At 49.5% G+C, this 46,682-nt stretch carries 41 protein-coding genes; 26 read left to right on the forward strand and 15 right to left on the reverse strand.

Going from position 1 to position 46,682, the window contains the following annotated elements:
• Nucleotides 1–199 precede the first annotated feature (199 nt).
• From GX441_03155 to GX441_03175, 5 genes are all read right to left on the reverse strand, one after another.
• Nucleotides 200–4,354 carry a T9SS type A sorting domain-containing protein gene (locus tag GX441_03155; GenBank protein ID NLI97641.1) on the reverse strand — a complete coding sequence of 1,385 codons (4,155 nt, stop codon included), beginning with the start codon at nucleotides 4,352–4,354 and terminating at the stop codon, nucleotides 200–202.
• On the reverse strand, nucleotides 4,264–5,622 hold the full coding sequence (locus tag GX441_03160) for a S8 family serine peptidase (protein ID NLI97642.1): 1,359 nt from the start codon (nucleotides 5,620–5,622) through the stop codon (nucleotides 4,264–4,266). The genes GX441_03155 and GX441_03160 overlap by 91 nt, the downstream gene beginning before the upstream one ends.
• Nucleotides 5,623–5,702: 80 nt before the next feature.
• A complete protein-coding gene (locus tag GX441_03165; GenBank protein ID NLI97643.1) occupies nucleotides 5,703–6,764 on the reverse strand; it encodes a hypothetical protein in 1,062 nt (353 codons plus the stop codon).
• A gap of 593 nt (nucleotides 6,765–7,357) precedes the next feature.
• The gene (locus GX441_03170) at nucleotides 7,358–8,599 is read right to left on the reverse strand and encodes a T9SS type A sorting domain-containing protein (protein NLI97644.1); all 1,242 of its coding nucleotides are present in this window, start codon (nucleotides 8,597–8,599) and stop codon (nucleotides 7,358–7,360) included.
• 209 nt (nucleotides 8,600–8,808) lie between these two features.
• Nucleotides 8,809–9,192 (reverse strand): hypothetical protein, encoded by a 384-nt coding sequence (locus tag GX441_03175; protein ID NLI97645.1) that lies wholly within the window; start codon nucleotides 9,190–9,192, stop codon nucleotides 8,809–8,811.
• A gap of 286 nt (nucleotides 9,193–9,478) precedes the next feature.
• Between GX441_03175 and GX441_03180 the strand changes: the two genes are divergently transcribed.
• From GX441_03180 to GX441_03200, 5 genes are all read left to right on the forward strand, one after another.
• The gene (locus GX441_03180) at nucleotides 9,479–15,091 is read left to right on the forward strand and encodes a PAS domain S-box protein (GenBank protein NLI97646.1); all 5,613 of its coding nucleotides are present in this window, start codon (nucleotides 9,479–9,481) and stop codon (nucleotides 15,089–15,091) included.
• Complete coding sequence (locus tag GX441_03185; protein NLI97647.1) at nucleotides 15,081–16,487, forward strand: sigma-54-dependent Fis family transcriptional regulator; 1,407 nt, start codon at nucleotides 15,081–15,083, stop codon at nucleotides 16,485–16,487. The genes GX441_03180 and GX441_03185 overlap by 11 nt, the downstream gene beginning before the upstream one ends.
• A gap of 299 nt (nucleotides 16,488–16,786) precedes the next feature.
• A complete protein-coding gene (locus tag GX441_03190; GenBank protein NLI97648.1) occupies nucleotides 16,787–17,506 on the forward strand; it encodes a response regulator in 720 nt (239 codons plus the stop codon).
• A gap of 13 nt (nucleotides 17,507–17,519) precedes the next feature.
• Nucleotides 17,520–17,837, forward strand: a complete 318-nt coding sequence (locus GX441_03195) for a hypothetical protein (protein ID NLI97649.1) — start codon at nucleotides 17,520–17,522, stop codon at nucleotides 17,835–17,837.
• A gap of 46 nt (nucleotides 17,838–17,883) precedes the next feature.
• On the forward strand, nucleotides 17,884–18,765 hold the full coding sequence (locus GX441_03200; GenBank protein ID NLI97650.1) for a response regulator: 882 nt from the start codon (nucleotides 17,884–17,886) through the stop codon (nucleotides 18,763–18,765).
• Nucleotides 18,766–18,792: 27 nt separating this feature from the next.
• Here the strand turns inward: GX441_03200 and GX441_03205 are convergent, their stop codons facing one another.
• Together GX441_03205 and GX441_03210 are read right to left on the reverse strand one after the other, a co-directional pair.
• Complete coding sequence (locus tag GX441_03205; GenBank protein NLI97651.1) at nucleotides 18,793–18,990, reverse strand: T9SS type A sorting domain-containing protein; 198 nt, start codon at nucleotides 18,988–18,990, stop codon at nucleotides 18,793–18,795.
• 156 nt (nucleotides 18,991–19,146) lie between these two features.
• Nucleotides 19,147–20,682, reverse strand: coding sequence for a tetratricopeptide repeat protein (locus tag GX441_03210; GenBank protein NLI97652.1), 1,536 nt, complete (start codon nucleotides 20,680–20,682; stop codon nucleotides 19,147–19,149).
• A 284-nt stretch (nucleotides 20,683–20,966) separates the two neighbouring features.
• On the opposite strand from GX441_03210, the gene GX441_03215 reads away from it, so the two are divergent.
• The 4 genes from GX441_03215 to GX441_03230 all read left to right on the forward strand — a co-directional run bounded on the left by GX441_03215 (nucleotide 20,967) and on the right by GX441_03230 (nucleotide 23,252).
• Entirely contained in the window at nucleotides 20,967–21,230 is a 264-nt protein-coding gene (locus GX441_03215; GenBank protein ID NLI97653.1) for a hypothetical protein, read from the forward strand.
• A gap of 70 nt (nucleotides 21,231–21,300) precedes the next feature.
• Entirely contained in the window at nucleotides 21,301–21,492 is a 192-nt protein-coding gene (locus tag GX441_03220) for a hypothetical protein (GenBank protein ID NLI97654.1), read from the forward strand.
• Complete coding sequence (locus GX441_03225; protein NLI97655.1) at nucleotides 21,470–21,808, forward strand: hypothetical protein; 339 nt, start codon at nucleotides 21,470–21,472, stop codon at nucleotides 21,806–21,808. Before GX441_03220 ends, GX441_03225 begins: the two co-directional genes overlap by 23 nt.
• Nucleotides 21,798–23,252 carry a hypothetical protein gene (locus GX441_03230; protein ID NLI97656.1) on the forward strand — a complete coding sequence of 485 codons (1,455 nt, stop codon included), beginning with the start codon at nucleotides 21,798–21,800 and terminating at the stop codon, nucleotides 23,250–23,252. Before GX441_03225 ends, GX441_03230 begins: the two co-directional genes overlap by 11 nt.
• Nucleotides 23,253–23,326: 74 nt before the next feature.
• On the opposite strand, the gene GX441_03235 is transcribed toward GX441_03230, so the two are convergent.
• The 3 genes from GX441_03235 to GX441_03245 all read right to left on the reverse strand — a co-directional run bounded on the left by GX441_03235 (nucleotide 23,327) and on the right by GX441_03245 (nucleotide 29,096).
• Nucleotides 23,327–23,626 carry a hypothetical protein gene (locus GX441_03235; protein ID NLI97657.1) on the reverse strand — a complete coding sequence of 100 codons (300 nt, stop codon included), beginning with the start codon at nucleotides 23,624–23,626 and terminating at the stop codon, nucleotides 23,327–23,329.
• A 12-nt stretch (nucleotides 23,627–23,638) separates the two neighbouring features.
• Nucleotides 23,639–23,848 (reverse strand): hypothetical protein, encoded by a 210-nt coding sequence (locus tag GX441_03240; GenBank protein NLI97658.1) that lies wholly within the window; start codon nucleotides 23,846–23,848, stop codon nucleotides 23,639–23,641.
• A gap of 253 nt (nucleotides 23,849–24,101) precedes the next feature.
• Nucleotides 24,102–29,096, reverse strand: a complete 4,995-nt coding sequence (locus GX441_03245; protein NLI97659.1) for a sigma 54-interacting transcriptional regulator — start codon at nucleotides 29,094–29,096, stop codon at nucleotides 24,102–24,104.
• 290 nt (nucleotides 29,097–29,386) lie between these two features.
• Here GX441_03245 and GX441_03250 point away from each other — a divergent pair, with 290 nt between their 5' ends.
• The 8 genes from GX441_03250 to GX441_03285 all read left to right on the forward strand — a co-directional run bounded on the left by GX441_03250 (nucleotide 29,387) and on the right by GX441_03285 (nucleotide 36,050).
• A complete protein-coding gene (locus GX441_03250; GenBank protein ID NLI97660.1) occupies nucleotides 29,387–30,112 on the forward strand; it encodes a hypothetical protein in 726 nt (241 codons plus the stop codon).
• On the forward strand, nucleotides 30,109–31,491 hold the full coding sequence (locus GX441_03255) for a hypothetical protein (GenBank protein NLI97661.1): 1,383 nt from the start codon (nucleotides 30,109–30,111) through the stop codon (nucleotides 31,489–31,491). The genes GX441_03250 and GX441_03255 overlap by 4 nt, the downstream gene beginning before the upstream one ends.
• Before the next feature lie 153 nt (nucleotides 31,492–31,644).
• Nucleotides 31,645–32,151, forward strand: a complete 507-nt coding sequence (locus GX441_03260) for a DUF402 domain-containing protein (protein ID NLI97662.1) — start codon at nucleotides 31,645–31,647, stop codon at nucleotides 32,149–32,151.
• Nucleotides 32,148–33,170 (forward strand): SpoIID/LytB domain-containing protein, encoded by a 1,023-nt coding sequence (locus GX441_03265; protein ID NLI97663.1) that lies wholly within the window; start codon nucleotides 32,148–32,150, stop codon nucleotides 33,168–33,170. Before GX441_03260 ends, GX441_03265 begins: the two co-directional genes overlap by 4 nt.
• A 137-nt stretch (nucleotides 33,171–33,307) precedes the next feature.
• On the forward strand, nucleotides 33,308–34,183 hold the full coding sequence (locus GX441_03270; protein NLI97664.1) for an EamA family transporter: 876 nt from the start codon (nucleotides 33,308–33,310) through the stop codon (nucleotides 34,181–34,183).
• A 54-nt stretch (nucleotides 34,184–34,237) separates the two neighbouring features.
• On the forward strand, nucleotides 34,238–35,005 hold the full coding sequence (locus GX441_03275) for a tetratricopeptide repeat protein (protein NLI97665.1): 768 nt from the start codon (nucleotides 34,238–34,240) through the stop codon (nucleotides 35,003–35,005).
• 91 nt (nucleotides 35,006–35,096) lie between these two features.
• Nucleotides 35,097–35,564, forward strand: coding sequence for a hypothetical protein (locus GX441_03280; protein ID NLI97666.1), 468 nt, complete (start codon nucleotides 35,097–35,099; stop codon nucleotides 35,562–35,564).
• Between the two features lie 3 nt (nucleotides 35,565–35,567).
• Entirely contained in the window at nucleotides 35,568–36,050 is a 483-nt protein-coding gene (locus GX441_03285; GenBank protein ID NLI97667.1) for a periplasmic heavy metal sensor, read from the forward strand.
• On the opposite strand, the gene GX441_03290 is transcribed toward GX441_03285, so the two are convergent.
• Complete coding sequence (locus tag GX441_03290) at nucleotides 36,032–36,379, reverse strand: hypothetical protein (GenBank protein ID NLI97668.1); 348 nt, start codon at nucleotides 36,377–36,379, stop codon at nucleotides 36,032–36,034. The two genes, GX441_03285 and GX441_03290, sit on opposite strands and share 19 nt — an antisense overlap.
• Before the next feature lie 161 nt (nucleotides 36,380–36,540).
• On the opposite strand from GX441_03290, the gene GX441_03295 reads away from it, so the two are divergent.
• The 8 genes from GX441_03295 to GX441_03330 all read left to right on the forward strand — a co-directional run bounded on the left by GX441_03295 (nucleotide 36,541) and on the right by GX441_03330 (nucleotide 42,102).
• A complete protein-coding gene (locus GX441_03295; protein NLI97669.1) occupies nucleotides 36,541–37,092 on the forward strand; it encodes a sigma-70 family RNA polymerase sigma factor in 552 nt (183 codons plus the stop codon).
• Nucleotides 37,093–37,160: 68 nt separating this feature from the next.
• Nucleotides 37,161–38,354 carry a hypothetical protein gene (locus GX441_03300; protein ID NLI97670.1) on the forward strand — a complete coding sequence of 398 codons (1,194 nt, stop codon included), beginning with the start codon at nucleotides 37,161–37,163 and terminating at the stop codon, nucleotides 38,352–38,354.
• Nucleotides 38,355–38,443: 89 nt separating this feature from the next.
• On the forward strand, nucleotides 38,444–39,310 hold the full coding sequence (locus GX441_03305) for a carbon-nitrogen hydrolase family protein (protein NLI97671.1): 867 nt from the start codon (nucleotides 38,444–38,446) through the stop codon (nucleotides 39,308–39,310).
• The gene (locus GX441_03310; protein NLI97672.1) at nucleotides 39,310–39,909 is read left to right on the forward strand and encodes a hypothetical protein; all 600 of its coding nucleotides are present in this window, start codon (nucleotides 39,310–39,312) and stop codon (nucleotides 39,907–39,909) included. The genes GX441_03305 and GX441_03310 overlap by 1 nt, the downstream gene beginning before the upstream one ends.
• A gap of 188 nt (nucleotides 39,910–40,097) precedes the next feature.
• Nucleotides 40,098–40,553 carry a DUF4332 domain-containing protein gene (locus tag GX441_03315; GenBank protein ID NLI97673.1) on the forward strand — a complete coding sequence of 152 codons (456 nt, stop codon included), beginning with the start codon at nucleotides 40,098–40,100 and terminating at the stop codon, nucleotides 40,551–40,553.
• Between the two features lie 62 nt (nucleotides 40,554–40,615).
• Nucleotides 40,616–41,038 carry a zf-HC2 domain-containing protein gene (locus GX441_03320; protein ID NLI97674.1) on the forward strand — a complete coding sequence of 141 codons (423 nt, stop codon included), beginning with the start codon at nucleotides 40,616–40,618 and terminating at the stop codon, nucleotides 41,036–41,038.
• The gene (locus tag GX441_03325; protein NLI97675.1) at nucleotides 41,035–41,553 is read left to right on the forward strand and encodes a periplasmic heavy metal sensor; all 519 of its coding nucleotides are present in this window, start codon (nucleotides 41,035–41,037) and stop codon (nucleotides 41,551–41,553) included. Before GX441_03320 ends, GX441_03325 begins: the two co-directional genes overlap by 4 nt.
• A 12-nt stretch (nucleotides 41,554–41,565) precedes the next feature.
• Nucleotides 41,566–42,102: an RNA polymerase sigma factor gene (locus GX441_03330; protein ID NLI97676.1), complete on the forward strand. Its 537-nt coding sequence runs from the start codon at nucleotides 41,566–41,568 to the stop codon at nucleotides 42,100–42,102.
• Between the two features lie 135 nt (nucleotides 42,103–42,237).
• Here GX441_03330 and GX441_03335 read toward each other — a convergent pair whose 3' ends face one another.
• Both GX441_03335 and GX441_03340 read right to left on the reverse strand, forming a co-directional pair.
• Complete coding sequence (locus GX441_03335; protein NLI97677.1) at nucleotides 42,238–42,429, reverse strand: DUF5320 domain-containing protein; 192 nt, start codon at nucleotides 42,427–42,429, stop codon at nucleotides 42,238–42,240.
• A 129-nt stretch (nucleotides 42,430–42,558) separates the two neighbouring features.
• Nucleotides 42,559–42,999, reverse strand: a complete 441-nt coding sequence (locus GX441_03340; protein ID NLI97678.1) for a winged helix-turn-helix transcriptional regulator — start codon at nucleotides 42,997–42,999, stop codon at nucleotides 42,559–42,561.
• Between the two features lie 210 nt (nucleotides 43,000–43,209).
• Here GX441_03340 and GX441_03345 point away from each other — a divergent pair, with 210 nt between their 5' ends.
• A complete protein-coding gene (locus GX441_03345) occupies nucleotides 43,210–44,424 on the forward strand; it encodes a hypothetical protein (protein NLI97679.1) in 1,215 nt (404 codons plus the stop codon).
• 223 nt (nucleotides 44,425–44,647) lie between these two features.
• Here the strand turns inward: GX441_03345 and GX441_03350 are convergent, their stop codons facing one another.
• The gene (locus GX441_03350; protein NLI97680.1) at nucleotides 44,648–45,787 is read right to left on the reverse strand and encodes an acyl-CoA dehydrogenase; all 1,140 of its coding nucleotides are present in this window, start codon (nucleotides 45,785–45,787) and stop codon (nucleotides 44,648–44,650) included.
• 146 nt (nucleotides 45,788–45,933) lie between these two features.
• Nucleotides 45,934–46,461, reverse strand: a complete 528-nt coding sequence (locus tag GX441_03355; protein NLI97681.1) for a cob(I)yrinic acid a,c-diamide adenosyltransferase — start codon at nucleotides 46,459–46,461, stop codon at nucleotides 45,934–45,936.
• Nucleotides 46,462–46,682 lie beyond the last annotated feature (221 nt).

Genomic DNA, 46,682 nt, shown 5'->3' on the forward strand with positions numbered 1-46,682 from the left:
AACACGAGCCACCTTCACTGGTCAACACGCGGTATGCCTTCGGGTTTATACTTCGCGAAGTTCAAATCTCCGACGTACTCGTCGAGTGATAAGTTCCTGGTAATTCACTAAGGTGTTCATCAAAAACCTCTCCAAGGTTTTGAGGAACAAAATAGTTGAGGGGCGCTAAGCGTCCCTCTTAATTTTATCTGTTTGAATGTTACTTCAAAAGCACTGCCTTGCGGCTTGCGTTGAAGTCCTTTGTAGCCATTCGAACGAAGTAGACTCCGAATGCCAGCGGTCTAGCCTGGTTGTCCTTTCCGTCCCAGTTGACGCTGTGCACGCCAGCCGCAACCGGTCCGTTGACAAGCGTGCGAACCTCGCGGCCCGTTACATCGTACACCTTCAATGTCACAGGCTCGGCTAAAGGTATGGCAAAGCTTATGGTAGCGGTTTTCGTGAACGGGTTAGGCATCACGTTATCGAGTCTGAACTCGAGAGGCTTAGGACCGGAAGTTTCTTCCTCTCCTCTCGAGTAGTAGCCTTGAGTGGAGCCGTCGGACTCGTATAGTATGAGCCTTGCAAGCGTGGCGTCCGTGCCCGTTATCTTTACCCTCATCGTAGTGTCGCCAGACTCTATCACGAAGTTGTAGCGGGTCAGCGAGCTGTCAGAAACGATTACCGTGTCCGTGTCGCTGCCCACGCTCACGACAAAGCTCTTTGTCGCGTTCGTGTCGTCGTAGAAGAACTCCAGTGCAAGGTTGTAGTCCATGGATGCGTCGAGGCCGTCAAGGGTGTAGATCAGGGAGTCCACTCCCCAGTCAACCTTGTAGGCTCCGAAGTCGCGTGTAGAGCTCCTGTATGTCGTGTATGGGGTAGCCTCTGCGCCGCATTCGAAGTATATCACGGGTAGGATGTCGTCGCATTCGGAGCGATGGCTCGTCACGTAGTAGTTCGAACCCGAAAGGGCTGTCCATTCAAAAGCAAGATGTTTACTTGATAACCTTGAAAGATAGACGTGCGGGTTGTATACGGAATCTGCCATCTCTTCTGTCGCAGTCGTTTTGAACAAGGGGTTGTAGGTGACGAGTTTTGCCTTGTTGTCCTGTGTGCTGATTAGGGTGTATACGCCTGAGGAGGTCGTTATGCCCTTTACCGAACCCTTGAATAGGGTGTCTGTGCCGCGCCAGAACGTGTCGCCCACGCACCGCCACTTGCGAAGAACTATGCTGTCAGACGGAGTACGCTTAGCATAGGTCAGATACACGTTGCCTTCCGTTATGTCTATAGCAGGCCAGGCGAGCGCAGAATCGCTTACGGTATCCACTTCTGCAATGCTTCCTATCCTGGAGACAAAGATGTTCTTGTTGCCGTATACGAAAGAAAGGTATAGGTTATCGTCATCATCTACAGCCATTGCAGGTGCGCAGTATATCGGTGAAAGCGATGCGCCTGTCATGCCGTAAAGGGTGTCTATCTTGATTCCGGAACCGCCAGCTGTCTTGTGGAAGTTGAGAAGAGCAATGGAGTTTAAAGTAGAAGGGCTATTACCCTTAGCAATAAAAGCACTGGTATAAGAAGTATCATCCATTGATATAACTCTGGGTTCAGATATGATCTGAGCCCATGATCCACGCGCTGCTACTAGTGGATTGAAAGAAGGAGCATATACATTACGCTGGTAAAGAGACTGATCACTAGTTGATGCATTTACCCACGAGATGACGGCTGTGTCGTTAACCATACCCACTGACGGGTAACTGCCCGTGGCAGCTATCGTAATAGAAGTGTCCCACTCGTTGCCGTCGTCTGACTCCGAATATATCACGTTGCCCGATGAGTTCGTGAATACCATGCACTCCTTTGAGGAGCCCGCAACCTGCTTGCCAGACGTGTACGCGGTCGAGTTGATGCTTCCCGAGCCATTTGCGATTGAGTACTGGTGCTCGGAGAAGCCGTAGAATGAATCGTTCTCGACGTGTACCCAGTAACGGAACACGAGCGAAGGCGTGGGTTTGTTGGGGACTCGACTCCAGGTATAGGAACCTTTGTATCCCGTATAGACTATTGTATCGGTATCTACCATCTCGGTCCTTATCGTGCCATAAGTGCCGTCTCTGTCCGGGTCAATATCCGAAACAAGACGGGTGAAGGTCGCGCCGCCGTTCACCGAGTAGTCTATATCCAGTCCGTCAGGCGATGAGCCTTCTTCGCATATAACTCCCCAGGGTATTGTTCCGCTCCCGCCTGGTACATAGGGAGGGGGACAGCTTAACTTCGGATCATCAGGCATAGGGTCCCATGGCGCAGTAGGCAATATCGAAAAGCCAGCACTCTGGCCATAACCGAGGACGACATCGTCCGTGTAATTATAAGGTGTTCCTTTGTTATCGTATGCATATACGCGTACGAAAGCCGTATGGTTGTAGTTCTGCTCGTTCGAGGGAACCGCCCAAACCTGTTCACGTTTAGAGTATGGAGCCACAGGGCTAGGCGATACGTACTTCCATGTGCCGCTCAAACCATTGCTCGTGTACTTTAGAACGAAATAGATGTTTTCAGGAGGGTTATTTTTGTTGCTGTATGTCCATTTGATGGGATGATTGTAGCCGGCACTGACATTCTCCCTGTGCGGCTCTGTTACGGTAAGCGATGGTATCTGACCGCCACCCGGGTCTCCTATTCCGAAAACAGGACCTGACAGGATAGCACCACTATCACCATCCCAAGAGGGAATCGAGTAGTGACTCCATTGAACAGCTATCAACTTCTGTGCAGTTCTTCCTGAAAACACGTCTTCGTAGTCATAATGCATATTGCGCGTAAAGCTTTCCCATTCATTAAGACAAGTTCCAGAAGTCCCCATATCTACATAACCCGGTTGGGTCCAAAGGTCGCTGTTATTGCGGCAATAATGCATCCAGTTTGTATCGTCTTGATCGTCGACAATCAATAGTGACAACCTCGCAGCAACAGCCTTGTCGCACTGTGACCAGCTTACTATAAGGTTTTCGGTAACAGGTCCTGTTAGGCTTACGTTTACTTCCTTGCGCATGCTGGGCCACGGATCCAGAGCTGTACTTCCAGACCCTCCGTTGTTATCAACCTTAAAGTCAACATTGCCTAGGCCGTCGCCTGACCAGCGGATGTCAGCGTTTGCGTCGCCGCCCCAGCAGTCTATGTACCACTCGTTCAAGTTCGGGTAATTCTTACTGATTACCATATTGTCAACATAGCATTTGAAATCGCCTTCTTCATCGGCAATGCTGTCGGCATAACACATGACTAGATCAGTAAGCTCATATCCGCTTGCCGGGGTAATGTTGTAGATCATATCAACCCATTGTCCTTTTGGGAAGCTCATGTAGTCTGGAGCCATGCGTGTTCCAAAACGGTCAATACAGTATCCATAATCGTCGTCGAAAAGCCGTGAAAGCCAGCCGTCAGGTTCTGATGCTTTTGCGCTCTTGCCATCGAAGGCGACTCTCGCCACGGTTCTGTTGTTGTAGGTGGGGCAATCCTTAACGTAGAGCTTGGCGTAAAGGAACAGCGGTTTTGAGTCGAATGTTTTCTGGACGTCGACGATCTTTCGGTAAAGGCATTCACCATAAGGGGATTCGCTGTCTTCATTACGGTCGGTTCCTGAAAACTTGAAACAGTAAAGATAACCGCCGGATGGTGGTGTAATTCCCTCCTCCGTGTATTCTACAGTTCTTGCAATAGGCAATCTTACACCCTCTCGGGAACTGGCTCGGTATGCCCAAGGCATATTGACGTAGGGGTAGTCGAATGGAGGTTCAAAACTCGCAACGTCGGAGGAAAGATTATTATAACTCCAAGTTTCATGGTAAACAACAGTTGCATGGTAAGGAGCAAACTTATTTGGATCGCATGGTGCCCAGGTTGTTGTGGGGAGATTGTAGAAGAATAGCCCGTCTTTTTTCTTTTTGAGAAAATAGAAATAAGTAGTCATCGTAACAGAGTTAGTCCCTTGCGAACGTCCAATATACTCCCTTGCGTTGTTTGGAGAAGTATAGTTGTAACCAGTTACATTCATCCATGCTATTGGTGGATTACTCTGGAATGAAGCTCTTCCTGTAGTTACTTCAAGTTTGTATACATCAGCCTTGTAAGTTCCGGAAGGGTATTTTGTTTCGTCCGGGCTAGGAGGAGATGTAAATTCAACCTCTACATCGGTGTCGACTTGAGATAGGTAAGGACCGGGATAACTGGTCTTAGATAGGTAGTAAGGTGGAATGACCCATTGGCATGCTTTTTCGGCATCTACGCATCCATAACCAGTGTAAGTATCCCATCCTGAGCTTGCAGGTGATGCTGTGATATCTCTTGCGGAAAGTTTGAGCAGCCATGCCATATCCCACAGGGTTCAACAAGTGGATTAAGGTCCTTAAGAAGAGCGCAGACGCCGGATACTATCGGTGCGCCAAAAGAGGTTCCACCCTCATAAACATAATCGTTATCGTTTGGAGGATCGTCTAAAGTCCATTCAGTTGTGTACACGAGATCAAGTGGGTTGCTCGACTCTCCAGCCGGGGCGCAGACGCTTGTGTTCGAGTGAGGTATTCCATAACTACAAGGAACACCGTTGCTTTTTAGACCGGCCACAGATAAAACGGAGTTGCGAAAATGATCTAACGATGGACCGGGCTGGTAATCTGTTTCACCTGCCGTAACAACCAAGGAACCATTATTATAGGCATAAATACAAGCGTCCTCAAGAACTTGATAGTAATAGGGAAAACCCCAACTCGCATTAATAACAGGATCACCTCTGTCAGAGCAATGCCTAATAACTTTGGCGGCGTCAGCAGCCATAGCTTGAAATTCATCTTCAGGGCCCCAAGTGTCCCACTTTCCACTGTACAAGGTTGCTAAAGGGGCCACACCGGAGATTCCAAGCCCATCACCGTATGTGCCGTTGTTCTGCTCAGCGGCGATAATTCCTGCAACCCTGGTTCCGTGCTGAGCCGCAGGTGTTACTTCAGCCCAATTCTGATTCTTGTATTTGACTTTTCCTAATGCATTTAGCTCCCAATGGGTGTTGTCGATGCCGCAATCGGTCACGCCAATCTCTATGTTCCTGTTCGCGAGAGAGTACTCCCAGGCTTTTGTCAAACGGATATCCTCATTGGTCACCCAATTTGCGTAATCGCCGGTGTTCTTAAAAGGCCACTGTCTCCAGAATTCAGGATCATCGGGTATATACTCCCTAAGACCTACGGTTGAATTTTTTTGAACCGATATAACCTGGCTCAAAATCGTATCGAGTTCTCCTAGCGCGGAATCCCTCTCACTAGTGCTGGAAAAACCAATCACGAATAAAGCCGTAAGGTCTGGGAATCTCAGAGTGTCATCGCCTGATATGGTTATTGTATCTGCAGGGTTGAATGAAGGCTCGGACACTCCACGTAAAACGTAGTCTGCTCCTAATTGAGAAAGGATTGTTTTTACGGTATCGGGTGCAGTGAGCTGGCCTATTGTACAGCTATCGAGCCCGGAAGGCATGAAGACTGTTGAGCTTCTAAAATGAAGCAATAGTTCCTTTTCAGGTGTAAGAGCCTGACCAATGACAAAGAAAAGCGCAAAAGCCAGACATAGCTTTTGTAGGGTTATACTTTTCACAATTACTCCATGTTTTTTATTTTGTTTTACGGGTTCTTGTTGTTTGAGGATTACCTCCTTTCCCTTTTTTTAGGTTGTTGCTAGTTGTATAGAACCTCTTTCATTATACCTATTTCAAATCCTTGCCACCCAGCTTGATCTCTGAAGACTTTATAAACAATTGAGTTGCCATCCGGTGAGAACTCTGGGGAATTCACTGATTGATATTCAGTATATTTGGTATCCCTGGGTGTTGCATCCAACATCGTCATCGTATCCGCCAAAACGTCCAGAAGCATTATCTGCTCTGATGTTCTTTTAATCAAAGAATCTGCAGGTTGGCATCCCGTAAAGGCAATGTAGCGGGGATCTGTTTGGTTGACAGTACAATCTGAATAATGATTGCAGTCTTTTATCGGAAGCCCCGTTCTCGAATTGCTAGTAAAGGAAAATATGGTATCCATTACTACTACTGCTGTATCGCCAGGAAACAGATCGAAATTCAAAGGGAAGCTTCTTACCTCAAAGTTGTGAGCTAGTATAAGCTCATATTGGCCAGAATTCAAGTTATACCTGCGCAAGCCCTCATAAGGGAAAATCACATAAATAATGCTGTCACTGACCTTCGAGAAATGTGCATAAACATCAGATTCATAGGTGTGAATGGTATCTATTATCTCGCCTTCAAGATCCGTAATCACAAGCATATCCGCTCCCCAGGAAATGTTACCATCCTCCATGGTCTCTTTTTCCCAGTAAGCCAGTCTGTTTCCAACCGGTGCGACCTCGCAAAGCAGGGAACTGCCCTTTACCCTTTTAACTACTTCGACTCCCTTACCTTCAGGGTCTGTCCGGCATATCGCCTGTACAATGTTCGTGTCCTCGAAATTCCAACAGATAAAGTAAATGTAATCACCGCCAGGATCCCATTGTGGATTGGAAATTATTGGGTCTTCTAAAGGCATCTCTTCAAGTTCTACTATTATTTCGGGCTTCGAGGGGCCTGGGAAAATAGAACATGAAAAAATCGTCATTGCGGGAAGAAAAAAAAATAAGCTAAGCAGTCGTATCCGCTTTTTAAAACATTCTGGACATAATGACAAATTTACTTCCAGACCTGTTTGCTTAGGAAATAGCTGTCTCTCACCTACACTCTTATTCACTCTTCCTCTATGAATCCATTATCTAATTATTCACTCCCCTTCAGAAACACTTTTCACTCTGCAACGATAAATTATATCAAAAATCCAATTCTTGTCAAGTAGTTATTGCAACTTAATAATCTCAAACCTAAAGAGGTTTTCTAATGAATCTCTCTCTCTTGCCCTAATCCTGCCCTAAAAATGCCCTAACTGATAGCGATTTGTGGATTTAAGTAAACGCACGTCTTCACAAATGGGTATATAGGCTTACGAGCCTCAAATGAGGCTTTTTATAAGCTCAAAAACTACGCTGCTTAAGTGTATGGTTAAGTTCTATTGACTTCGTGGAAACGGGCTAAAATGCGTCAGTTAGCTTTAGAAATCCGATGCTCTATCCTACTGAGCTACGGGCGCTTATGTGAGTGCAAAGCTTAAGCTTCTTCTCAAGTAGGATATTTTACTCCGCGCAGTGTAGTTGTCAAGATAAGGTCAGGATTAAAGAAACGTAGCCACATTTTATGGTCAAATACTCCCCAAAAGTAGCGGCTGGAAGCCGCATTGGCCGAACGAGCGCTCGAAGCGAGCTTTTGAAGTTTGCCTCTGGCAAACTTCTTCTAACGCAAAACCACCGCCTTCTTCGTTACCGACGTCTTCCCGCTCTCCAACTTTACAAAGTATACCCCGGACGAAAGCCCTGCCTTCATCGCCACTTGCCCCTCGCCCTGGACGCAGAGCGATTCAATCCTTCTGCCCGAAGGATCGTAAAGGCTAATGGTTCCCTGTTCACCTGAGGGGATTGAATAGCGGATTGAGGAGAGTGCAGTAATCTCAAGCTGGATGGCGGAGGGGGTCTCGGCAATCCCCGAGCCGTAGAGGGTTTTGGACATCTCGTCATCTTCGTCGGACTCGTCCGGGTCCATGATGGTGCGAACGATTAGGGTGTAGTTCGAGGCATCAGGAGGGGTAAACTCCTTGAAGGATAACGTATCCTCGGTATCGGCGGGAAGGGAGTAAGGTAATGTATCGGCATATACTATGGTTTCGGCTTTCCTAATCTCCGCAATCACGAGAAAGGTGTCAGCCGCTTTACGGCCAAAGTTCTTAATCCGGGCTGTAGGTGTGTAGCCGGTCGCCTTCCAGACCGAATCGCCGGAAAGTATACCCTTAATACCAACGTCGTAGTCCGCGTAGCCGTTGAGGCTAATATCGTCCCAATAAACCTTCTCGCCTTGCCAGGGTATATCAACCCTGTGCCCCTCGACCCATAAAACAACACTATCAAGGCTTGCGTCAAGTGGAATGTAAGGAGCTTTATCAATTATTTCTTCCTTGATGTTTCTTTTAAACGAATGCCAGAGGGTATCAGTCGGGAAATTGATTATTTCAAGGAATGCGAGATGAGGAACATTGCCGATAGGGATCCTCGGCAATCGGAACAAATATCCAACTTCCCAGTAATTGGGATTCCCCGCATTCACATAAAGAAGAGCCATGGCTATACATGTTTTAGAAGTATCATGTTCGAATGGCTCTACAGAGAATTGAAAGCACAATGTGTCAAGGTCTTCTAACGTTTTTCCGGGATAGAATCCCTGCGTAAGGAATGCGTCCTCGACATACGGCACACCGGGTTGTTCAGGTACGGTACGAGTGTCGCCAGAACCAGAAAAATCGCCTGTAAAAGCCTTATCTGGATCATGGCGATTAGCTACTGCCACACTTGTAATTCCGTAGGTTTTGGTGTATGTATGCCACACGTCGCTGTCCTTCTCGAATCCTGCGTCCTTTACAAGATTCACTTTCTCCAATGCAAGGAGCATCAAGGGCACTACGAAAACAACAGAAAACTTCCTCACTGTGTCCTCCTTATAGAGTGATTAGATAATATCCTATTCCCCTTTAGAAATTTGTCAAGAAGCGCGTTGAAGGCTGATACAGGTTAAGAAACGGTCTGCGGGTGCAACAAGACCCAGGTGCAATACCTTACCCCCACGTCTAATCCGCAAAGAATGGAGGCGGGCTTGCGCCCGCCTCCCCTGGTACGTGCATTATCCCGTGAATCTAGCTACTTTCGTTCCATAGTCCAGGAGCCGTCCCAGCCGTTGAACTTCCACCACTTGCCGTACGCGAGCGCGTCGTTGTTGATGGGGAAGAATCCTGACCAGTGGCCTACGAGCTTGCCAACATCGTCGTAGATATCGCCTTCCTTGACGAAGTAGCAGTCGTCCACTACGTCCCAGGCGACTCCGTACCATGTGCCGCTGTTGTGCAGATAATCTGCGTAGCTGCACCACGAGCCGTTGTAGACGGGCGGGTCAACGGCTTCGCTCAATGATCCTTTTATATCGCCCGCATCGTTGCCGGTGTACGTGCCGAACCAATCCGAGGCGACAAGCGCGCCCGTGAGCATCATGCTGAAGAGCAGCGCTGCCATGCATTTCTTAAGCATGTCTTCTCCTAAGTTAGTTTGTTTATTATACGGATTTTTATGTCCGCATTTTGCCGATATTATAATAAGAAAAATAAATTGTCAATATTTTGAATACAATTACGCTTGGAGCCCGCGGGTTCGGTTCCGGCTGAAAAATCAAACTTAATACAGGCAAGGCTTGACACCCGCAAACAGCGGGCATATACTATCTCTAATAGCATCAGGAAGAGTGTATTGAATCCGGACATCGGTTGCATAAGATACAGAAGTTGGACTTATACCTGAAAGGAGGGTACGAAGTCGAATGGCGAGAAACCCCGCAAGGACTCTTGTAAAAGAGCCTGATTTTGAAACCCAGAAAAAGGAGGGTTTCTTCCCGAGACTGGTTCAGAATTTTTTTTTCTGGGGTTTTATAGGCGGAATAGTCACATGGTTTATAGGGGCCTGGGCCGAGTCGCTGTTCTTCATGCACAACAGTTATTTTTACCAGTTCTTCAATCCATCGAGCTACACTTTGATAGTAAGAATAGTGGTTTCGCTCGTATTTGTCTTCCTGGGTTCGATGGTGGAGCTTGCGCTCAAGCGCTACCGCCGGGTACAGGCGCGCAGGGCTAAGGAACTCAGCGCGCTTTTCGAGACGAGTGCCGCGGTTTCGTCCATCCTCAACGAGTCCGAGCTCTACGAGCTGATAGTCGAAAAAGTGAGCAAGCTCATCGAATCGGACGGCTGCATCGTTTTCGGCTACGACAGCGAAAAGAAGGAACTTGCGCCAAGGGCGACGAGCCTTAAGCTCTATCAAAGCCAGATAATGAAAGCAAACATTCCATTAGGTCAGGGTATAACCGGCCGCGCCGCACTCGAACGCCGGCCCATACTCGCCAACAACACGCATCTTGACCCTAATGCCAGAAGGATGCCAGGCACGCCCGAGGAGCCTACCTGCATCCTTGCCGCCCCCCTGATATCGGGAGACGAACTCCTGGGCTGCATGAGCGTCCTGCGGCTGAGTGAACGCGAATTCAAGACGCAGGATCTCGAGCTTTTAAGTCTCTTTGCGAGTCAGGCATCCGAGGCTGCATACCGTTCAAGGCTTTTTTCAAGATTCCTCGAATCCGAAGAGCGCTTCCTGAGATTTGAATCTGCAGTAACGGACGTTATATACCGCTACGATAACGTCCGAAAAGAGTACGACTTCATATCGCCTTCTCTAGAGATGCTCACAGGCTACACTATGGAGGACGTAAAAGAACATCAGACGGATTTCTGGGAAAACCTTATCTACAAAGACGATTCGGCAAGGGTAAGGAAGGCTTATGCGGACTTTCAGGCTAGAGACGGTGATAGTTCATACAATCTTGAATACAGGATAGTGCGCAGGTCGGGCGAGGTGATTTGCGTCAACGAGCGCGGTAACTTCGAGACGGACCATGAGGGCAGGATAACAAGCTTCAATGGCGTGGTGCGCGATGTTACCGAGCAAAGAAGAGCGGAGAAACAGCGCAGCATCAAGGCGCGGCTGCAGGAGCGGCTCAGGCAAACCAAGACGATAGCCGATTGCCTTAGGCTGGGCTGCGAGGCCGTTCGGGATGCAGGGCTCTTCAAACGCGCGGTGTTCACAACAAAAAACGAAAAAGGCGAGACGACCAATGTAGGCTACGTCGGCGTAGACCCAACGCTCGTAGAGGAGATGAGCAGGAAGCCTCCGGCATCGAAAGAAGTGTTCGAAAAAATTCTTCGGGAGGAGTTCAGGATAAGCAATTCCTACTTTGTACCCCAGGAGTCCGGCGTAAGCAAGCTCATCGACGATTCAGGCAGGTACATTCCGCAAAATGAATCCGCGGGCGAGGGCGAGGATGCCTGGCGTCCGGGCGACGAGCTTCTTGTGCCAATGTTGTCGATGGATGGAAACGTCGAGAGTTTTCTTTCCGTCGATACTCCATACGCAGGCAAGAGGCCTGAAAGGAATGTCATTCTCTATCTCGAAGACATAACCGACATGGTGGCAAGGCAGATACACGAGTTAGAGAATCTTGCCGCACTCCGCGAATCTGAGGAGCGCTACAGGCAATTTACGGAACGTGCAATGGTAGGGGTCTACATCTATTCTGCAGACCGCTTTCTGTACGTTAACCCGGAGATGGAGAAAATCCTCGGCTATTCGCGCGAGGAGTTGCTCGGTATGAACCCGTGGGAACTCGTTCTGAGGGAGGATATTGAGGGTCCGCTAAGGCAGAGGGACGAAGCAAAGGCGAGGGGTGAAAAGGTTCCGCCGAGCTACGAGATGCGAGTGAGGCGCAAGAGCGGCGAGACTGCGGTGCTCGAGGTCAAATCGGACAGCATAGTCTATCTTGGGATTGAAGCAATGTTAGGCAACTGCGTCGACATCACGGAGCGCAAAAGGGTTGAGGAGGCTCTCAGGGCGTCGGAAGAACTCAACAGGGCAATCGTGGAGCGCTCTCCTTTAGGGGTTTCAATGCGCGACACTAAGGGCAGCCTTATCAGCGTCAATGAATCATGGAAGAAGATATGGGCGATTCCTGCTGACGAGCTTGAATTGGATATTAAAAGGCCGAGGGAGCGCCTTGAATTCGACGAAAGGGACGACTATCTGAAGGAATGGCAGGATGATGTAAGGAAGATATATAGCGAAGGGGGCTACCTGCATATCCCTGAAGTAAAAGTCCTTAAGCCGCGGCCCGGAGGCGCGGAGTGGGTGTCGCATCACTTTTACGCATTAAAGAACCCGCAAGGCGGCGTTCGACTCGTGGTGGTGCTTACAGAAGATATCACCGAACACAAGAAGGCGGAGGATGCGTTGGTAGATTCCGAGGAGCGATACCGCAGTCTTACTGAAAAAGCGCTTGTGGGCGTCTACATCTTCAGTCAGGACAACAAGTTCTTGTACGCCAACCCCGCGGTCGAAAAGATATTCGGCTACACCGAGAAGGAGCTCGCCGCGATGCGCGACCCCTGGGGGATAGTCCTTGCAGAGGACATGGAAAAAGTAGTCGAAAAGAGGGCAAGGGATATCCGTGACGGCAAAGAGGTCTCGCCAAGCTACGAACTCAGGATAAGGCGCAAAAACGGCGAGATAGCAGTCATAGAGATTAAATCGCACCCCATTAACTTCAAGAACAAGCCGGCATATCTAGTCAACTGCATCGATGTGACCGAACGAAAGAGGGCTGAGGAGGCGCTCAGCCGCGAGCACACAGCTTTCAGGATAATCGCAGAGGCATCCATTCACTCCGAGGATATCGCAGGACTCTGCCAGAGCGTGATATCCGGTCTCGTAGAAGCCCTTGGTTTCGACGCGGCGACGTTCAGAACCTACGACGCGGAGGAGCGGATACTCAATCTTGTTTCGCACGTAGGCCTGCGCGAAGAGGAGAAGAAGGAGATAGCGTATCTTCAGTCGATAGACGATAAGCGATTTGTGGCTGCTCTGACCGCGCGATCGCGCAAGCCTTTAATAGCGCCCGACGTTCACGAAGAAAAAATTCTCAAGCCGTACATGGATAGACTCCGGATATTCAGTGAACGTTCGCTTATCTCCTGGCCCGTATCCGGAGGCAAGGGAAACCTCCTCGGCGTGCTGCACCTGTGGGCAAGGAGGCGCGTGGATATTTCATCTGCCGACAAGAGCTTTTTCGAAAGAGTCAGCGGCATGTTTGCAGCAGTCCTGGAACGCAAGCAGGCCGAGGACGCGCAGAGGGAATCGGAGGAGCGTTACAGGGCATTCACCGAAGAGGCGATGGTGGGCGTCTATATCTACCGCGACGGCCGGTTTCTGTTCGTAAACAAAGAGATGGAGAAGATTACGGGCTACTCTAAAGAAGAACTCATCAAGAATCCCCCTGACATCCTGGTGCTGCCCGAGGAGGAGCCATTTCTCAAGTCCAGGGAGGACGCCCAGAAAAAGGGCAAGCCTGTTCCCTCCCAGTACACGATGCATATAAGAAGAGCCGACGGACGCATAGCGATTCTTGAACTCAGAACAAGACCCGTTATCTACGAGGGAACAATGGCTTTTTTAGGCAACTGCATAGATGTGACTGAGATCCGCAAGGTTCAGGAGGCGCTCAGCGAATCCGAGGAGCGCTACAGGGTACTTACCGAAGAGGCGATGATGGGCATATACGTGGCGAGCGGCGACCGGTTCCTTTTCGTCAATCCTGCGATGGAGAAGATTACGGGCTATTCGAGAGAGGAGCTCATGGACATGGAAACAAGCGAAATAATAATGGCCGAGGACATTGAGATGATAAAGGAGAGAAAAAAGCGTCGCAAACCGGGAGACCCTGACCAGTACAACATGAACATAAAAAGAAAGGATGGAAGCAAGGCAGTGCTCGAAGTAAGAACCAGGCCTTTGTCGCGAGAAGACAACGAAAGGGTTTTTCTGGGAAACTGTATTGATGTCACGGAGCTTGTCATGCAAAGGGTGCAGATTGAGCGCGCCAAACAGGAATGGGAGAGGACCTTCGATTCGATATCGGATCTTGTAATGATACTGGATAGCAGGCAGAGGATAATAAGAGCCAACAGGGCTGTTTCAGAGTACGCAGGAACCTGGTTCAACAAAATAATAGGAAAGAACTATCTGGAGATTTTTCACCTCTCCGGCGCCGATGCGCGCAAGAGTATTCCGCTTTTGCGGATAAAATCCAAGTTTCCGGAGTATTTCGAGATAAGGGATCCTCTTAAAAACAAGACTTTTTCCGTCTCGGTTGCTCCTGTAACCGACAATTCCGGCGACATAGTCGCAAGGGTCTGTGTAGCTCGCGATATTACGGAAATGCGAAGGATAGAGGAGGCGCTCGTCGAATCCGAGGCGCAGTTCAGGGGTTTTGCTGAAAGCGCACAGGAAATAATATTCAGCCTCAGTCACGACGGCAAGGTGCTCTACATCAACCCGGCAATCAAAGAAATATTCGATTATGACCCTGAAAGGATAGTGGGCGCCGATCTCAAAGCTATCCTGGATAATTTCGGCGTTTCCGCCACGACCCGCTCGACTCTCACAGGCAATCTTTTCGATGAGGTTCTCTCCGAGAAGACGGCTCTTTTCGAAATCGAACTGGAGGATTCTCAAAAACGCATTCACGTGCTCGAGATATCTGCGAAAAGACTCCCGATGCAGATACTCGGCATCGCCCGAGACATCACCAAACGCAAACGAATGGAGGAGCAGCTCGTAAGAGCCTCAAAGCTGGCTTCGATAGGTGTGCTTGCCGCAGGCATCGCCCATCAGGTGAACAATCCTCTTGCAATAATGCTTGCGACGTCTACGGTTCTCCGCGACCTCATAACCGGAGCAAAGGATGTTCCGGAAGCTCTGTCGGACGAAGCGTCGAAGTATCTTGATACGATGGAGATGCAGGTTGAAAGGACTAGAAGGGTTGTTTCAGGTCTTCTCGAGTTTACCCAGCCGAAGCGGGGCGAGGTCATTCCTTCGGACGTTAACGGCATACTCGCGGAGGCGCTCGAGCTGCTCGCCGAGCCGCTTGCTTTGCCAGGGCTGGATTTCGAGCTTTCGTTGGACGAGAATCTGCCGCCGGTCATGGTCGACAGGGTTGCTCTTCAGCAGGCTCTGGTCAATATCATCCAGAACGCCTGTGAAGCCATGGATGGCAAGGGGACCATCCTCCTAAAAACCGAAGCGGGAGCTCCGGATACAGTCCGGGTGGTGATAAGCGACAACGGGCCCGGCATCCCTTCGTACATAAAGGAGGAGATATTCGAGCCTTTATTCACGACCAAAACCGACAAAAAAGGCACCGGACTTGGCCTGCCCGTGAGCGTGATGCTCCTGGAACGTTTCGGAGGAAGCATACGTCTAGAGGATACTCAAGGCGGAGGAGCGACTTTTATTGTGGAAATCCCTGTTAAAGGAAAGGAGAGCGATGACGACTGAAGCCCCGAGGGAACGCATAAGGGTCCTTCTCGTCGACGACGAAAAGCCTTTTCTCGAAGCCACTTCAAGAGCGCTTAATACGAGAGGGTGCGTCGCAAGCGTTGCCTCCAGCGCCGCCGACGCCATTACCGCACTCGAGACGCGCTTCTTTGATGTGGTGGTCCTTGACCTGAGGATGCCGGGAATGGACGGACTAGAACTCATGAGAAAGCTTAGCGCCGAGCGGCCGACGCAGAAGGTCGTCATGGTTACCGGACATGCCACGGTCTCCACCGCCGTCGAGGCGATGAAGCTCGGAGCCTTCGAGTTCCTCTTGAAGCCGGTAAAGATAGAGGATTTACTCAGGGTCATTCAGCGCGGCGCGGAACTCGGCAGCCTTGAGCGCGAGAACATCGCTCTCAAGGAGGAGCTTGAACGCCGGAGGGGAACCGACACGATTGCAGGGGAGAGCGATGCCGTAAGGAGCGTGAAGGAGTTCATCGCCAACGCGGCCGAATCGAATCTGCCCGTTCTCATAATCGGCGAAAGCGGCACGGGCAAGGAGCTAGTTGCGAGAGCGATACATGCCCAGAGCGGCCGTTCTGCAAATCAGCTCGTTATAGTTGACGGTGCAACGCTGCGCGAGGAGCTTATCGCGTCCGAGCTCTTCGGACACGAGAAGGGCGCTTTTACGGGTGCGGTATCCAAAAAGGCCGGGTTGTTCGAGGTCGCCGACAGGGGAAGCATCTTTCTTGATGAGATAGCCGAACTCTCTACAGCAAACCAGGCGTCGCTTTTGCGCGTCATCGAATACGGCACCTTCAGACCCCTCGGAGGACTCAGGGAGGTTCAGACCGACGTGCGGATAATCGCCGCTACGAATCAGGATACTAAACGTCTTGTAAGCGAAGGCAGGTTCCGCGAGGACCTTTTCTACAGACTCAACGGCTTAAGCCTGCGCATCCCTCCTTTGCGCGAGAGAGTCCAGGATATTCCGGTTCTAACGGATTTCTTCCTTTCCAGGCTTAACGCTGCTAACTCATCACGGATTAAGATATCGAAGGACGCCCGGGACGTTCTCATGGGCTACTCATGGCCGGGAAATGTGCGGGAACTTCTTTACGTCATCGAGCGAGCGGCGCTCCTTGCGAGGAAAGAGGGCTTGATAACGCCTCAGTTTCTGCCGGTGTTTGATTCCGGCGATAGGAACACCGAGCAAAAGGATGTAAAATCGGAATCGCTGCAGGCTCTTTTAGAAGAAAAACCAACGCTTGCCGAACTCTCAGCCAGATACGAAAACTTTTATATTAGCCGGCTGATGAAGGAGTTCGCAGGGAATAAATCCGAAGTAGCAAGGGTTCTGGGGATTTCGAGGTCGGTGCTGTACGAAAAACTCAGGCGTCTTGGTCTTGATTGAGGGCAATCCTCTATCTATAACACATGTACTGAAACAGTACAAAAAGATCCCGGGAAACTGCATATTTGTACTGATTTCGTACAGCGTGTGAACTCTATCCTGAGAACGCATTTCTATTAAGTTCAATAAAAAAGCAACTTAATGTTAATGTTCCTCCTGGCATGGAACTTGCTATCAAAAAAAACGCGAGTTTGTGTTGAGCGGTACAGGCAGTGTCTAAGGGTAGACACACCAACCTGAGAGAGTGGCAGGGGGGTGAGGGCGAAAGGCTTGCAAGCAAATACTCTTTGGAGTGCACTTTGGATAAAACTAGTAAAAAGATTTTATTTGTTGATGATGAGAGTGAATTCGCCGTAATGATGAGCAAGGTCCTTGATTTGCGGGGTTTTTTTGTTCAAACCGCGAATTCAGGCGCTCACGCCCTCAAAGCATACTCGTCCCAAGAATACGATCTTGTTGTTACCGATCTTAGCATGCCTGGCATGGACGGCATTGAGTTGGTGCGCGAGATCCGGAAGATGAACCCCTCACAACGAATAATAATCATAACGGGCTTTCCTTCGCAGATGTCTCAAAGGCAGGCTTTCAAGCTCGGTACAATCAATTACATCGTAAAACCCTTTTCAATCAACAGATTTCTTGAGGTTGTGGCCGAGGCGCTTGAGGAGGAGGACGAGGACGGTCTTGTAGGCCCAATAAGGCTGAAATGCGAGGATTTGATCCAGATGTACGCACTGGGAGCCAAGAACATAGTCATCGAGATCATGAACGCCCAGAACGGCGACATGGGCAGGGTGTACATAGAAAAAGGCAAGGTCGTTCATGCCGAAGTTAACAAGTTGAAGGGAGAGCACGCCTTTTACGAGATACAATCATGGAATTCAGGAATCTTCAGGACAGAGGCGCTCAGGGGTCGGATTCCGCACACGATAGACCGCAGCCCGGACGCCTTGATTCTCGAGGCTGCGCGCAGATGCGACGAAAAACCCGATTCGCGGGTGAGGCTTGCAAAAAAGTAGGAAGGTGCTTTTAGTGAAGAAAATAAAAGTAAACTCCTTGCATACCTTTGAGAAGTTCGTCGAGCTGATGGAGACGCTTCCTGGAAGCTACGAGGTCGCAATAAGTTCGTGTGACGGCGAGGAGGGTATTCTCTTCTGCGGTAATAAAATCATCCGCAAGGCGGCATGCAAAGACCTCTCAGGCATGAATGCGCTTGGCCAGATACTTTCCTGGGACGGCATTAACTTCAACATCCGCAAGGTTGCGGCATGCCCGGAGCAGGATATCTACGTGCCCATAAATTACCTTTTGAAGGTTCTTCGGGAAAAGACCGGAGCAGGCATCTTCTAACATCCGAACAACCTTGCCGATTCCCTTATTTATACTATAATAATTCTTGAGCATACAAACAAGGAGGGCGTTCATGCCCGAGGAGATTATTAATCAAATAAAACCGAATATCCTTTTAGTCGACGATGAAAAGGATTTTGCCCAGGCGATGTCGACTCTTCTGAGCGCCGAAGGGTTCCAGGTTTCGCTTGCCCATTCAGGCACGGAAGCGCTATCGGTCTTTGACAGGAACCAATTCGACCTCATCGTTACCGATCTCAAGATGCCGATTATGGATGGAATTGAGTTAGTGAGACAGGTCCGTAAACTGAATCCTAATCAGCCCATAGTCATAGTCACGGGGTTTCCCGGACAGCTTACGCCTTGGAACAGAAGGCTGAATGAGACCGAGGAGGACGTTTTAGAGCTGGGTTCGCTCAGCTATCTGGTTAAGCCTTTTCAGCCGAAAAGGCTCATAGAGGTCGTAAAGAGCGCTATAGAAAAGAATAAGACGCGACCCAGAAAAACCATACAGGAAGTGCAAATCCGCAACCTCAAGGCGGAGAAAGGAGGGGTTAACTGGGTGTCAAAGATAGCCCAGAAGACGCTTGAGGAGAACGCCGAGTCCATAGACGGTCTAATGGCTGTGGGTCTTGCAGACACATCAGGAAGAACGCTTGCCCAGGTTAATCCGGCAGGCATCGCGCCGGAGCATTACTGCGGACGGTTTGCAATAATCATGAGCATAATGAGGGAGATTGCCCGTGAGACAGGCTCGGCAAGAATCATTCAGACGCTCGTGGAATCTGAATCCTCCTGGAATCTCGCCCACTTCATAGGAACAAGCAACTACTATCTCTGCATTGTTGCCGCGCGTAAGGCACCCCTCGGCAATCTGAGAACGGTAATTCGCAAGCTGGCGGAACGATTCGAGAAGATAGTGACTTAAACGGTCTCAAAGCCGTTAAGAGCCAATCTAGCGCAGTATTACTGACTTTCTGGTAATGCTTTCACTCCCGCTTTCAAGTCTTATAAAATAGACCGCGCTCGGTAGGTCCGACGGCATCTTCGTCTGTCCGGAACGACTGACGTTAAATGTCGCCACTCTCCTGCCCGAGGGATCAAAGGCTGTAATCGCACCCCCTTTATCCTCGGGAATCGAATAGGTAATCACCCCACCCTCAGAAACTTCTAAAGCGAGATTGGGGCGTTGTGACGATGCCTCCTCAATCCCTTCGAGGGGATAGGTGCAAACGTATTGTCTTATCATTGAGATTGAGAGAAATCTGCAAGTCACAAAAAGACGAGCGCTCTCATCTTTTTGTTTTTGTTATTGCATCTCCTCGAGCTTCTTGCGTGCAAGCTGGCCGGTTTCGCCCCGCGGGTCGAGCGCGAGCGCGTCCCTGAAACACGTACGGGCCATAGTGAAATCGGCTTTGCCGTTCCCGTTCGGTGTGCAGCGGGAGCGTTCGAGATACGCTAGTCCAATGTTGAAGCGTACGTCGGCCAGACCAGAAAACTTAATTCCCAGCCTGTCCATCAGTTCTAGCGAGCGTTCGTAGTGAGTGATTGCTTTGTCCCAGTGCCCCCAGGCTAATGATATCCAGGCAAGGTCTAGCTGCGCCTGGGTTTCAACACCCATGTCCGGATAAAATCCGAGCGCTCGGTCAAGGAAGCTGTCCGCCTCTGGAAGCCTTCGTTCCGCTATGTAGCGCTCGCCTATCTCCACGCATATACGCGGCAGGGCAACAGGGTTGTAGCCCGAAAGCCCGAGACGTTCAAGCCTTGGTGCAATGCTGTCTGCTTCATAAACGCTTCTTGAATACTGGACAAGCGCTTCAACCATCCCGGCATAAGCCAGAACCCTTAACGTATCGCCCGGCGGAATGACCCTCAGGAGTCCGGCAAACTCTTCGGCTGCAAGGTCGTATCGCTCCTTGAGTCCGTGTGCGGACGCCTTGAGCATGCGGGCCTCGTAGATTCGGTGCGTGTCTGATGTGGCCGCTAAAAGCTTTTCTATGATAAGGGTCGCCGAATCGGGCATCCAGCGCCTGACCATAAGCGAGGCGTAGCGTACGCTAGCCTCCTCCCAGAAGCGGGATTGCGGATGCTCCTTGAATATGCGTTCCCATGCCGAAAGGGCGGTCCAGCCGTCGCCGCAGAGGCCTGCAGATATGCCTGACCAGTACAGCGAAAACGGGGCAAGCCTTTCGATATACGGCATGTACAAATCCTGCTTCCGGTACTCATCCGCTATCAGGCTGAAGTATCCGGCTGCGGTATCAATCGATTCAGGCGTCGCTTTAGCCAGATAAGAAAGGCCAAGCCCTTCAACCGCGAGAAGGATGGCCGCAGGGTCGGAGTATCTCTCGAGCGCGCGTTCAAAATCCGAACGAACCTCTACAATTGAATCCTTGTCGGTAACGGCGGACAGCTGTTCGAAAATCTCGAGCGTATGAGCCACCTCCGAGAGGTCGCTTTCCTTTGGTATCCGGCCTAGATGGGTGAGAGCCCAATCGCTTCGGCCTAGCCTTGAATACGCTTCAGCCGCTATCAGATTCTGTTCCGGGTCCCATGCGACGCCTGTTTCCCTTTCTGCATAAAAAAGCACCAGAAGCGCTTTAGCCGGGTTCTCCCTGCGGTTGTAAAGCGCCGAGAGTATGGTAGCCGCCTTCAGCCGCTCCTCCGAAGGCCTCAATGAATCCTCAACGAGTTTTGTGAGACCCCGTTCGGGGTTGCCCATCTTGAGAAGCGAGTCCAGGAGAAGCTCGACGCGTACGGGCTCTACCGGAGGCCGCATAACGGCTGCATTCCAGAATCCGAAAAGCATTGTAAAAGGAAGAGCAAGAAAAGATATAATCCGCATGATAACCTCGGTTGAAACTCTAAGCGAAAACGGGAGCTTGTCAATCGGACAAACTACCATCCCGCATACAGAAAAGTTCTTAAGGTGAGTGTTCAGTCGAGTCGCCTTCCTCTTAAAGAATAAACAACAATCACCCTTCCCCTGCACCTTCCCGACGAGGGAGGGGTTCCGACTCTTAATCGGGGTAGTCAGATTTCTATGGCTCTGGTCAGTATAAGCAATAGAATACGCTCATAATAAAAAGAGAGCAGACCTGGTGTCTGCATCAAAACGGAGGTTTGTTAATGATAATCGAATACGTCGCAAAGGCGTTCGAGGCGATTACCCTTGCGCTCAAGGGATGCGACCGCGACCGGCTGGAAAACGGTCTCCGCGACGCCCTGGAATCGGCGCGCGAGGATCTGCGCAAGGCGCTCGAGGAACTTAAAGCGGTGCAGGGCGATGACAGAAAGTTCTACGATGCTATACTCAAGTACGCGCTTTCAAAAAAAGCCGAACTCGGGGACAACATAACCGATATCCTGCGCTTTCTGGGCCAGGGCAAGTGAAATGGACCTCGTTGCTCTCATCCGGGAGGTCGGCATACCGTTCGCACTTCTTATCGCCGCCGTGGGGGTCTTGTGGCGTTCCTGGCGGCTCGAATGCAGGCTGCGCAGCAGGGATGAAGAGGAACGACGCAGGGGACTCCTTGAGCGCGAGAACGAGCTCTACTCCCTGTACCGCGAACTCGCGTTGAGAGACCTTGGCAATCTCGTGGACAGGCGCAGAGCGAGGCTGGAGGAGAAGGATGGCAGAGACCGAGAAGATTGATGTTGCAAGCTTCAGACGAAAGGCTATAGGAGACCTTGAGCGCCTTCACGCGCGCTATCTCAGGGCAATCCAGTCGGAAAAGGAAGATCCGGAAACAGCAAAACTGGAAAGGGCCGCAAGGCTTTTTCCTTTACTCGTCAAGACCGAAGAAAATCTGCTTTCGTCCGCCGAGGAGAGCGAGGGAAGAAAAAGACTTGAAGACTCGCTTGAGCTTCTCTTTTCCGTTCTGCGCAAGGTTATTGGCAGCGAGTTCGACTCTAAACGCAATGAGATACTGAAGGCGCTCGAGGCCGAGCTGAAGTTTGATGGCCGCTGAAGATAGAGCCCTGCTCGAGGCATTCCTCGAGCGCCTTAAAGCCCAAGCGCCCCTCCTTGCGCGTTACCGCGAAAACCCCGCGCTCTTTTTCACAGAGCGCGGGGTCCGTCTTTTCGGGGAACTCGAAAGGCTTTTTCAAGACGTTTATTCTCTCAAAACCCGCAGGGCTGTGGCGCTCGCTCCCAGAGGGGGAGGCAAAACCTTCTGTGCTGCAATGCTCGCTTCGGCGTTCTTCCTTTTCCGGGATTTCGACGTCGGTATAGTAGCCGGCTCCGAGACGCAGGCTTTAGCTCTGTTCTCCTACATAACAGAGTGGTTAAAAATGCCCGCAAGCCAGGAAACGATAGAAACCATCAAGCGCAGCGACATTCTTGGCGCGGCCGGCAACCGGATAGTCGCGCGCACCGCATCCTCGCGCTCCATACGCGGTCTTCATATCGGACGTGGCAGGCGCGGCGCCCTTCTCATAATCGATGAAGAAGCCGAGGCGGAGGAGGATGTGGTGCGTGCGGCCCGATATATAATCCGAACGGCCGAGCCGTCCGTTATCCTGCGCGCCTCGACATACCATAAGCTTTCAGGCTCATTCGCCAACCTTGTCGAGAATCACCTCGCGCAGGGATACGAGCTATACCGCTGGTCTAGTTTCGATATCGCACAGCCGTGTTCCTACAGTTGCGAATTATGCCCTGTGACGGAGTTCCGGACATTGTACTGCAAGGGTAAGTCTAGGGATTCCGCGGGCTGGCTTCGTGTTTCCGAAATTGCAAGCGAGTGGAAGGAAAGTTCCAGAGAGACCTTTGAGATAGAGGTCATGGGCATGAAGCCCGCCTCCGCAGGTCTCGTGATAGCGCCTGAAGCTTTGAACGCAGCCGTCACAATGCAATCGCAGGGTTTTTCAAAAGAGGCGTGCTGGGCAGGAGTGGACTGGGGGTTTTCGGGCATGACGGCTGTGGTCGTAATCGCGCTCTCCGGCAACTGTGTTCACGTAACCCATACCGAAGCGTTCGAGAGGCAGGGCATTGAAGCAATCGTAACAAGGTTAAAGCAACTCCGTGAACGCTTCAACTTGAGGGAGGTTTTCCCCGATTCATCCCATCCCTTCGAGAACTCGAGACTGCGCGACGAGGGGTTTGCAATCTGGGGCGCGTCGCAGGACAGCTCCTCAACCCTTGGAGTGCCTTTCTCGGTCTTCAAGGAGGAGGGCGTATCCATACTTTCATGGCTTTTCGAGAAGGGCCGCATCCGGATTCCGGAGTCCTCGACCACCCTCCTCGGTCAGCTTCGTTCGTGGCGCCGGGACGCCTGCGGCCATATCATAAAAAAGAACGATCACTTTCCCGATGCGCTCGTAGCCGCGATGATGAAGCTCAAGATTATGGGCGTGGGTCAGAAACATAAAACTTACCCTGTTACATCGGGAAGCAGATTCTTCAAACCTTGAGGCAATCTATGTCCTTCAACGAAAAGCGGCGCCTTTGGCGCCGCTTGCGAGTTTTGAACGGAGAGTTTAAGTGTTTACACTATCGGCTCTGGAACGTCAGGCCCAAGAGAGGCATCCATAAATCGCACGAAGTGATCGCCGAACTCCTCCCTTATCAGGAGTCTCAAAGAGGGTGTGACACGGTAGGCAAAAACCTCAATCTCAAGTCCGCCTGAAGGATCTCTTCTCACGGTGATCCCTTTCACATCGGGATGAGTGAGAACAGCCATGTTCGAACCGAAATCAATCAACAGGTTTCCACGATTTGACTGGGCAGCCGTTTGGTCAAACCAGTCTTCGGCGTCAATGGGTCCGAAATCTTCACCAAGAAACATATGGTCTTCTTTCTAAAGTCTTGGCGGAGGCGGGGGTTCCGGGTTAGGTTGAGGCGGTGTTGGCGGACCGCTGAAGGTAGTATCGTCCTCGGCAATAAAAGAAGGTCCGGCATCCTGGACGGTAACCGAAGGCGCAGGTGACGCATAAAGCGGGATCGCCAACACAGCGATAGCGCCAAAAACAATTCCGATTAGGATTAGCTTTCCGAAATTTTTACTCATAATTGTTCCTCCTTATAGCCTGTGGCTATTATGTAAACGAAGCCAATCGCGTCAGCAGGAACTATTATTAAGCAATATGCAAGCCAAACTCACAAAAGCTGGAATTATAAAGACTTAATCAACATTCAGCGCTCAAGGAAACAGCTTCAGTCGCTCGCAACTGTCAATTTTAGGTTGCAGTTTTTTGTGCCGTTCATTAAGTTTCCTTTTTATTTAATCTTAAAAAAGCGCAACTGTCTCTGAAAAGTGACAGTTATGAAGTGATGGGTCGGATTATATTATAACGCGAGATGAGTCTTGAAAGATGCTGTCTTGAAATATTCAATTTTTTTGCTGCGCGGCTTACGTTGCCTCGGGTTTCGAGAAGGGTGCGTTTTATCAGCTCCTCCTCTTCAATCCTCTTTGCGTCCTTTAGAGTTTTGGTCTCAAATGGGACTGAAGGAAAGAACCTCTGGTCAAGAAGGTCTTTGGTTATTTTCTTCCCGCGTACGAGGATAGCGGCCCTTTCGAGTACGTTAGCAAGCTCTCTTATATTGCCTGGCCACGGATAATCAAGAAAAGCCTGCATTACTTCATCGCTCACTTCGGTCACGGATTTGTTTAGTTCAAAAGAAGATTTCTTCAAGAAATGATTCACGAGTTCCCGGATATCCTCCTTGCGCTCCCTTAAGGGCGGGATATAAAGCTTGAAAGTATTGATTCGATAATACAAATCCTCTCTGAAACGTCCTTCACGCGTCTCAACCTCCAGGTTTTTATTCGTAGCGAAAATGAATCTGATGTTTATCCTGCGCTTAGACGATTCGCCAAGCCTGCGAAGGACTCTTTCCTCAATAACCTCAAGAAGCTTTGTCTGCATGAAGGATGAAATGTTGGTTATTTCGTCCAGAAAGACGGTTGATCCGTCCGCCGCCTCTAAGAGGCCTATCCTGTCTTCAGTTGCGCCGGTAAAAGCGCCCTTCCTGTGGCCGAAGAGCTCGGCCGCGAAAAGATTCTCAGGGAATATTCCGCAGTTGATGGAGCAGAACTCACGGCCGTGACGCAGGCTTCTATCGTGTATGAGTTTCGCCATTACGCCCTTGCCGGTGCCCGTTTCGCCCTCGAGCAGAACGTTCGCCTCGGAACGCGCTGCACGTTCTATCTGACTATACAACTCTCTTGTCGCTGGGGAGTTACCGAATACTACTCCGGACTTTTCCCATTTTTTCCTTTCGCGCGAGAGTCTTATCTCCTCACGCATTTTGTTGAATTCAGAGGATTTGTCGATTGTAGCTGCAAGTATGTTGCCCAGCGACTCAAAATAGGTAGTGTTATCGGGATTAAAAAGGCCAGGTTTTGTGCTGTCAAGATATATTGTTCCCAGGAGCTTTGAGCTAGTTTTCAGGGGGATACAAAGAATGGAACGGATTTCATTCAACAGGATGCTTTTTGAACGGTTGAAGCGCCAGTCTGTTGTTGCATCAGCCGTGTATATGGGTTCAAGACCCTGGGTAATCTGGCGCATAACGGTTTCCGAAAGACGTCTTGCCTCGTTGCGGGAAGGCGTCTCTGTATGCTTGGATGCAACGGCGTATAGCTTGGAATCTTCATGCAGAAAGATGACGCCTCTCGCCGCAGATGTAAGTTCGAGGAGTACGGAAAGAACCTGAATCATGAAATCTTCTTCCCCTAATCGGTAGTTCAAGAGTTCGCTTATGCGCCGCAAGCCTTCCAGATACAGGGGAGCAAGACCGGTCTGCTCGCGCCAGGCCGAGAAGTTCTGGGACTTGAAAGCTTCTATTTTTCTGAGTTCAGGCAATGCGCCCAGTCTTTCAAAAACAGCCTTGGAGTCCTCAAGCGCTGCTTGCGCCTCATCCGAATACCCGTTCCTTTCAAAAAGCACTTTCGAGAGCATTAAAAGGGAGAGTCCTTCCTGGTACGTGTTCTCCTGGAGCTTGAGCAGTTCGATACTCTTACGCAACAAACTTATTGCGTTTGCGTAGTCTTTTGAATGACGGTATGCAATAGCTTCCAACCGCAATATCTCGCCCCTGGAACCTTCAAAACCCGATGTATCCATCTTCGAAGATATGTGTTTGATAATCGAGAGCGCTTTTTCGATGTCACCCTCCGCAAGCAGGAGTTCGCATTCAAGAATAGAAATTTCAAAAAGATAAAATAAGCTTTGTTTTTCTGGAAGATCGGAGAATTTCCCGCATATAATTTCTCTCGCGGTATCCAAATCTCCTTTGTCGAGAGCCATGCGGCATTTAAGAGTGAGTATCCCAAGTTCGGCGCCGGGATAGCGTCTCTCGCTAGTAAGCAGGGAAGCTCTTTGAAGGAGCCTTGTCGCCCATTGTATTTTTCCCTGCATCCGGCACAGATCGGCCCAGTTGATTAATACGTAAGGTTTGTGTTGAGAGTCTTTTCTTGCAGCAATTGTTTTCCATAACTCGAGATACCCATCCCATCCTGAGCGCCATTCTCCCACAAGTGAAGAAATATCTGCATTAAGAAGCTTCAGCTCGATAACATTTTCGTCGATTCCATTCTCAGCCATAAGTTCAAGAGCTTGCTGAACGTAACTTTTCGCTTTCCTGCGCATTCCCCTGTAAAAAGAAATCTTTGCCTGAAGACGCAGGATCGTTGAGTTGAATCTTGCATCACCTGCAAGCCGGGCGAATTCGCTAGCGTGTTCAATGTACTCTCCAGCTTCTTTAAGCCTGCCTGACGCCATAAGAGTCTCTGATGCAAGGGATGACGCCTGAAAAGCTATCACCCATTCGTTTCTATTTCCCGCTTCCCCTGTTACAACCTTCACGTATTCCAGGGCTTCTTCGTTTTTTGACTGCTGAAAAAGAACCCAGGCGAGCATATACGCATTTCTTAAATAAACCTCCGATTTCGCGTCCGACAAATTGAGCGCTCTTTTGAAGACTTCTTCGGCGTATTCATATTTACCCAGCTTGAGTTTGTTCCATCCTCTTGCTGAAAGAATCTCTTCCAGAAATCTCGAGCGCGTTCCTTCGAGTTTCGTTTCCGCGGCATCAACAAGCTCTTCCGAACGGTCAATTTCTCCTACCCGCTGATAGGCGAGACCAAGAAGGAGTAGTATTTTCGCCTCCTCCTCTCTTTCTCCTCCAGCGAGTTCAAGGGCTCGATTGTAGTAAGCCTTTGAGGAAGCTATGTCTTTTTTGAGATCGGATATTCTCCCGAGCTCAAGGAATACATCCTTCCTCTCCAAACCGGAGAGATCGTATTCAAGAAGCCTTTCAAGACACTTTTGGGCTTTTTGCAGGTTCTCTAGAGCAATAAACCTCTTTGAAGCTTCTTTTAAATAGAACTTCGCTTTCTTTTTATCGCCGGCAAGAGAAAAGAGAATTGACAGCATTTCAAGATATGAATCGTCCCATTTTTCAATATCGTGATTCCAGAATCTGCAGGCTGTTTCCTCAATTGATTGACCGAGTGTTTGAGAAAGCGATTTCTTCCTCTCTATACTCATATTCTCGGAAAAGTAGCTTCTTACGAGCGAGTTTTCTATTCCGTAGTATAAATCCTCCTTCCTTCGAACGGAGATTGCCAGGCCCTTATCCGCCAGCATCTTTAATCGAAACATGAATTCATCGGCGGAGTCAATCCTCTTCAGAGAATCCAGAGGAACAAATGAATCGACGAGCGACAAAGATTCAATCAGAGTAATTGATCCTTTTGCTGCTTCCCTTATCTTCTCTTCAAGCAAGGTTCCCATCCTTTTCGAGATGGAATAGTCGGAGCCCGGTTCCCTGAAGCGCCAGATTTCCTCGTACTTAAGCCATCCATCTTTCCACAAGAGTTCTATGAGTTCTACGATTGCTGCGGGATTTCCCTGACTTGCTGAGTACAAAGTGTTTGCCAGCTCTTTTGATGAATCGAGCGTCGGGAATGTCCTGGATACCATCTCAAGAATGCTCATCTCGTCGAGTGGTTCCAGAAGCAGAGTTTTCTTCTCAGGTGAATCCCTGCCCCAGCCGGATATAAGCAGCCCAACTTTTCCGTCAAGCAATCTCATCAAATTATGGAAGACTTCCCTTTCAAAGTCTGTCAGTTCGTCCGAAACGTCGATGACAAGGGAATCTATGTTGTTTTTTAAGATCTGCGCCGCAAATCTGCGGCTCAGCTCTTCCGCGCTATGCTTAGCTACTCTTGACTCGGCGTCCAGCCCAAGGGATGATGCAAGATTCTCGATTATCGATATAAAGGCGCCTTTTCCGCTGATAAGAAGAGTCTTCATATTGTTAACGAAGGCTCTGAATCTTAACTCCTTTATGAATCTTGTCTTGCCGGAACCCCTGTCTCCTTCAAGAAAAATAACATCCTTATCGTCCGAAAGCGCCTTAAGAGCCATGTCGAGTTCCCGCGTTCTGCCGACAAAACAAGGAGCAGGCGCAAAAAGCGGCTCTTCTGCAACTACGGATTCATTGCTCCTCAGAAACCGCGAAAGAATCGATATGGATTCTCTCGCCGAAGGCCTTATTGCAGGTTCAGGCTCAAGAAATCTCAATACCAGTTCTTCAAGTTCGGCGGGGATTTTTAAGTCGCCGGTCTGTATGGTTTGCGGGCGTTTCGCTTTAGCGCGGGCAATCGACCAGGGCGACTCTTTTTCCCACAAACGGCTAGCGGAAAGAGTTTCATAAGCCAGGACCCCTAAGGAGTAGATATCGGAAGAAGGCGTTATTCCCTGTCCGACAAACAGTTCGGGAGCAACGTAGTCGAGAGTGCCTCTCGGTCTGTTCGAAGGATCAAGGTAGTAGTCCTCCGCAAACCCGAAATCAAGCAGTACGGGTTCTCCGTTGTTCCGGACAAGAATATTTGAGGGCTTAAGATCGGCGTGAACGATGCCCTGAGCATGGATGTAGGAAAGAATCGATATTATCTTGCAGAGCAACCTTGAAAATATTTGAATGAATCGTTCATCCCTTGGGATTTGTGAAAGGTATTCGTCGAAAGCGTTTCCCCTGATAAGCTCCATTGTGAAGAAGGCGGCAGAATCGATAGTCCCGCACTCGTAGACTTTTATAATGCCTTGATGTTTAAGGCGTTCAAGGATAGAGAACTCTCTTTCAATTCGTCTCGTATAATCGGAGCCTTGAGCTATCTTTACTGCTATCTCTTCTCCCGAACCTTCATTGACGGCAGACCAGACCAAGGAATCATACCCCTCTCCCAGCAGTTTGAGCGGTCTTAACCCTCTCTTTATCCAGGCACCAGAATCAATGGCCTTGCTCATAGAGTGTAATATAAATGCGACACATCCAAATGTCAACCCCCTCCTGTTATATTTATATCGAATTAAGTTGAAAGTATACTGGAACTTTGTTTGAATGCAGATGAATCCGGCGTCTCCGTGAATGTTTGGAAGTTGTTTTTTTAAGTCTGCGAGCAAAATACATAAAACGATTTATTTAGCGCCTGGGTTGCACAACAGGACTTGACTTGTTGTGTTGTAACGGTAGACTTTGCTCAAGCTACATATTTATTGTGAAATCAATAAACCATCGCAGGTTTTAAGGAGGCAGTATGAAGCGAGCTATCATCATTTGTGCAGTGGCGTTTTCAGTTCTTTTCGCACTGGATGAGCGTCTCGAAAAGGCAGACGAATATTACCTCAATCGCCACAAAGATCAGGGATATTCATTGAAAGCGAAGAGTCTTTGCGACGAAGTGTTGAAAGAAAAACCGGATGACGCCCAGGCTTTATGGCGTCTTGCAAGGCTCTATGTTCTTTTCGGCGACGGCAAAAGCAGCAAGGACGAGAAGATCTCCCGTTATGAGGCAGGCAGGGGATACGCAGAAAAAGCCAAAGGCATAGACTCCAAATGCGCAGAGGCGTTCTTCTGGTACGGGGTCAATATCGGACGCATAGGTCAAACAAAAGGCGTACTGAACTCGCTTTCCTTAGCCGGTCCTGTAAAGGAAGCGTTTGAGAAGGCTCTGGCGCTCAATTCCAAGTTTGCGCCTGCTATGGACGGACTTGCGGTATGGTACATGGAGGTTCCTGGAGTTGCAGGAGGCGATCTCAACAAATCAGTCGAGTACCTCAAGAAAGGCATTGGCATTGAACCAAATTACTCCCTCCTCTACGTGGACCTTGCCAAGGTTTATATTAAACAGAAGAACTATTCAGCCGCGCGCGACCAGCTTAAAAAATGCCTTGCCATAACCGCACCCTACAACCCCGGCGACTTTTATCTTGACGACAAGCCTGAAGCCGAAAAACTCCTGAAAGAGATAGAAGGTAAATGAAGACCTTCGTACACCTCATCCTTGCGTTGGTTTCAGGTTTGTACGCCCAAACCAGCCAAATTATTACGCCGGAGAACGTTCCGCAGATTTACAGGAATCCGGGTGAAACAATACTCATTATGGAGCCATTGATAGTCGACCGCATAGAGATAAAGGGCAACAACATCACCCGCGAGGGAATAATCAGGCGTGAGCTCGAATTCAAACCCGGCGATACTCTGACACCTGAAAAAATCGAGATGACCAAGTCCGCTCTCATGAGCACGAAGCTTTTCTCGGCCGCAGACATCGAAAGCGAAGAAGTTTCTTCAGGCAAGTCGGTTGTTACCGTTACGGTCAAGGAGAAGCGATTCCCGAGCCCGTATCCTACGATTGGCATAGACGGGTCCACAGGATTCTACCTTGGCGCAGGCGCGCTTTACCCAAACCTTTTCGGTCAGGCTATAGCCTTCGATATGGGCGGCGAAATGGGCTTCCGCTTCTCAACGCCCCGCTGGAAGGCTTACGCCTATCTCTACATGCCGTTGACGGCCAACCGCTGGCACGGGGAAAAGATTGCATACAACTACTCCTACCTTTGGCGCAAGGACGCCGAGATATACCTCCGGGAGCACAGGGTAACTTACCGTCAGGATATAAGGCCATGGCGGTTTCTCACCCTATCGCTTGAAGGAGGCTGGCTCCGCAGCAAGGCTTACGGACTCGAAGCCGATACTCACCGCTACACTTTCTCCACCGATACCGTGGACCAGTCACTGTTTCTTCAGCCTATAGTCAGGATAGACTTGCGCGACAACGACTACGACACGAGAAAGGGCTTCTTCTTCGAAGGCAGATTCTTCATCAATCCGGGCCTTTCTGAAGGGTTCCAGATGCAGCGGGCATGCTCTTTGTCCGTCGCCGGATACCTGCCCATCAACGATTACAACTGGCTTGCGGCAAACGTGTACACGTACCAGCAGCTTGATTCTATTCCCGAATACCGCACGATATACGTAGGCGAGTCGCGAAAGGTTCGAGGCTGGATAGATACAACCCAGATAGGACCTTGTCTAAGCGTATTCTCCCTTGAGTACCGCAACCGCTTCGTAGATCTTGAATTCGAGGATCTTCCTTTGCTTGGGAATTTCAAGATGTGGTGGGGCGCGAACGCATTCTTCGATCTCGGCGCCGCGCACGATCCGGGTCTGCCTGCGCTCAGGCTCGCTGACCTGACAGGCGACCGCAAGGGCGGGCTCCTGCCAGGACTAGGCTTCGGAATCGCTGCCGGAACAGGAAAGCTCGTGGGCAAGCTCGAGTTCGCCTGGGGCGTCGGCTCCGGTTTCAACGGGAGCAAATTCGCGTTCTCAATCCCTGCCTACTTCGGCTGGAGGTTTTGATAAGATGCTCCTTTTTAGCGCTTAGGCGCGCTAAAAAGATAGCAAAACCTTACTACACAATATCGGTTTGAAATCAGGCGGCTTCTCTTGATTAGTATCTAAATCTAGATAAACTCTTAGTCAGAATGTCAGTCCTTAGATTGAAGGAAAAGAATGCCTGATTCCAAGCCCTTTTTTATTTATTACTTCAGGCCTCCCGACCGGGAGCTTGAGATTTTATCCGAACTCCTGTATTCAGATGACGAGGTGATTGTTACATCCCACGTCCTTCACGGCGCTTCTAATCCGCTCGTGATAAAAGGCGAGACCGTCATCGACAACGGCTACCGCGCCGTTTTTGCCGAATACAGGAGAGAATGGTTCGATGTAGCAGGGGTCTTCCGGCCTGACGGGATTTTCACAGGATACTATGCCGATATTAACACGCCATCCGAGACCCGTCCCGACGGTTACTGGACAAAGGACCTTTTCCTTGACCTCTGGATTCCCCGAGACCGCTCGGATGTTTATCTGCTCGATGAAGACGAATTCGAGGACGCCTGCAGGAATCGGTGGATAACGGATGAGGAGGCAATAAAAGCGAAAAAGGAAGCCGAAAAACTCATGGGTCTTTTCAAGAAAGGAGAGTTCCCTCCAGCGCTCCTGGAGAGGTTTTTATGAGCGGACTTATTTTCTACATCTTTGCAGTCAGCAAGGTTTTTACCATCCGCGTCTTCGCGGATGAGAAGCCCACTGAGATAACCATAGCCTCGACCGAGGGCACCTACAAGATTCAAGCCTCGGGCGATATGCTTTTCGTCAACGGCAACAAGACTCCTTATTTCCAGCAGATGGAGGCTCAGAGCTATACGATAATCGCAGGCGGGAAAACCCGCTCTTACGCAGGAGGATTCACATTCTACTCCTTCGACGGAGAGATGTATATCCTGAACTACATACCGGAGGAGGCATACATCGCATCGGTCGTCGCATCAGAAATACCGGGTGCGCAGCCCGAGGCTCGAAAAGCCCAGGCGATACTGGCCAGGACCTATGTCTATAAAAACGTCGGCAGGCACGGACAGTACGACCTGTGCGACGGACAGCACTGTCAGGTGTACAGGGGGCTTCCCGTTGACGCTTCCTCCCTTTCAGCCGCACAGGGTACGGCAGGTCTGGTTCTGGGCTACAAAGGAACAATTGCCGATATCTATTACCATTCGACGTGCGGCGGCATGACGCTTCTGCCGTCAGATGTATGGCCGGGAATGAAGGATCAGCCATACCATCAGCGGGTTAAAGACACTCTCTGCAGAATCTCTCCATACTACGAGTGGGACGACACCTTCAATCTGGACCCTCTCTTCATCAACCTTGGTTTTGGTCAGATGCCTTCTTCAGTAAAGGTTGTACGCGATAAGGATTGGTCGCCAGTAAAAGGATTTGTTTTCTTTGCGCCGGACTCGGTTTACTTCGACTACTCCCGGGTGTCGGACGCAATCGATCACCACCCTATGACCCGCATTTTCGACGCCGAGATTAAGGAAACCTTGCTTATCCTTCACGCTCACGGGTACGGACATGCTGTGGGCATGTGCCAGGTAGGCGCTATGGCTCTTGCAAAATCGGGAGCCAATTACCGCGATATCCTAACCTTCTATTTCCCTGGCACCGAGATACTATCGCTCGCGAGCTTTTAACACCCATAAAAACGCAGGGCGTTTTTATGGGGGCCCAGGAATACCTCATGGGATCATCCTGGAGATTTAACTATGGATTTGAAGAGATATTTCAGGGGGTCCCCAAGAAAACGTTTCAAGGCTACTTGGGGTTTTGAATGAATATCTGGATAGCGATAGCGCTCATAACGCTCACTGCAACTTCATGGGAGGTTGGTGTGGTCATGCAAAAAAAGGTTGCCGACAAGCTGCCTCTCATCAAAGGACTGAAGGGAATTCTCGCATTAATCCGTTCGCCTTTGTGGATGGCAGGTCTTGTGATTACGGGCATCGGCTGGGGCGTTTACGTCTATGCGCTTAACTTCACGCCCATATCGATTGCAAGGGCGATCACTGCATCCGGATATGTTATACTTGCTCTTCTATCCACCATCTTCCTCAAACACAGGCTGAAGGCGGTAGAATGGATTGCGGTTCTTGCCGTTACTTCGGGTGTCGTTCTGATAGGCTTAAGCGAGCGGCATGACTCGGCTCTTGTTCCCAGGCTTAAATTATCGAAGCTAATAATCTCGGGAAGCATTTCTATTGTTCTATCCTTTCTCCTCGTCCTTTTTTCACGAGGAGATAATAGCAAGATAAAGCCCGCTGTTGCATTCGCGGCTGTATCCGGAATCCTCTCGGGAGTCGGCGACCTCTTGACCAAGGCGCTCCTCGTCGAAATCCAGTTCAAATCCTACTTCATCGGGTTCCTCGCGTTCGCACCCCTCATCATCATCTTCTATCTCGCCGGTTTCTTTGCGCTCTCAAGAAGCTACCAGCACGGCACGGCGGTCTCTTCGGTCGTGATTTCGGATTTCACCGTGCGCATCTCCACTGCCGCGCTCGGGATATATGCGCTTGGCGAAGCGCTTCCTCCAGACACTCTTCATCTGATTTTGAGGATTGCAGGCTTTGTGCTTGCGCTTTCGGCCTCCGTTCTCCTGGGAAGATTTTCTGGAGAAGAGGTCGCGGGAAAAATGAAAAAAAACTCTTGACAAGCCGTCGACCGGTCGCTAAACTCTTCAGCAAACAAATCCTTGGAGGAAAAAGTGACGGAATGGTATGAAAAAGCCAGAGAGCTCTACAATGCCGGAAAGAAAGAAGAAGCGGATAAAATCATAGAAGAAAAATCCAGAATAATCGCTGAAACCGCACAGGATTTCTTTGAGAGGGGAATAGCTAGGCGGTTGCTCCGCAATCTTAATGATGCCCTTGAGGATTTCAAAAAGTGCATCGAACTTTCTCCCGGATACTTTGAGGCATATCTTCATCTTGGGTGGACGTTATCGAATCTGGAAAGGTATGAAGAGGCTCTCAAGACCTTCGATAAGCTCATCGAGCTAAAGCCTGATGAGATGAAAGGTCATCACGGACGGTCGCAGTCTTTGTTTACCTTGAAACGGTACGAGGAAGTTATCGCCTACAACGAAGAACTTGTAGAACGCCTGCCCGCGTTCAGTGGATTCTGGGAACTAACCAGAACCGCGGCGCTCAATCAGCTCGGAAGGCACGAAGAAGCGTTGAATTCAGTCACAAAAATCAAGCCGGAAGAGATAAAGCCTCTGCCTTCGTATGCATATTATTTGAGTCTTGCAGAAACGTTTTGTCTCTTGAACAGGTACGATGAAGCCCTTAATGCGCTCAATGAGGGAATGGACAAAACTAGGGAAGAAGAGGGTTGTGCCCCATGTTTTGCTAACAACTGCTGGAGGAATCCTTATCTTGAGGCGCTACGTAAGCCGCCCTACCGTGAAAGACTCGAGAAAATAATAGGACCGAAACCGAAGGTCTCAAGAAAAAACCGTAGCACAGATTAGCAAGATCAATCCCTGAAAACAACTTAGACAATTCTCCAGATTTTTTGATATGCGAGCGCAAGTTTTCCGCAATTCGACTGTCTAAGTTTTTATGAATACCTTAAAGGAAAGCAAGAATAAATGCCCCAGTCGCAGGAAGCTTTCCTCTTACGGCGACGGCGAGCTTTCCAGCAAGGAAAGAGAAATCCTTGAGTCGCATTTCGAGCAATGCTTGAACTGTAGAAGTATCGTTAATGATTTCGCTTATATCACCCGACTTCTTGAAAAAACCGAAAAAGCAGACCTTTCCGAACACTTTGAGCTTAAGCTTCGCAAGAGGTTAGCTAAAGAAAAGACGGATTCTGGAATAGTTTTCAGACGCGTTTTGATACCTCTGGGTGCGGTTGCATTAGGCATCTTTGCCTTGTTTTCAGGAGGTATTATTGGAAAGGAAGCCTACAAATTTTTGTCTGGCGTGAATAGCAAGCAGACAAACGCGTCCTTTCTTGCGGTTAATGAGTTCTTTGATCATCCTAAGGGTTCAATAAGCGAGATTGTTTTAGAAGTTACAGAAAGATGAGACATGAAGAATAAGTTGTCACTAATCCTGCTCATAGTATCCCTCTGTCTTAATGCAGGCGCCCTTGTGACTTTCGGTTTTCTCGTCTTGCGCAAGGAACCTGCAGAAGCGAGCGGTGATTTCAGAAGGTGCCGCCAGGGGCTAAACAAGGCAGAGCTTGATCAAGTAGATTCTCTTGAGAGAAATGTCTTCGAAAAAAGCAATCCGATTCGGATGCAACTATATCAGAAAAGGCAGGAACTACTGGCCCTCCTCAAGGAACCTGTGCTCGATACACTCAAGAGAAATTCTCTCATAAAGGAAATAGCCGAACTGCAGGTCCGGCTTGAAACCATATCTTTCGACCATCTTAGCGATTTGAAAGCAGCACTTCCTGCAGAAAACAGGGAGAAGTTTATTCAATTCGTCGAAGAATGTTTTTGCAGTAACTCCGATTCCTGCTGTCCTGGAGAATCGGGTAACAATTGTCAACATAAGGAGAAATGAAGTATGAAAAACAATAAACCGCTTTTTGCGGCTTTTGCCGTAATGGCTGTAATCCTTGCAGTTATGTCGCCCGTATATGCGGCACCCAGCCAGAACGCTGCCGTCACCCTTGCCCTCATTGCAGCGAAAGGCTGCGTAGAAGGTTGCACTTCAGTATGCAACTGTTCGGAAACTGGTGCGTGCGATTGCGAAGACTGCAATTGCGTGAACTGTTCATGCGGGAACTGTGCAACAATTTCATCCTCTTCTGTAGCCAAAGCCTGTGATTGTACAGACTGTTCGTGTGAAGACGGCTTATGCGCTGCAAACGGTTGCGGCAACTGCAACACCGAAAATTGTAAAGGTTCAGCTTGCGGCTCGTCCTGCCGGGGACAAGCTACCTGCCATTAAGAATTTCCAAAAGAACACAAAGGGGCAATCAAGACGATAGCCCCTTTTTATTGTTAATTGACACATTGCCCGGCTTCTTAAAAAAACTACAATTGACTATATGAATACTCGGGATTATGACCTGATTCAAAGCATAGCTCAGGGCGACGAAGATGCTTTCAACGAGCTTGTATCAAGATATAAAGATAAGGTATTCTCAATCATCTACCGTTATCTCGGTTGTTGCCCGGATGCGGAGGATTTAGCACAGGAAGTATTCATAAAAATATGGCGTCATGCGGGAGGTTTCAAGGGAAAATCCGCTCTCTCGACCTGGGTTTACAAGATAGTTGCCAATCATTGTCTCAATTACCGGATGAAGGCAAAAAGACACAGACTTTCTCCGCTTGATGAAGGTATTCCTGATCATAAGGAGTGCCATGAAGAGGAATATATAAGGAAAAAAACCGCTGGGATTCTCTTGGAGGCATTGAACAGCCTGCCTCCAAGACAAAGGGTAGCTATTATACTCTCAAGATTCGATGATTGTTCGTATAAGGAGATATCCGAGATCCTCGACGTTTCTTTAGCAACCGTTGAATCGCTTCTGTTCAGAGCCAGGGAGAATCTGAGAAAGAAGCTTGCTCCCATGAGAAACAAAGGCGAGATTTGAAACACTGAAATTCTAGATCCGCAAATTCCGATGTTGACAAATCGCGATAATCGGGTAGATTTATAGGTATGATATTCCTTTTGCTGGGGGTAATGGCGTACAATCCGCCTGAGGATTCCGTCGTATATTATGGAGTCGATCTTGTATGGTGGCAGTTTTCAAGGCAGTGGGACGAGGCTTACGATACATCTCTTTCCGCCTTTCGCACTGCCCAGGGTTCCTACGACATGTTTTACTGGTATCAGGATACCGAAGGCAAGGTGGAGCTTCCCTGCATCTCGTTCTTCAGCCTTAGATACCGATATGAGGCGCGCTTCAACTTCCAGGAAAAGGTTGAATATCACAGGATAGAGCCTACGTTTCGCATATACAAGGACTTATACGCCCACCTTATGATTTCGCCATTCTACCATAAACGCTACGATGAGATGGGTGCCGGTCTCTCGTACCGGCCATCGACTCATAACTGGATATACTTCTACGGCGTGATGCAAGGATTCGACCATAATAACAGCATGCGCCACATTCTTCCGGGACCGAACAAGGATCCTTACCAGATACTGCCTTTCCGCTTCGAGATAGACGCAAGGGGCGAGCTTCCGTGGCTCAGGGCAAGGCTTCAAGCGGAGCTAGGCACTCACTCCCGGCAGTACCTGGACTGGCCCGATTCCTCCTATTACGTTTGGTACCGGGATCACGACCGCAGCGCAGTATCGGCAAGCTTAGAGTTTCAACCTCTCCGTGATGTATGGATAGGAGCAAAGGGAGCATGGCTGAGGGAGCGGGAGCGTACCGAGTGGCCCGATCAGGACTCCGTGATTGCCGACACCATACTCAACCTCTGGTTGCAGCCCTACGTATTCTGGCAGGCAACGGACAGAATCAATCTTATAGGTCAGTACAGGCTTGAGTCTTTCGACCAGGGGATGGATTCGCTTCATTACAGGCGCAACATCGATGTAATCTCATTCATCACTCACTGGCAGCCGTTCGATTTCCTAGGCATAGAAGCCGGATACGAGCGTCAATGGCGGTACCGCTATCATGACGCAGACACAATCCCGGAGGTCTGGAAGATGCCTCACACTTTTGCCAGATTCGTCTTCAACGCGAACCTTCGCTTCAAATCCGGCGTTTCCTTCATCGTAAAGGAGGGTATAAAAGCCAACGATCCTTTCGAGACCTTCAAGCGCTTCCACGCTCACACGTCCGTGCACATATTCATCCCTCTCGGCTTCGTTAACGAGCTGGGCAAAAAGTAGACATATCTTTCTTGACAACCTTTTTTTGACCTGTAGACTCCCTTCAAAAGCCTGCAATTATCTTAAGTCAGATTAATAAAAGGAGAGATATGAAGAGATTTGCGTTTTTAATTATTATTTTGTGTGTTTTCGTGAGCATGACAGGATGCGACGATGATATGTTCGTTGGCGTATTCTACTCCCTGGGCTCGCCTTTGAAATATGACGATTCCGAGGCTACACGCAGACTTAAGGTAGCTGCCTGCTGTCTTGAGTCAAGTATCGATCCGGATTCCAGCTTTTCACGAATGGTCGGTATGATTTCTGGAGTCAAGACAGATCATCCTGATGTCAGGCTCATAGTCTTCGGCGAGACCGTCCTTGGCTGGTACTATAAACCGGATGAACCCGAGGCGTATCAGCGCCGGATTGCTCAGACCATTCCTGGCCCGGCAACGGATTCGGTGGCCGAACTATGCAAGACTTACGATATATACGTAGTCTTCGGTCTTGCAGAATTGAGGGGGGGCTATCTTTACAACTCGCAGGTGCTTATCAACCCGCAGGGTTCAATCCAGGCCGTTCACTCCAAGCATGACCTAATCTACTGGGATCAGCTCTCCGGCTACACGCAGGGCATGGACACAACCATTGTCCAGATTGACGACATCAAGGCTGGCATGATCGTTTGCGCCGACATCAACAGCCTCTGGGCAACGAGAAGCATAGGTTCCCAGAACGTGGACGTGGTGATTCACAGCCTCGCGAACGTCGGCGACCTCAATCTCGAGATTGACCCCAACTCCCGCAGATTCGACGCATGGGAGATATTCGCTAACCGCTACGGCTGGGAAGGAGCAGGGGAGGAAAGATACCTCTACGGAGGCGAGACATACATCGCGGATCCTGTCGGCTGTGTAAGGGAGCGCTCCAGGGGCGAACAGGGCTACGTTTTCTGCGACCTGGGGGTGCACTGATGAAAAGAACAATTGCCGCTATCTCCATACTTGTTTCTATCCTGGCGGCGCGGGACAGGATAGACGATGATAAGGGCAGTTTCTATCTGACAATAAATTCAATGGCGCCTGTGGCGCAGATTCCGGGCTATTACACCAAAATCGTAGTTCCTTTCTTCTCTAACTTCGAGTACGGGCTGTCTGCGACAGCTGGATACCTTTTAACTCCCAGCCAGTCAGCTGACGCAAAGCTCGTACTTGGCTCAGCCGATCAGATAAGCTTTACGCCCCAGCTGCACGCAGGCTACAGCTTCTATCCCCTGGATGAGCTCAATCTCACCAACAAGGGGCTCTATCTCGGCGCGGACTTGAGGTTTCTTGACAAATGGAACACCATGACGGGCATCCATTACTTCGACCTGATACCGTCCGCACGCCTTGGGTACTTCATCGAAATAAAGCGGTTCATCATCGATCTGCGTTACAACCAGATCCTCGGCGCGTTCTCCTGGACGTCTAAAGATCACACCCCCGCCTCTCTCGGGTTCTTCCTCTCGCCTTTTCCGGAGATTGCGCCCGTCCTCCCCCTTTTGTCCCTGAATCTGGGCTGGAAGTTCTAGAAGCTGCTTTTCTCCCGTTAAGGCAGTAAAAAAGCGGCATTAACCATTCTGTCGTTTCGCGGTTTGTAAAAGGGAATTGGAAGATACACAAGAGCGGTCTCTAAGCTTATAATTTCCTGCTCCGTTTCGTCGAAGACGAAACGGAGCAGGAAACCGAATGATTTTCCTCAAGAACTTGTCTAATAGTCATGATTGAAATAGAACATAAGGAGATGAGGATGCCTTCTCTTACAAAAATACGCGGGTTAGAGTCTGAAAACATAAAAAAACTCACTAAGATAGGCATAAAAACAACCGCTCAGCTTCTCAAGCAGGGCTTAACATCTGAGAGCAGGAGGAGTTTGGCCGATATTCTCGGAGTTCAACCTTCGGTTATTTTGAGATGGGTTAAATATTCGGCTTTTTTTCAAATCGAGGGGATTACTCCTGAATATGTAGAGCTTTTAAATGCCGCAGGAATTACAAGTCCACAAGCTCTAAGCGTTTACAGCGCTCGCGAACTGGAAGCTATCCTTGAAAGAATAATAGAGGAGAGGGGTAATGGAATTAAACCGCCAACATACGAGAAGATCAGCATGTGGATATCACATTCTAAAAAACTAAGAAGCGAGATATGGTATGATGGCATGTTTTGTTACGATTAACGCAAAAATGCTTGACCATATCTTTTTTTTGGATATTCTATGGTTAATCAGGAGAGGCAGCAATGAAATGTTTAGATAAGAAAACCTGGCTTACCTACCTCAGGGGTGAAATGGACGAGAAGCTTGGAAGGGAAATCCGCATTCATCTTGAAAGCTGTCCGAAGTGCAAGGCTTTGGCAGGCGAACTTTCCAGGGCGTATGACAGTTTGGATCTTATTCAAGCTGTTGAGCCTGATTATTCGCTTGCATCTAAGATAAAACTCAGGATAAGAGATACGAGGCAGGAGAAGGATTGGGAGAGAGCGGTTGTTCCCGCAGCAGCAGCATTTGTGGGGGCGCTCTCAATCGCCGCGGGCGCTTTTCTCGGCAGGGGCATTTACGACATCGTACAGGGTGATTCATCTCAAGACGCCTACTCCTCGAACGTATATTATAGCGGCGAAGTCCCGAATCAACTAATGTATCTGGAAGGAGGCCAGAATTGAAATCAAGAGGGCTTTTGATTGGTCTCATTATATCCCTTGGTATAAACCTTGGAACTATAGGCACTTTGACTTTCTATTACATAAGGAAAGCAAGCCCCAGAATGATGTGGAAAGACTGGGAAAGAAAGAACAACGAAATCTGGGCAAGGGTAGAGGATAGTCTTGACATCAGCCCGGAGTTAGCCGCGGAGCTGCGCGAGATGTTCAAGAATAAGGCCAAAGAAACCATGATGATGAACAAGAATCTTGCGGAAACAAGAGACTCGCTTCTTGAACTTATAGAAGAACCCGAGCTTGACACCCAAAGGCTTATCGAGTTGTTATCCCGCGAAGAACAAGTTCAAAAAGAGATTGCTTTAACGCTCTATAAAAATCTCATTGAAGCCAAGAAGAAGCTTTCACCGGAAAAACAATCTCAATTCGTTGGTTTTTTCAAACAGTCTGTAAAATTTACGGGTAAACCCTGGTATATCTGGATAGATAAAAAGAACCGAAGTCAGAAAGATCACAAATAAACAGGAGATTTTATCGAGAGGCTCGTCTGCGATCCGGATTGGGAAAACATTTCTAAGGCTTCAAAAGGGGATGAGGACGCCTTCGGCATTCTTGTAAAAAAATATGAAGCCCCTGTTTCCTCGCTGATTTACAGATACACCGGAGGAGCAAATGCCGATGATCTCGTCCAGGAGGTATTCATAAAGGTTTGGCAAAAGGCATCGTCGTTTAAGGGGCGCTCAAAATTCTCCACCTGGCTTTACCGTGTCGCAGTCAATCACTGTCTGAATTACAGGTCAAAACAAAAAAGCGGATTAACGTCCGAACTCGATGAATCGGTTCCCGACAATTCGCCCGACGCGCAAGCCGTTTATGAAGTAAAAGAAAGAGCGGACTTGGTTAGGAAAGCGATTGCCGGGTTATCGTCAAAGCAGCGTATGGCAATCCTGCTCTTCAAGTTCGAAGGCTACTCCGTCGCCGAGGTCGCCGACATAATGGAACTGTCCTTCTCCGCCACCCAGTCCCTTATCTTTCGAGCGATTGATAACCTGAGAAAAAGATTGGTTTAGCCTAGCTGCTAGATTGGTGCTTATTGTTTTATACTAAGAAATCAAGGATCAAGAGTTAATCTCCTGTATGAATATCTCTTATAACTTGATGGGGCGCCAGCCATTGCTGGCGCCCCATGTGTTTGAATTATCTCGTTATGATTGCGCGTTTTTAAGGTGCTCCTCGACGGCCTCAAGCTCCTTCTTGAGCTGTCCCTTGTAATGCTCGAGATGCTCGAGCCTCTCTTCTCTTGTGTAGAAACGACGGAACCCGAAACCCGTCATTCCTGAGCAGCAGCCATGAGCGGGCGTGCAGCACGATTCCTGGGCTATGTGGTGCTTTTCCATTGTAAACCTCCTTAAAAGGTTTTTTGCGTGTTTAATAATCCGTCAGATCTGCGGACAAATTCTTCTTCAATCTCTGTGTTTGAGTATTTAACTTATCAAGCAATTGCTTAATAACATCCATAAAAATTTTTACTCACCTTCAAGTTCCTTTATCCTTGCCTCAACCTCAGCAATCTTTTGTCTGAGTGCTTTAGCATGTCTCTTGAGATGCTCAAGTTCCGAGCCCCCGCCCTCCCCGCCCTCCTCGCCCTCCCCGCCCGATTCATGGTCGCATCTTACCTCAATAACCTTGCAGCCGCATGAGCAGACATTGGTAAGCGCGTCCCTGCAGTGCTCCATTGCGACCTCGTCGATCTCGTAGGGCAGCCAGTAACCCTTGCGCTCGCAGTGCACGAGTCCGGCGTAGCGAAGAACCTTGAGATGCTGAGAAACGGCTGATGGTGTTATGTTAAGTGTGGCGGCCAGCTCCTTGACCCCCTGGGGGCCCTTCTCCTTCAGGATCTCGATGATGCGGATTCGGGTCTCGACGCTCAAGGCCTTGAAAAGTTCTACGTGTTTAGTTTCATCCATAATCAATCCGATTAAGCAACTGCTTAATTATAAGCGCAGGAGATAGATTGTCAAGCCCGTAAAGGAAGTTTCTTGTGTGATAGGAAGGAGTAAGAGAGATGATGTTAGTTAACGACATGTCCCATGCAAACCTTTTATGCCGACTTCTCGTCTATTGATTCGAGAGAGTTCCTTAAGAAGCCAAATAACAAACTTCTGAACCTAAGGAGAATGATGTTTGGAGCTATCATTCCGGCAATAATGATCGTGTTACCGATGAAATCGTCGGTTATCGATTCTGGAGACGGCTTCTGGGAAGCTGTTCGCAATCTTGAGACCCCTCAGGAGAAGGACCTCGATATGGAGCATAAAGGTTTTGGTGAGGCCGTTAGTGTCATGGCGGCAGGCGATTTCGCCAGGGCGGAGTCGCTTTTTACAATGATGCGAGACGCGTCCGATTCCCTGGTGGCCCAGGAATCGCAAGCCCTGCTCCACGATATATGGTTATACCGCTCACGGTGGGACAAGCTCAAGGAGGATACGGATGAAGGGATTGAGGAGGGCTCAGATGAGGGCAATGAGGATGGTCCCGGGTTATATGATGTGTACGCCGAATTGCCGCCGAGGGTATTCACCTTTCCCCAGTCGCGCCAGACCATCCCACTGGAGCGAAGCGTCTCCGGCTCACCCGTGGTCGAGGTCACGGTAAACGGGAAGAAACACAAGTTCTGGCTCGATACCGGGGCCCAGGGTACGGTTATCTCCTCGAACACCGCCCAGGACTGCTCCGTCACACCATTGATTGAAAGCGGGGTTAAGGCGATGGGAGCAACCTCCCAGACCGTGCCCGTATCGCCGGCGGCGCTCGATTCGCTCGTAATCGCGGGGATCAAGATCACGAATCAGCCCGTTTCCATAATGGATTCGAAGAACCTGACGCTTATGGGCGGGCAAATCGTTATCGAGGGTATCATCGGCTGGGACATCCTTAAACATCTTGTTATCGAGATAGATTCCGGCGCTATTACGCTCTACGAACCTCTAATAGCGGAGGGGCGGGATAGAAATCTCATCTGGTTCACAGTGCCCCTCGTAAAGTGCCGGTACGATTCCGGAACCCCCGTCTACTTTGTTCTGGATACGGGCGCAGGCAGAACCGGCTTGTTTGAGAGCGCATTCGACAGACTAGAGATAAAGAACTTCCGGACCGACACACTCACGGTCGGAGCGGTGGGCGGCTCCCAGAAAATAGAGGTCAAGATCGTACCTGAAGTCAGGCTGGCCCTTGACGGAACCGAATTTGAATTCAAAGACGTTAAAGCCATGCCTGAATTGAGACGCAAGGGTAGCTTTGTAAATGCGGTCGGGATTCTGGGCGCCGACGCGTTCTCGGCCGGTCACTGCATCAAGGTTGATATGACCAACGGGGTATTTGAAGTGAAGTAGCCCGGAGGATTGAGGAATAGCCCTGACCTCATCCGGGATCCATCCGATAAACTGAGATGATGGATTGTCAAGTTCCGATGCTGTGCTTCTGGCGGTTTCTTGTTGCGAAAAGTCGCAGCGAATGGACTAACAAGTTGAACTTGACAATGTCTGAATAACAAACCCATGCCCCATCAAAAACACTGCGTGTTTTTTTTGGGGGGGGGTATATTCGATGGTGAGTTTACTTTATCACGTGGCTAGCGATAACGGTGCGCTGTATCTGGTTAGTTCCTTCGTAAATCTGCAGAATCTTTGCGTCGCGCATGAATTTCTCGACCGGATACTCCTTCATGTAGCCGTAGCCGCCCATTATCTGGACAGCGTCGGTCGTTACCCGCATTGCTACATCCGAGGCGAACATCTTTGCCATTGCGGATTCACGCGCAATGTCCTTGGCTCCGGAATCAATCATCCTTGCAGTGGCATAAAGAAGCGCACGCGCAGCCTCGACCTCGGTTGCCATGTCCGCCAGCATGAACTGGACGCCCTGGAAGCTTGTGATGGGCTTGCCGAACTGACGGCGTTCTTTCGCATACTCGAGCGCTTCATCAAGCGCGCCCTGAGCGGTTCCAACTGCCTGAGCGGCAACGCCAGGACGAGTGCGGTCGAACGTCTTCATCGCTATAATGAAGCCCATGCCGCGTTTGCCCAGGAGGTTCTCCTTGGGGACCTTGCAGTCATTGAATATCAGCTGCGTTGTTTTTGATGCCCTGATGCCCATCTTGTTTTCTTCCTTGCCGAAATCGAACCCCGGCGTACCCTTTTCGACCATCATTATCGAAGCGCCTCGAGCTCCTTTATCCGGGTCTGTCATCACCACTACCGAGTAGATGTCGGCAACCTCTCCATTGGTGATGAACTGCTTAGTTCCGTTTATTATATACCCATCCTCAACCTCCTTAGCGGTAGTCTTTATGGAGCCGGCATCCGAACCTGCACCAGCTTCTGTAAGAGCGAAAGCGGCGTATACCTTTCCATCCGCAATCCTCGGAAGGAAACGCTTCTTCTGCTCATCCGATCCGTACAAAAGAATAGGCATTGCTGCAAGTCCGTTTGCGCCGTAAGTTGTACCTATACCGGGGCATACACGGCATATCTCCTCGGTAACGATGCACATCTCAGTAACCCCTCCGCCCATGCCGCCGAACTCCTCGGGAATGAAAACCCTCAAAAGATCAGCGCGGGCAAGCTCCTTCATTATCTCATGCGGAAACTCGCCCTTCTCGTCCAGTTCGGCGCGGATAGGCTTAATCTTCTTCAAGGCTATCTCGCGAGTTGTGTCGCGAATCATCTTCTGCTCTTCAGTAAAAAAATAATCCATACAAACTCCTTTGGTTCAAGCTCATCTAATTCAACACTTCGAATCCTCCCATTATGGATTATACTGAAAAAAAAAGAATTTCAAGCCCTTTCCAAGCCCTTTCAATGTCTCATCTCCAAGTTACGACAGATTGAGTCTTGCAGGAGCTAGTACTCAATCCCTTTCCTTGCCTTAATTCCCTGTTTAAAGTAATGCTTCACCTCCCCCATATCAGTCACCAAATCAGCCGCGGCTATAAGTTCCGGAGGTGCGTCCCTTCCAGTGCAGACGACCTCGAGTCCGTGGGGTCTTTCAATAATCCTCGTCATCACCTCGGCATTATCAAGAAGCCCCAGCGAGAGCGCCACGCACAATTCGTCCATGATAAGCACATCCGTATAAGTCTCTCCACAAAGATAACTTACAGCTCTTTCCCAGCCCTCTTTTGCGGCTTCGATGTGAGGCTCGGGATTGCCGTCCGGTACAAGAAAACCCTTACCGCCGAAGTGTGAGCATGTAACTCCCGCATTTCTTAGTGCTTGCAGTTCGCTTGACTCGTCCGGCTTCATGAACTGGATGAACGCTACTGTAAGTCCAGCAGATGCTGCTCTTACAGCAAGACCGACAGCGGCCGTTGTCTTGCCCTTGCCCGGGCCTGTGTAGACTTGCAGGAGTCCTAAGCCTGCCTTTTTCATACGCTTAAGCATACGCCGCAATCGGATGGTGTCAAGAGATGATACCCCAAAAGAACGCCGGAGGCGTTCTTTTGGGGACCCCGATCGAAGTCAGGTTTGACAATACGAAGTCCAGAATCATGGACAAAAGCTGGTCAAAAGATGGTCAAATAATGGTCAAAAGGTAGTCAAAAGCTGGTCAAAAATGAATCAAAATCGGGAGAAATAGGGGTTTTTGGGGT

This window comes from bacterium, assembly GCA_012517375.1.
GTDB lineage: Bacteria > Hydrothermota > Tepidihabitantia > B3-TA06 > B3-TA06 > JAAYVC01.

Bases quoted from the DNA above. Each gene is read 5' to 3' on its own strand.
- GX441_03270 (NLI97664.1), top strand. From the start codon at position 33,308: ATGAATATCTGGATAGCGATAGCGCTCATAACGCTCACTGCAACTTCA.
- GX441_03305 (NLI97671.1), top strand. From the start codon at position 38,444: ATGAAGAGATTTGCGTTTTTAATTATTATTTTGTGTGTTTTCGTGAGC.
- GX441_03260 (NLI97662.1), top strand. From the start codon at position 31,645: ATGCCTGATTCCAAGCCCTTTTTTATTTATTACTTCAGGCCTCCCGAC.
- GX441_03230 (NLI97656.1), top strand. From the start codon at position 21,798: ATGGCCGCTGAAGATAGAGCCCTGCTCGAGGCATTCCTCGAGCGCCTT.
- GX441_03155 (NLI97641.1), bottom strand. From the start codon at position 4,354: ATGGCATGGCTGCTCAAACTTTCCGCAAGAGATATCACAGCATCACCT.
- GX441_03255 (NLI97661.1), top strand. From the start codon at position 30,109: ATGAAGACCTTCGTACACCTCATCCTTGCGTTGGTTTCAGGTTTGTAC.
- GX441_03295 (NLI97669.1), top strand. From the start codon at position 36,541: ATGAATACTCGGGATTATGACCTGATTCAAAGCATAGCTCAGGGCGAC.
- GX441_03320 (NLI97674.1), top strand. From the start codon at position 40,616: ATGAAATGTTTAGATAAGAAAACCTGGCTTACCTACCTCAGGGGTGAA.
- GX441_03345 (NLI97679.1), top strand. From the start codon at position 43,210: ATGATGTTTGGAGCTATCATTCCGGCAATAATGATCGTGTTACCGATG.
- GX441_03235 (NLI97657.1), bottom strand. From the start codon at position 23,626: ATGTTTCTTGGTGAAGATTTCGGACCCATTGACGCCGAAGACTGGTTT.
- GX441_03355 (NLI97681.1), bottom strand. From the start codon at position 46,461: ATGAAAAAGGCAGGCTTAGGACTCCTGCAAGTCTACACAGGCCCGGGC.
- GX441_03350 (NLI97680.1), bottom strand. From the start codon at position 45,787: ATGGATTATTTTTTTACTGAAGAGCAGAAGATGATTCGCGACACAACT.
- GX441_03240 (NLI97658.1), bottom strand. From the start codon at position 23,848: ATGAGTAAAAATTTCGGAAAGCTAATCCTAATCGGAATTGTTTTTGGC.
- GX441_03185 (NLI97647.1), top strand. From the start codon at position 15,081: ATGACGACTGAAGCCCCGAGGGAACGCATAAGGGTCCTTCTCGTCGAC.
- GX441_03315 (NLI97673.1), top strand. From the start codon at position 40,098: ATGATTGAAATAGAACATAAGGAGATGAGGATGCCTTCTCTTACAAAA.
- GX441_03340 (NLI97678.1), bottom strand. From the start codon at position 42,999: ATGGATGAAACTAAACACGTAGAACTTTTCAAGGCCTTGAGCGTCGAG.
- GX441_03310 (NLI97672.1), top strand. From the start codon at position 39,310: ATGAAAAGAACAATTGCCGCTATCTCCATACTTGTTTCTATCCTGGCG.
- GX441_03245 (NLI97659.1), bottom strand. From the start codon at position 29,096: ATGAGCAAGGCCATTGATTCTGGTGCCTGGATAAAGAGAGGGTTAAGA.
- GX441_03180 (NLI97646.1), top strand. From the start codon at position 9,479: ATGGCGAGAAACCCCGCAAGGACTCTTGTAAAAGAGCCTGATTTTGAA.
- GX441_03175 (NLI97645.1), bottom strand. From the start codon at position 9,192: ATGCTTAAGAAATGCATGGCAGCGCTGCTCTTCAGCATGATGCTCACG.
- GX441_03265 (NLI97663.1), top strand. From the start codon at position 32,148: ATGAGCGGACTTATTTTCTACATCTTTGCAGTCAGCAAGGTTTTTACC.
- GX441_03225 (NLI97655.1), top strand. From the start codon at position 21,470: ATGGCAGAGACCGAGAAGATTGATGTTGCAAGCTTCAGACGAAAGGCT.
- GX441_03300 (NLI97670.1), top strand. From the start codon at position 37,161: ATGATATTCCTTTTGCTGGGGGTAATGGCGTACAATCCGCCTGAGGAT.
- GX441_03250 (NLI97660.1), top strand. From the start codon at position 29,387: ATGAAGCGAGCTATCATCATTTGTGCAGTGGCGTTTTCAGTTCTTTTC.
- GX441_03280 (NLI97666.1), top strand. From the start codon at position 35,097: ATGAATACCTTAAAGGAAAGCAAGAATAAATGCCCCAGTCGCAGGAAG.
- GX441_03215 (NLI97653.1), top strand. From the start codon at position 20,967: ATGATAATCGAATACGTCGCAAAGGCGTTCGAGGCGATTACCCTTGCG.
- GX441_03285 (NLI97667.1), top strand. From the start codon at position 35,568: ATGAAGAATAAGTTGTCACTAATCCTGCTCATAGTATCCCTCTGTCTT.
- GX441_03210 (NLI97652.1), bottom strand. From the start codon at position 20,682: ATGCGGATTATATCTTTTCTTGCTCTTCCTTTTACAATGCTTTTCGGA.
- GX441_03335 (NLI97677.1), bottom strand. From the start codon at position 42,429: ATGGAAAAGCACCACATAGCCCAGGAATCGTGCTGCACGCCCGCTCAT.